Source organism: Alcanivorax sp. HI0007 (assembly GCF_001635525.1).
In the GTDB taxonomy this organism is placed as follows: Bacteria; Pseudomonadota; Gammaproteobacteria; order Pseudomonadales; family Alcanivoracaceae; genus Alcanivorax.
Map to the genome: position 1 here is coordinate 1 of NZ_LWEJ01000244.1, position 57671 is coordinate 57671.

A 57671-nucleotide genomic window follows, 5' to 3' on the forward strand; every position below is an offset into this window, starting at 1 on the left:
TTCCGGAGCCGGATAGCGAAACTTTCCGGGCATTTCATCTAGAAACATAGGTAACTGTCAGCAGGCGCCGGGGCGAACCTGCCTGGCCCCGGCCAATAAATCGTAATTGTTGTGGGCATGGTACCAGAATCCCTGTGGACTTGGTGACACCCTTGCAGACCTGCAATACTGACTTTTCACCCACAAGCAGGAGTTTCCATGAAACGTATCAGTCTGCTGGCTGCCGGCCTGTTGGCCGCGCCCCTGGCCTGGTCGGCACCGGGCATTGCCGTTTATGGCGGTGGTTACAGCTGGGACACCGAGTTTGAAGGCACGGTGGCGTCCGGTGGCGAAGATATCGATATGCAGGACGACCTGGGCTTTGAGGAAGCCAACCAGCAAGTGCTCTATCTGGGCGTGGAGCATGCCGTGCCGCTGATTCCCAATGTGCGGGTGCGCAGCCTGGATCTCTCTGATGATGCCAGTAACCGCCTGCAACGGACCTTTGTGTTCAATGGCCAGCTGTTTGTGGCCAACACCAAGGTGGAAACCGACATTGATCTGGATATCCTCGACGGCACCCTCTACTACACGCCGCTGGATAATGCCCTGAAAGTGAATCTGGGGCTGACCGTCCGCAAGATCGAGGGCAGCATCAGCCTGGACAACCTGCTGGTCAGCACCACCAAGAACTTCGATGAAACCCTGCCCATGCTGCATGCCTCAGGCCGACTCAACCTGCCGGTCCCAGGCGTCTACGTCGGTGGCGAGATCGATACGATCAGCTACGACGGCAATACGCTACGGGACCTGACCGCCCGCATCGGCTGGCGTTCGGATTTCCTGCTTGGCGTGGAGCTGGGCTACAAGCACATGGATCTGGAGCTGGACGACGTCAGCGATCTGGACGCGGATCTGGATATGGGTGGCCCCTATCTGGCGGCGTCACTGAGCTTCTAGGTCACTGATAGCCGAGATAGTCCCTCGCTTTGGCATTGCCCCTTTGCCGCCGCGCAAACGGGCAATGCCTTTCGCTCCTCGTCACTCGTTACTCGCTTCTCCCGTCTGTGCCACGGCACAATTGTCCGCCCCCGCCATTTCCACCAGACGCGCATCCTTTTGCGCCCAAAGCTCACTGACCCACTGCTGTATTTCCGCCCGGAACACCGGGTCTTCCTGATAGTCACTGCGCCACAGGGCCGCATTCAGATCCCGGGTCTGCACATCGATAACCACCCGTGATACCCGCCCGCACAGCAGATCCCAAAACCCGGGCGGTGTGCCTTCGGGATACAGGATGGTCACGTCCAACAGGGCATCCAGATTGTCCCCCAGGGCTGCCAGCACAAACGCCACACCGCCGGCCTTTGGCTTGAGCAAATGCCGATAGGGAGACTGCTGATTGCGGTGTTTGTCGACGGTAAAGCGAGTGCCTTCCAGGAAGTTCACCACCGTCACCGGTATCCCCTGGAATTTTTCACAGGCCTGACGGGTAATCTCCAGATCCTTGCCCTTCAGATGCGGATTCCTGTCCAGGAACGCCTTGCTGTAACGCTTCATGAAAGGGTAATCCAGCGCCCAGAACGCAAGCCCCAGAAACGGTACCCAGATCAGTTCCTTCTTGAGGAAAAACTTGAAGTAAGGCGTCTTGCGATTGAACGCCTGAATCAGCGCAGGGATATCCACCCAGGACTGATGGTTACTGATCACCAGATAGGAGGTGTCACCGCGCAACTCCTCCACGCCGCGCACCTCCCACTGGGTGGGGGTCATCAACGCAAAGATGCCCTTGCAGATTTCGGCCCAGGTTTCCGCAATGGCCATGACCACCGAGGAGCAAACCTGGCGGGCTCGTGAACCTGGCAGGATCACCTTGAGTAGCGCCACCAGCATCATGGGGCCAATCAGTATCAGGGTATTGAGCAGCAACAATAGCGCGGTAATAACGCCCGTGATCGTGGCAGCCATGGTGACACTCCAACTCGTTTCCCTGTCATAGAGGGTATTAAACCCGGTTCTCGCCATCACGCAAGTCTGCTGACCCGTCCCGGGAAGCGACCGCGCGATCCATTGACCTGCCGAAAACCGACGCACAAAAAAAACGGCACGCTGTCGGGCGTGCCGTTTTTTCTCCGGGAAACGTGCTACTCGCCTTTTCGCTCCACGGCCATATGGTCCACATTCTGGAACCCCCGCGGCAGCTTGGCACCACGGCGACCCCGCTCTCCGTAGTAGTGCTCCAGATCGCCGGCCTTGAGGGTCAGGTGACGCTTGCCCGCATGGATGGTGAGCGCATCCTGCGGTCCCAGCACCTGCATGTCCTGCACGAACTCCACCCGATCCGCCACCCGGGCACCGGGGATGGACATCATCTTGTTGCCCTTGCCCCGTGCCATTTCCGGCAATTCCTTCACCGGGAACACCAGCAGACGTCCCTCGTTGGAGACCAGCGCAATCAGGTCATCGTCCGTGGAGGCAATCGGCTTCGGCGGCAGCACCTTGGCCCCCTTGGGCACCGACAGCACCGTCTTGCCGGCCTTCTTGTTGGCCAGCAAATCCCCATAACGCACCACGAAACCGTAACCGGCATCGGTGCTCATCAGATAGGCATCCTTTTCCTTGCCCATCACCGCCGCCATAAAGCTGGCGCCGGACGGGGGATTGACGCGACCGGACAGGGGCTCGCCCTGGCCCCGGGCGCTGGGCAGGGTATGCGCTGGCAGGGAGTAACTGCGCCCGGTGCTGTCGATAAAGCACACCGGCTGATTGGATTTACCCTGGGCCGAAGCCTTGTACTTGTCGCCGGCCTTGTAGCTGAGGCCCACCACATCCACGTCATGGCCCTTGGCGGAACGGACCCAGCCCTTTTCGGACAGCACCACAGTGACCGGATCGGCACTGACCAGGTCGGTTTCGTCCAGGGCAGACGCCGCAATACGCTCCACCAGTGGCGAGCGACGGTCGTCGCCATACTTGTCCGCGTCTTCCTGCAGTTCCTTGGCCACCAGTTTCTTCATCTTGGCCATGGAGCCCAGCGTGGCTTCCAGGGATTCGCGCTCTTCATTGAGCTCGTCCTGTTCGCCACGAATCTTCATTTCCTCCAGCTTGGCCAGATGGCGCAGTTTCAGCTCGAGGATGGCTTCCGCCTGGCGATCGGTAATACCGAAGCGCTCCATCAGTACCGGCTTGGGTGCATCCTCGGTACGGATGATATGAATCACTTCATCGATATTGAGGAAGGCTACCAGCAGGCCTTCGAGGATGTGCAGGCGCTCCAGCACCTTGTCGAGACGGTGCTGCAAACGGCGGCGCACGGTGACCATGCGGAACTGCAGCCACTCGTTGAGAATCATGTCCAGGCTTTTCACCTGTGGCCGGCCATCGATGCCGATCATGTTCAGGTTGACCCGGTAATTCTTTTCCAGATCCGTGGTGGCAAACAGGTGGCTCATCAACTGGGGAATATCCACACGGTTGGAGCGCGGCGTGATCACCAGACGCGTGGGATTCTCATGATCCGATTCGTCGCGCAGATCGCTGACCATGGGCAGCTTTTTCTTCTGCATCTGATCAGCAATCTGTTCCAGCACCTTGGCGCCGGACACCTGGTAGGGCAAGGCGGTGATAACGATATCCCCTTCCTCGCGCTCATACACAGCACGCTGCTTGAGTGAGCCCTTGCCTTCCGCATACATGCGGATGATGTCGTTCTGGGGAGTAATCACCTCCGCCTCGGTGGGGAAGTCCGGCCCCTGGATGTACTGCATCAGGTCATCCAGGGACGCGCCCGGATCCTTGAGCAGATGAATACAGGCGTTGGCCACTTCGCGCAGGTTGTGCGGCGGAATATCGGTACTCATACCCACCGCGATACCGGTGGTGCCGTTGAGCAACACATTGGGCAGACGAGCGGGCAGCAACTTGGGCTCGTCCATGGTGCCGTCAAAGTTGGGCACCCATTCCACCGTGCCCTGCCCCAGCTCGGCAAGTAGCACTTCCGCATAGGGGGCCAGTTTGGATTCGGTATAACGCATGGCGGCGAACGACTTCGGGTCGTCCGCACTGCCCCAGTTGCCCTGACCATCCACCAGCGGATAGCGGTAACTGAACGGCTGGGCCATCAACACCATGGCCTCGTAACAGGCGGAATCGCCATGGGGGTGGTACTTACCCAGCACGTCGCCCACGGTACGGGCGGACTTCTTGTACTTGGCAGTGGCTTTCAGGCCCAGCTCGCTCATGGCGTAAACAATACGCCGCTGAACCGGTTTGAGGCCGTCACCGATATTGGGCAACGCCCGGTCGAGAATCACGTACATGGAATAATCCAGGTACGCTTTTTCCGTGTATTCCCTTAAGGGAAAACTTTCAAATTCGTCTGCCATTTTTGCTCGCTATATTCGCTCAGATCTGACGTCGGACGTCTGAAGTCGAACGCCAGGACCGGTTATTCTTTTGCGCCAGACGTCCGACCTCAGACGTCCGACCTGCCGCAGGCATCACACTTCGGCCAGATTGCCCTTCTCTTCCAGCCAGCTTTTGCGATCGGATGCGCGCTTCTTGCTCAGCAGCATATCCATCAGCTGGTGGGTATCGTCACCGCCGGCCACTTCCAGGCGCACCAGCCGACGGGTGTCACGGGCCATGGTGGTTTCACGCAGTTGCAGCGGGTTCATTTCGCCCAGGCCCTTGAAGCGTGTCACGTTGACCTTGCCACGTTTCTTTTCCGCCTTGATGCGATCCAGCACCCCTTCGCGCTCTTCCTTGTCCAGGGCGTAGTACACGTCCTTGCCCACATCGATGCGGTAGAGCGGCGGCATGGCCACGAAGACATGGCCGTTCTTCACCAGCGCCGGAAAGTGGCGCAGGAACAGGGCACAGATCAGGGTGGCGATGTGCAGGCCGTCGGAATCCGCATCGGCGAGGATGCACACTTTGCCGTAACGCAGACCGCCCAGGTCATCGCTGCCCGGCTCGATACCCAGCGCCACGGCAATATCGTGAATTTCCTGGCTGCCCAATACTTCCGCAGAATCCACTTCCCAGGTGTTCATGATCTTGCCGCGCAGGGGCATGATGGCCTGGTATACCCGATCCCGGGCCTGCTTGGCGGAGCCCCCCGCCGAGTCCCCTTCCACCAGGAAGATTTCACTCTGGGAAGGGTCATCGCTGGTACAGTCGGCCAGCTTGCCGGGCAGCGCCGGGCCACTGGTGACTTTCTTGCGGGTCACTTTCTTGGCAGCACGCAGACGCTTCTGGGCATTGTTGATGCACAGGTCCGCCAGCTTCTCGGCCTCATCCGTGTGCTGGTTCAGCCACAGGGAGAAGGCGTCCTTGACCACGCCGGACACAAACGCAGCGGTCTGCCGGGAGCTGAGCCGCTCCTTGGTCTGGCCGGCAAATTGCGGGTCCTGCATCTTCACGCTGAGCACGTAGGCAACCCGGTCCCAGATATCTTCCGGAGTCAGTTTGACGCCGCGGGGTAACAGGTTGCGGAATTCACAGAACTCGCGCATGGCCTCCAGCAGCCCGGAACGCAGCCCGTTTACGTGGGTACCGCCCTGGGGAGTGGGGATCAGGTTCACATAGGATTCCTGCACCAGCTCGCCGCCTTCCGGCAACCACATCACCGCCCAGTCCACCGCTTCGGTTTCGGCACTCATGGCGCCGTTGAACGGCTCATCCGGCACCCGCTCCCAGCCGCGGCCGGATTCCAGCAGGTATTCGATCAGGCCATCGGCAAACTGCCAGCTGTCCGTCTCACCGCTGATCTGGTTGTCCAGGGTCACCAGCAACCCGGGGCACAGCACCGCCTTGGCACGCAACAAATGCTTGAGCCGGGACACGGAAATTTTCGGCGAGTCGAAATACTTGGCATCCGGCCAGAAACGCAGGGTGGTCCCTGTGTTGCGTTTGCCGACGGTGTCGATCACTTCCAGATCGCTGCGCTTTTCGCCGTCCCCGAATTCCATCCGGTGCAACTGGCCATCGCGTTTGACCAGGATTTCCAGCTTGGTGGACAGGGCATTCACTACGGATACACCCACCCCGTGCAGACCGCCACTGAACTGGTAATTGTTGTTGGAGAACTTGCCGCCGGAATGCAGCGTGGAAAGAATCACTTCCACACCCGGTTTCTTCTGCACCGGATGCATATCCACCGGCATGCCGCGGCCATCGTCTTCCACTTCCACACCGCCATCCTTCAGCAGGGTGACCTTGATGGATTTGGCATGGCCGGCCAGGGCTTCATCCACCGAGTTATCGATGACTTCCTGGGCCAGGTGGTTGGGGCGGGAGGTATCGGTGTACATCCCCGGACGCTTGCGCACCGGGTCGAGGCCCGACAACACTTCAATATTTTCGGACGTATAGGTATTGGACATAGAGTATCTTGCTTTCAGGGTCAGACGTCGGGCGACTGACAAACAGTTTGTAGCGTCAGACTTCAGGCATCCGACGTCAGACTTACACCGCAAAACCGCAGTATCAGCGGAATGAAGGCGTCAAAGTTATCAAAGCCGTGGCTGCCACCCAAGCCGCAATAGCGGTGACAGTCTCCGTAATAGTCCCAGCCGTCTTCCCAGTCGAGGGTTTCGTCACCGGTCTGGGTGAGCAGAAGCAGGTTTTCCGGCTGGCTGATGGCCGGCACTTCATACCGCTTCAGCTCGTCCAGCCAGGCCGGGTTGAATTCCCAGGCTTCGCCGGTGTGATAGTTATGCTGGATACCTGTGTATTTGTCCAGTAGTCGCCAGGGTCGAACCGCAGGATTTACGATTGCCGCCCGCAAATCATGGTGCTCGGCCAGCCAGGTGGCATAGAAGCCCCCCAGGGACGAGCCCAGCAAGGCCACCGGCCCGGCACCGGCAATCACCGCATCCAGCTCCGCCATGGCCGCCTTGGGTTCCACCGGGAGCGCAGGCACATGCAGGCGCTCAGGACAGCCGGCCCGTTCGAACACCTGCCGCAACAGGGCCGCCTTGTGGGACGCCGGCGAGCTGTTGAAGCCGTGAATGTAGATGAGGGAGGTTTCTGGAGCCATAGGAATTCAACAGGTCGAAGAATGAAGCAGTGAACAGTGAACAGTGAACAGTGAACAGTGAACAGTGAACAGTGAACAGTGAACAGTGAACAGTGAACAGTGAACAGTGAACAAGGCTGCCCGCCCAGTCAGCGCAGTCAAGTCTTTTCTCTTTAAACGCAGGAGGCCGCATCCATCATCTGCACGCGGCCTCCAACATACCAGCCCGGAACACCGCCGTCCGCGCGCTGTTAACTAAATCAGTAGCCCTTGACGCTGAAGTCCACCTCGAAGGTAATGCCCTCCACCCGGCTGACGGCGGTATCAATGCGGCCATCCGGGTACAGGTCCAGCCAGCGGTAACCGGGATTGCTCTCGTCCACGGCGAAGTCTTCGCTTTTCGGTTTGAACTGCACACAGGTGCTGGGCACGGCCAGCAGGCGGACGCCATTGCGTTGGTCATCGTATTCCTGGTGCACGTGACCCCAGATAATGGCGCGCACACGGGGGTGGCGGTCTATGACGGCAAAAAACTGCTCGGCGCTGCCCACCACCTGAGTGTCCAGCCAGGCGCAGTCCATGGGCACCGGATGGTGATGCAGGCAGACCATCAGGTGCTCACCACGGGCGTTGGCCAGGGCCTCATCGAGAAATTTCAGATCTTCGTCAAACAGGTCACCGGGGACTTCGCCAGGAATGGTGGAGTCGAGCATGACAATGGTCCAGTTGCCGATCTCCAGCACACAGGGACTCATACGCTCGCGGTCACAATCCAGGGCCTGCAGCATGGGGGCCGGTTTGTCGTGGTTGCCTTCCAACCAGTAAACCGGCGCGCTGAACGATGACAGGGCCTGACCGAGTCGCTGGTAGGATTCAAAGGAGGCATCCTGGGAGAGATCCCCGGTGGCCAGAATCAGGTCCGGGCTGGGCTGCTCGCGACGGATCAGTTCCAGTACTTTTTCCAGACTGAACTGGGTATTCAGACCCAACAGCTTGCCTTGCGTATCGGCAAACAGATGGCAGTCCGATAACTGCACCACTCGAAGGGGCTGCAACTGCTGCGTCAAGATCCCCGCTCCCGTCCTCGATTTATTATTCCCGTTTGGGGGGCCAAACACCGCCTCCCGAGCATTCCCTCAATACTCTTCAATCACTTATAACCAAGATGATGGCACTTTTCTAGGAAAGACGTTCCAGATCAGGAAGTGGTTAGCAATTCTTTACAGCCGCACGCATTCCGGCAGCATTCAGGAATTCCCGGTCACTCGCTGGCGCCAGTCCTGACCGCCATCGCGCCCATGATCATGGACATGACGCAGCCACTCGGCCAGAAAGCGGTTCCATTGCACTTTTTCATCACGCTGGTGCATATGGCGGTTGGGGTAGGCATAGCGGGCATTCACCCGCCGGAAGGGGCGCGCCTCGGTGACTTCCGCCAGCCGGGCATCGTGATAAAGCCGCACCGTCAGCCGCGATGCCGGTAGCACATCCAGTAATTCCTGATCTTCCAGGCGCACGGTGGTGGTGTAGGGGGAGCGCTCCAGCACTCGCATCTGCAAAGTATGGGTGTGGTGGCTGTGGCCCAGCTCCACATTCATGCTGTCGCGCTCACCCATGGCATTCATCAGCGGTAACATGCGGGCATAGTTTTCCTCGCACTGACTCATCAGCGCGCGGAAATCCAGCCGGTAGCGGTCGCGTCGCTTCATGCGCTTTCCCAGGCCGCATCCAGCCGGTCGCGGTGCAACAGCAACCACTGCAAGGCAATCAGGGATGCCGCGTTATCCACCAGGCCAGATTCCAGCAAGGTGGGAATTTCGGCCACCGGCACGGTCACCGCACGAATATCTTCCCCCTCGTCCGGGCAACCAAAGATGCCGCCTGCATCAGCAAGATCCGCATGCCCCACAAACACCTGCAGACGTTCGTTGGTGCCACCCGGGCTGGGCATGTAGGCGGCAATGGACTCCATTTCCCCCAGGGTAATACCGGCTTCCTCCACGGCTTCGCGGCGGATCAGATCGGCGGCGCTTTCCCCGTCCTTGTCGGCGATGCCGGCGATCAACTCCAGACACCAGGGAGACTGCCGCCACTCCAGTGCCCCCACCCGGAACTGCTCCACCAGCAGGATTTCACCCCGGCGGGGGTCATAGGGCAGCACCGCCGACGCCCGCGGACGCACAAACAATTCCCGGCGCACCGGCTTGCCCCAGCCACCGTTATATTGCTTGTGGCGCAGGGTCAGGGTGTCGACCCGGAAGAAGCCCTGGAACGGGGTGTCCCGCTCCAGGATTTCCACGTCATCGGGGCCAAACGGCGGCGTCAAATCACTCATTGGCTTCATGATAAAGGGCACTGCCCTTTTCACGGAATTCCCGGGATTTTTCTTCCATGCCCGCTTCTGCCTGCGCGACCTGGGCACGGCCATCACCATAGGTATCGCGCACTTCCTGGCTGATCTTCATGGAGCAGAACTTGGGCCCGCACATGGAGCAGAAATGCGCCACCTTGTGAGCCTGCTTGGGCAGGGTCTCGTCGTGGAACTGGCGCGCCCGGTCCGGGTCCAGTCCCAGATTGAACTGGTCTTCCCAGCGGAACTCGAAACGGGCCTTGGACAAGGCATTGTCGCGCAACTGGGCGCCAGGATGCCCCTTGGCCAGGTCTGCCGCATGGGCAGCAATCTTGTAGGCAATAATGCCCTCTTTCACATCTTCCCGGTTGGGCAGCCCCAGATGCTCTTTGGGCGTCACATAGCAGAGCATGGCCGTGCCATACCAGCCGATCATGGCGGCGCCAATGGCGCTGGAGATATGGTCGTAGCCAGGGGAGATATCAATCGTCAGCGGGCCCAGGGTATAGAACGGCGCTTCGCCACAGTGCTTCAGCTGCTCGTCCATATTGGCCTTGATCATGTGCATGGGCACGTGACCGGGGCCCTCGATCATCACCTGCACATCGTGCTGCCAGGCAATCTTGGTCAGCTCACCCAGAGTACGCAGCTCGCTGAACTGGGCCTCGTCATTGGCATCGGCAATGGAACCGGGCCGCAAGCCATCGCCAAGACTGAAGGTCACGTCATAGGCCTTCATGATCTCGCAGATGTCTTCGAAGTGGGTGTAAAGGAAGTTTTCCTTGTGATGCGCCAGACACCACTTGGCCATGATCGAGCCACCACGGGAAACGATGCCGGTAACCCGGTTGGCGGTCATCGGCACATAACGCAGCAGTACACCGGCGTGGATGGTGAAGTAGCTCACCCCCTGCTCGGCCTGCTCGATCAGGGTGTCACGGAAGATTTCCCAGGTCAGGTCCTCGGCAATGCCGTTGACCTTCTCCAGTGCCTGATAGATCGGCACGGTGCCGATGGGCACCGGCGAGTTGCGCAGGATCCATTCACGGGTTTCATGAATATTGTCGCCGGTGGACAGGTCCATCACCGTGTCGCCGCCCCAGCGGGTGGCCCAGGTCATCTTGGACACCTCTTCCTCGATGGAGGAGGTCACCGCCGAGTTACCGATATTGGCGTTGATCTTGGTGAGGAAATTGCGGCCGATGATCATCGGCTCGATTTCCGGGTGATTGATATTCACCGGAATCACTGCCCGGCCCCGGGCCACTTCGTCACGGACAAATTCCGGGGTGATTTCTGCCGGAATGCTGGCACCGAAATCCTGCCCGGGATGCTGTTCGGTGGGCAGCCCCGCTTCCCGATGTTCACGCAACCGCTGGTTCTCGCGGATGGCAATAAACTCCATTTCCGGGGTAATGATGCCCTGGCGGGCATAGTGCATCTGGCTGACATTCTTGCCGGCTTTGGCCCGGCGCGGGGTGCGGGTGTGCTCGAAGCGCAGGCCCGCCGTTTTCAGGTCGTTGGCGCGTTTGCGGCCGTAAACACTGGTCAAACCGTCCAGTTGCTCGGTATCATCGCGCTCCTGAATCCAGTTCAGACGAATCGGCGCCAGCCCCTTCCGGACATCAATGGTCACGTTCGGGTCGGTGTAGGGGCCTGAGGTATCGTAAACGGTGACAGGCGGGTTATCCTCGAACTTTCCGTCTGCCAGCGGGGTCTGACTCTGGCGAATTTCGCGCATCGGGACACGAATGTCCGGACGCGAGCCGGTGACATAAATTTTTTGCGAACCGGCGATAGGCTGGCAGGATTCATCAATGGTACTAGCGGTGACGGGGCGCTGATCGTCTGGCACGTCGGCCTCCAGAATACTTGGGAAAAGACAGGAATGGCGGACACTATACGCCAGCGCCTATCGGCCAAACAACCGCGGTGCCGGTGTGACAGAAGCCGTATCAATTTTCTGTACCAGCCAGTACTATAATGACCAAACTCACCCAGGAAAGAGTGCACCAGAATGAAGCGCAGCCCAACCAAGATTCTCGTTCTCATGCTGACCTCGCTGGCCAGTTCCGTTCACGCCGCCGATCTGGTCCAGATCGCCAACGCCGCCTGGAGCTATGACGGCACCTGGCGTGCCGCCCGCATGAGCTGGGACGCGGATCAACAACTGCTGGTACAGGGCCGCGCGGCATTGTTCCCCACTGTCTCCGCCACTTATGGCCGCTATGACACAGAGCGTGACTTGAAGGATCTGGGCGTCACCCAGGAATTCGGCACCGAGACCACCACGGTACAACTGACGCAGCCATTGTTCCGCGTGGATGCCTGGTACGGCTACAAAGAAGCCAAGTCGAGCACCGATATTGCTCAGGCCAATTTCCAGCAGGCCCGGCAGGATTTTGTCCTGCGCGTGGCCCAGGGCTACTTCGGCGTGCTGCGCGCCTGGGACACCCTGGTGTCGGCCAAGGCTGAAGAAAAAGCCATTGGTCGCCAGCTGGAACAAACCCAGGAACGCTTTGACGTGGGACTGGTGCCGGCCACGGATGTGGAGGAGGCCCAGGCCACCTATGACCTGACCCGGGTCAATCTGATCGTGGCCCAGCAACAATATGATATCGCCCGTGACCAGCTGGAAACCCTGACCGGCCAGCGCTGGGAAACGCTCTCGGAGCTTAAAGAGGATCTGCCCGTTGAGGGCCCGCAACCGGCGGACATGAATGACTGGATCGACAAGGCCCGCGCCCAAAACCCCCAGGTTCTGGCCGCCCGGTTTAATTCCGAATTGACCGAAAAAACGGCCAAACGCCAGTTGGGCGCCCAGCTTCCCCAGGTTCAATTCGTCGCCCAATACCAGAATGCCAACTCCATTCCTGAAGATAATAGCGCCACAGGCTTCTCTACCGGGGTCAACCCGGACAGCGACACCAAACAGATCGGGGTGGAAGTCACCATGCCCCTGTTTCAGGGGGGCGGCCTGAACAGCCGTCGCAAGGAAGCCTCCCTGCGCGCGGATGCGGCCGTCTATGAGTACCAGCAGGCCCTGCGTGACATCATCCAGCAGGCTCGCAGCGCCTACCGCACGGTGGAATCCGATGCCCTGCGCGTGAGCGCTCGCAAACAGGCGATCCGCTCCGCCCGCTCGGCCCTGGAAGCCACCCAGTCAGGCTATGAGGTCGGCACCCGTAACGTGGTGGATGTGCTCAACGCCCAGCAAGCCCTGTTCGCTGCCGAGCGCGACTACGCCAACGCCCGTTACGACTACATCATCAATTCCCTGACCCTGAAATCCACCACCGGCGATCTGCAACAGGGCGACCTGGCGGCCATCAACCAGTGGCTGTCAGAGACCGACACCCTGAACATCTACCAGCCGGATCTGGAAGGCCGCAGCGACGCCCTGGTACCGGACGCGCGGTACTGAAGAGCAGTGTAGGAGCCATGCTTGCATGGCGAACCGAGCCCAAGCGAGGAAAAGGCGTTGCAACATTCCTCCGAATCTCACTTGAGAAATCGGATACGCCTTCTCCCCTTGCGGTGCTCTCCTCGTTTCGCGGGGTTCGCCATGCAAGCATGGCTCCTACAAGACCCCCTTTAACTGTTCACTAATCAGTTGAAGCCCTTTCTCCAGCGCCCCACGATTGGCTTCGACAACCGCCGCCGCTGCCTGTCCCTGATGCTGGCGTTGCGCCGGGTTACGGAACAGGCCCTGCAGGGTAATGGCCAGGGCATCCGCATCCTCCACCAGGGTCAGGGCGCCAGCGTCATCCAGCAGCCCCGAGATGGCGGTGAAGTTGTGCAGGTGTGGGCCAGTCACAACCGGCTTTCCCCAGCCTGCAGGTTCCAGCAAATTGTGCCCCCCCACCGGCACCAGGGAACCGCCCACAAAGGCCACGTCCGCCACCCCAAACAGCATCAGCAGCTCCCCCATGGTATCAGCCAGGTACACCTGGGTGTCCGCAGTGACGGTGTCCTGTTTGCTTCGCCGGGCCAGCCCCAGCCCTTGCTGACGAATCAACTGGGCGACGCCGTCGAAACGCTCCGGGTGCCGGGGCACCAGCACCAGCAAGGTCTGCGGTGCCGTTTCCAGCAACGCCTTGTGCGCCGCCAGTACCGGCTCATCTTCCCCGGGGTGGGTACTGGCGGCGATCCATACCGGGCGTTCGCCAATCATCGCGCGCAAGGCGTCCGCCCCCTGACGCACGGTGTCGTCCAGTGTCATGTCGAATTTCACGCTGCCGATGGCATGCACCCGTTCCGGCCAGGCCCCCAGGGCCACATAGCGCTCCCGTTCCACCGGGGTCTGCACGGCCAGGGCATCAAAGCGGGCCATCATCGGCCGCACCAGGCGGGGAAACTTGCTGTAGCCCCGGTAGCTTTTCTCCGACAGGCGCCCGTTCATCAGCATCAATCTGGCACCGTGACGTTTCGCCGCTGCACACAGGTTGGGCCACAGTTCGGTTTCCAGCACGATCACCATTTTCGGATCAAAAGCGCGCAGAAAACGGTTCAATGCCGTGGGCAGCTCCCAGGGGCAATACACATGGGTCACCCGATCGCCGAACAGGGCTTTCACCCGCTCTGAACCGGTGGGTGTGGTGGTGGTCACCAGCAACGGCATCTGCGGATAATCCGCCAGCAACCGCTCGATCATCGGCACCGCCGCCAGGGTTTCCCCCACCGACACCGCGTGCACCCAGAGACTGTTTTTCAGGGTACCGGGGAGATACCCCCAGGCCATGCGCTCCTTCCAGCGCTGACGGTAGGCCGGCGCCTGCCGCCCCCGCAGCCACAGCCGCAGGAACAGAAAAGGAAGCAGTAAATACCAGATGACAGAGTAAAAGGGTCGCATAGGGTTTCTTGTGTCGGACGTCGGACGCCGGACGTCTGAGGTCCGGCCCGTCTATGCTAGCATAGCGGCAACTTTCTCCGATGGTGAGCCATGAGCAACTCCCCTCTGAAACCCGACATTCTGATCTTCGGCGGCGGCATCGCCGGCCTGTGGCTGATCAACCGGCTCAACGCGGCCGGTTACCAGTGCCTGCTGCTGGAAACCGACTCCCTCGGCGGCGACCAGACCCTGGCCAGCCAGGGCATTATTCACGGCGGCCTCAAGTATGCCCTGGGCGGCAACCTGTCCAGCGAGTCGGAATCCATCGCCGCCATGCCGGACCGCTGGCGCGCGGCCATGGCCGGCAACGATCCGGTGGACCTGCGCCAGCTGCAGGTACTCAGCGACACCCAGCACATGTGGTCCAGTGGCTCAGTGGCCTCGCGCATGACCAACTTCTTCGCCAGCAAGATGCTGCGCGGGCGCATCGAAAAGCTGAAGCGGGACCATTTCCCCTCAGCGCTGGCGGACAAGGCCTTCAAGGGCAATGTCTACAAGCTGGATGATCTGGTCATCAACACCGAATCACTGATCGACACCCTGGCCGCGCCGGTACGTGAACGCCTGCTGGCCTTCGACAGGGAACGCGATTCTCTGGAATGGGGAGAGCAAGGATTGAAGGCGGTGACCGTCAATGGCCAGCGTATCGAGCCGACGTTGACCATCCTGTCCGCCGGCAATGGCAACCCGGCACTGCTGGACGGCGCCCACCAGGCCCGCCTGCTGCCAGAGGAACACAGCCAGCTGCGGCCACTGAAAATGCTGCTGGTGAAACACGATCTGGGCCACCGCCTCTATGCTCACTGTGTCGGCACCAGCAACAAACCGGTACTCACCGTCACCACCCACGACTGCCCGGACGGCAAGGTGGTCTGGTATCTGGGCGGCGACCTGGCGGAACGGGGCGTGGAACGCAGCGATGAGGAACAACTGGCCGCTGGCCGCGACGAACTGAAACACCTGTTCCCCTGGCTCGATTTCAGCCAGGCCCAGTTCGCCGTTCTCAACGTAACCCGGGCCGAACCGAAACAGCAGGCCCTGGTAAAACCGGATAACGCCTACGCCCACCGCGATCACAACCTGATCGTGGCCTGGCCCACCAAGCTCACCCTGGCCCCGGACCTGGGCGACAGAGTGATGGCGCTGGTGGAAGAGAGTGGGCTGAAACCAGGGGAGCCGTTAACGGTGCCGGAAACGCTGGAAAAAGCCCCCATGGGCGTGCCCTATTGGCATCGCTGTTTTTGATTACCCTCCGTAGGAGCGAGCGTCGTTGGCGGCGCGATAGGTTGAGTTAAAAGTTCAAAGTTGAAAGTTTAAAAGCGCGAGGCCGGTTTTCAGACTTTGAACTCTCTCTGCCCGCGTTCTACTGTTGTACGCGAGCACAGCATCAACGTGGCAGAAGCGGTCAGACGCGCCTTTGAACTTTGAACTTTCAACTGCTTTTGTCCTGCCGCCAGCGACGCTCCTACGGCAAGACGAACAAGGAAGCTTTCATGGCCTTCATGCGCCCGCTGGGCAACACAGGATTGACCGTCAGCGCCCTCGGTCTGGGCACAGTGAAAATCGGCCGCGACAAGGGCGTGAAATACCCCGGCGCCTTTACCATTCCCGATGACGCGGCAGTGACCGATTTGATGGCCCAGGCCCGGGACCTAGGCCTGAACCTGATCGACACCGCACCGGCCTACGGCCGCAGTGAAGAACGACTGGGGCAACTGCTCCGGGACCGCCAGCACTGGGTTATCGTCACCAAGGTGGGCGAGGAATTCGATAATGACAGCGGCGACAGCCACTTCGATTTCTCCCCGCAACATGTGCGTGCCTCGGTGGAACGCAGTCTCAAGCGGCTGAACACCGACTACCTGGATTGCGTTCTGGTGCATTCGGACGGGAACGATCTGGACGTTCTCAACATGGGTACGCTTGACGCGCTCAACGATCTGAAGAAGGCGGGCCTGATCCGCGCCACCGGCATGTCCACCAAGACAGTGGCCGGGGGTATCGACACCCTCAGACAAGCAGACGTGGCCATGGTCACCTACAACCTGGCCCATGACGAAGAAGTGCCGGTCATCGAGCACGCCGCCAGTCACCACAAGGGCATTCTTATCAAGAAGGCCTTTGCCAGCGGCCACCTGTGCAGCGAGGGACAAGACCCGGTACAGGAAAGCATGAACAAGATCCTTGGCACTGCCGGCGTCGGCAGTATCATCGCCGGCACCATCAACCCGCAACACCTGCGGGAAAACGTGGAAAAGGCGCGCCGGGCCTGTGAATAACAACAAAAAAGGAGCCACTATGCGCAGACTGCTCAGTATCGGATTGCTACTTCTGGCCGCCAGCAGTCAGGCTGACAAGGTCTTACTCCTGAAAACGCCCCCCAGCGGCTGCCAGCCCGGTGACACTGTCTCTATAGAAACCGGCGGCAAACTGCAGGGCTTGCTGTTCAGCGACGCCTGGATCGAAAACAACGCCAAAAAGAAACTGCTCAAGGCCATCAAAAAAGCCGACGGCAACCGGGCGGTATTGAAAGACCGGCGTGTCTTTCTGATGGAGAACCATCACCGTGGCATTCAACGCATGGAGCTGGAAGCCTGGACCTGGCGCTGTGACGAGTCGGATAGCAGCAGGTAGTCAACACGACTTGCCGGCAGCGCTGTTTTGCAGGCTGCCCTCACCCCACCGCTTCGAAAAGCGGCTCGCCCAACATCACCGACGCGGCCTGATGCCCCTGCCAATACCCCTGCTCCAGCTTTTGGCCATGGGTGGTCAAGCGGCTGACCGGAAAGCCGCGGTCTGGCGCAATCACTGTGAGTCGGCAATCCTCGGGCGGGTTCTCGATGAACGCCAGTGCGTCATTGTAGGTTTGCGAGCGTTTCCGCATACCGGCATATAACCCCGGCATTTCCCTGACCCAGGGTTTCAGTAGGGGTGCCAGCGGGCTGGGTTTCTTGCGATAACCCTGATGCCGTGACAGCACCACGGTGATATCCCTGGCGCCCTGTTCATAGGCCCAGCGCACGGGAATGGAATCGCCCACCCCGCCATCGGTCATGGGATGCCCGTCCACCGTGGGAAATTGTCGGTAGGCAAAAGGAATGGAACAGGACGCTGTCATGATCTCGTCCAGGTTGTCCGGCGTCGCGTGGTGATACCGTGGCTCGCCGTCCTCCACGGAAGTGGTCACCACCCATAGCGGCGTCTGCGATTGCCAATACCGGTCCAGACTCAGCGGCACATCCCGTAAGGATTGATGCCACAGCCAGTGCACATCGCACAAATGACCGCCGGCCATGAAACGCTGCCAGTTGATGAAATCCGGGCGGCAGGCGTGATCGGTGATGATGCGCCGGTTGCGGCCATGATCTCCGGCCAGGTAACCGATCAGGTTGGTGGAACCGGCGGATACGCCCACCGCAAAATCAAACTCCCGGTAATCTTTCTCCAGAAAGGCATCCAGCACCCCGGCGGCAAAAATGCCGCGCATGGCACCCCCTTCCACGACCAGAGCCCGCGAGGACATATCCGTCTCCTGTTTGATCTGACACCTTGATTCACTTTGCCAAAGCCAGGCCGAGAGCGGAAATAATCCCTCCCTGTTCCCGCCATCGCCGCCGCCCATGGCGACATCTTGCACAACGCAACCTTTTGCACTGTTACGGCGCAGCTGCATCAGCATGACGCACACCAGCCTGACAAATCCCACCAACCTGGTCAGCCCTTCGACATTTAATTTATGTAAAAACAATTACTTAAATTTTTTCTGTCTGTTTGGCACCGGGTTTGCACTAGTCCGCATACCAACTTGTATACAAACAGGTGTGCTAAACGAATGATCGGCTGGACTCTTCGACAATGGCAGGCGGCCTACCGCAGCGGTGACCTCACCCCGGTACAGGCCATGAAACAACTGGCGACACTGCTGCACGACAGCGAGCGCGCCCTGTGGATTCACCTGCTGGACGAGTCCTCCCTGGTCGCCCGGGCCGAGGCCCTGACGGATCCGTCCCTGCCTCTCTTCGGCATTCCCTTCGCGGTGAAAGACAATATTGATGTGGCCGGTATGCCGACCACGGCGGCCTGCCCCGCCTTTGCCTACACACCGCAGGAAGACGCCACCGTGGTCAGACTGCTGCGCGACGCCGGCGCGATTGTAGTGGGCAAAACCAATCTGGATCAGTTTGCCACCGGACTGGTCGGCACCCGCTCCCCTTACGGGGAAGTGCCCAACCCGTTCAACGGCGACTACCTCAGCGGCGGCTCCAGTTCCGGTTCGGCGGTGAGCGTCAGCCTGGGGCTGGTGCCCTTCTCGCTGGGCACCGACACAGCCGGCTCCGGGCGGGTACCCGCGGCCTTTACCAATATCGTCGGCCTGAAACCCAGCCGCGGCGCCATCAGCACTCGAGGCGTGGTGCCCGCGTGCAGAACCCTGGACTGCGTCAGCGTGTTTGCGCTGAACGTGGAAGATGCCCGGACCATTTATCGCCTTATCGGCCAGTTCGATAGCGACGATGCTTTCAGCCGTCCGGCGCCGTCACGGCAGAAAACCGGACTGCCCGCACGACCGAAGCTGGGGATTCCCCACGATCTGCCCTGGTTCGGTGACCACAGGGCAAAGGCGCTCTGGGAACAACAACTGGAGAGCCTCAGCAGTCTTGCCGAGCTGGTTACCGTGGATACTACCGTGCTGCAGGATGCGGCAGCCCTGCTGTATCAGGGCCCATGGATAGCCGAGCGTTTCTCTGTCACTGACACCCTGTTGCAGGAAACACCACAAGCCCTGTTACCGGTGATCCGTGACATCCTGGAACCGGCGGCACAGATCAGCGCCGTTGACAGTTTCCGCGCCCAATATCGTCTGGCCGAACTCAAACGTCAGTCAGACAACCTGCTGGCCGGTGTGGATGCCCTGCTGCTACCCACCACCCCGGGCATCTATACCCGCGACGCGGTACGCAACGATCCCATCACCCTGAACAGCCAACTGGGTACCTGGACCAACTTCGTCAACCTGCTGGATCTGTGTGCCCTGGCCCTGCCCGGCGGTTTTCGGGACGACGGCCTGCCCGGCGGCATCACCCTGATTGCCCCCGCCTGGCAAGACCATGCCCTGGCGGAATTCGGCCAGCGCTGGCAACAGCACCAGCCCTGGCAGGCCGGCGCCACCGGTCAGGCACTGCCGGCACCGGAAAAAAGTGCCGCCAGCGATAACCATGATGATTCCATCACCGTGGCGGTGGTCGGTGCCCACCTCAGCGGCATGCCACTGAACAGTCAGCTGGTGGAACGCGACGCGGTGCTGCTGGAAGCCACCCACACCGCTCCCTGCTATCGCCTCTATGCCCTGGCCAACACGGTGCCGCCCAAGCCCGGCTTGATACGTAACGAAAAAGACGGCGGCGCCAGCATCCCCATCGAACTGTGGCAAATGCCCCTCGAACACTTCGGCAGCTTTGTCGGGCTGATTCCTGCACCGCTTGGCATTGGCAGCCTGGAAACCGTGGATGGCCGCTGGGTGAAGGGGTTCATCTGCGAGCCCTGGGCCATCGACGACGCCACCGACATTACCGAACTGGGCGGCTGGAGAAACTACATCGCCGCGCTGAACAAGAAGGAGTCCCTCTGATGTTAACGAAAGTGCTGATCGCCAACCGGGGTGAAATTGCGGTGCGTATCTGTCGCACCCTGAAGCAGATGGGCATTGCCTCGGTGGCGGTCTATTCAGAGGCGGATCGCAACAGCCAGCACGTCAGCGTGGCGGATGAAGCGGTATCCCTGGGCGGCCAGACCGCCGCAGAAAGTTATCTGAAAACCGACCTGATTCTGCAGGCCGCCAAAGACACCGGCGCCGAGGCCATTATTCCCGGCTACGGATTTCTTTCCGAAAACGCCGAGTTTGCTGAAGCCTGCGCCGCCAACGGCATCGCTTTCGTGGGCCCGACCCCGCAACAACTGCGCGAGTTCGGCCTCAAGCATGAAGCCCGTGCCATCGCCGAAAAAGCCGGCGTGCCACTGGCCCCCGGTACCGACCTGCTGCAAAGCCTGGACGACGCCAAACAGGCCGCACTGCAGATCGGCTACCCGGTGATGCTGAAAAGCACCGCCGGCGGTGGCGGCATCGGCCTGTCCCGCTGCAACAACGAAGACGAACTGGTCGCTGCCTTTGAGTCGGTAAAGCGGCTCGGGGAAAGTTTCTTTTCTGACAGCGGCGTTTTTATCGAACGTTTTGTGGCGCGGGCCCGCCATGTGGAAGTGCAGATCTTCGGTGACGGTAACGGTACCGTGCTGGCCCTGGGCGAGCGCGAATGTTCCCTGCAGCGTCGCAACCAGAAAGTGGTGGAAGAAACCCCGGCGCCCAATCTGCCACAGGCGACCCGGGAAAAACTGCACGCCAGTGCGGTGCGGTTGGGCCAGACCGTGAAATACCGCTCTGCGGGCACGGTGGAATACATTTACGACGACGAGCGTGATGAATTCTATTTCCTGGAAGTGAATACCCGCCTGCAGGTGGAGCACGGCGTCACCGAATCCGTATTCGGCGTAGACCTGGTGCAGTGGATGTTGCAACTGGCCGGCGGCGAACGTCCGCCACTGGATGACAGCTACACCAGCCAGGGGGCTTCCATGGAAGTGCGCATCTACGCCGAAGATGCGCTGAAAGATTTCCAGCCCAGCCCGGGCGAACTCACCGAGGTGCGCTTCCCGGACAATATCCGCCTGGATGGCTGGGTGGACACCGGTACCGTGGTCAGCCCTCACTATGATCCCATGCTGGCCAAAGTCATCGTCCATGGCAGTGATCGTGCCGACGCCCTGAAGAAGATGCAGACCGCCCTGGCACAAACCCGCCTCTCGGGCATCGCCACCAACCTGGACTACCTGCGCCAGATTCTGCGCGACGACAATGTCATTGCCGGCACCGTTTCCACTCGCTATCTGGAAACCTTTACCTATACGCCCAGGGCCTTCGACGTTGTCGAGCCAGGCACCTACACCACGGTGCAGGATTATCCTGGCCGGGCCGGCTACTGGGATATCGGTGTACCGCCGTCCGGACCCATGGACGACTTTGCCTTTCGTCTGGCCAATCGCATCGTCGGCAACCATGACAGCGCCGCCGGCCTGGAAGCCACCCTAGTGGGCCCCTCGCTCACCTTCCATTGCGATACCGTGGTAGCACTTACCGGTGCGGCCTGCCCGGCGCAACTGGATGGTGTCAGCGTACCCCTGTGGGAACCCATCACCGTCAAGGCCGGCCAGACCCTCACCACCGGCAAGGTTGAAAACGGTTGCCGCACCTATATTGCCGTGCGCAACGGCATTGATGTCCCCGACTACCTGGGCAGTAAATCCACCTTCGTGCTCGGCAAGTTTGGCGGCCACGGTGGGCGCACCCTGCGCAAGGGTGACGTGTTGTCGATCTGTCAGCCGCAGCTGGAGGGGTGCCCCACCCCGGCGCCGGTGGCCGAGCCGCACCCGGTCGAAAACGGATTGATCCCGGACTACCCGCAACAATGGGACATCAAGGTGCTGTACGGCCCCCATGGGGCGCCGGATTTCTTTAGCGAAGATGCCATTGAAGAATTCTTCAACGCCGACTGGCAGGTGCATTACAACTCCAACCGGCTGGGCATTCGCCTGGTGGGTCCCAAGCCGAGCTGGACCCGTACCGATGGCGGCGAAGCCGGGCTGCACCCGTCCAATGTTCACGACAACGAGTACGCCATCGGCTCCATCAATTTCACCGGTGATTTCCCGGTCATCCTGACCAAGGATGGCCCGAGCCTTGGGGGGTTCGTCTGCCCGGTGACCATCGCCAAGGCCGAGCTGTGGAAAGTGGGCCAGTTGAAACCCGGGGACAGCATCCGCTTCTCGCCAATCAGCTTCGCCGAGGCCAAGGCCATGGAAGACGCCCAGGATGCGTCCATTGAAAACCTGGGTGTGATTCCGCTGGTCAACCCGGCGGTGACCGATCACAGCCACACCTTTACCTCTTCCACCATGCTGGCGGAGATAGATGCCAACGGTCATGTACCGCGGATCGTCTACCGGCAGGCCGGCGACAAGTACATCCTTATCGAGTACGGCGACAACGTGCTCGACCTTGCCCTGCGCATGCGTGTCCATGCGCTGATGGAAAACCTGAAGGCGTCACCGGTGGAGGGCATTCTGGAATTGTCGCCGGGGGTACGCAGCCTGCAGGTCCATTACGATTCCCGCCGCCTTGATCAGGACCGCCTGGTCAACACACTGCTGGACCGTGAAAAGACCATCGGCAGTGTGGACGACATGGTCGTGACTTCCCGGGTCCTGCATCTGCCCATGGCCTTCGAAGACAGCGCCACCCTGGATGCGGTCATCCGTTACCAGGAAACCATTCGCCAGGATGCCCCCTGGCTGCCCAACAACGTGGAATTCATTCGCCGCATCAACGGCCTGCAATCCACGGACCAGGTGCGCGACATTATTTTCAGTGCTAGCTATCTGGTGTTGGGCCTGGGGGATGTGTATCTGGGGGCCCCCTGTGCGGTACCCATTGATCCGCGCCACCGCCTGATGACCTCCAAGTACAACCCGGCGCGCACCTATACCGCCGAAGGCACCGTGGGTATCGGCGGCGTCTACATGTGCATCTACGGCATGGATTCCCCCGGCGGCTACCAGCTGGTGGGTCGCACCCTGCCGATCTGGAACAAACATCTGAAGAACGCCCAGTTCCACAGTGGTGAGCCCTGGTTGCTGAAGTTTTTCGATCAGGTCCGCTACTACCCGGTGAGCGAGGAAAAACTCACCGAGATGCGCGAGGCCTTCCGCCACGGCCACCTGCAGGTGGAGATCAGCGAAGAGCCCTTCAGCCTGGCCGAGCATCGCCAATTCCTGAAAAACAACGAACAGGAAATTGCCGATTTCAACGCCCGCCGCGATGTGGCCTTCCGAGAGGAAGTGGCGCGCTGGCAAGACGAAGACGCGGCAGTGGAATCCGCGCTGATGGGCAGTAAAACGGATATCGGCCAGGTAGATGGCCATCTGGTCAGCGCCGAAATCAGCGGCAATGTCTGGAAGTTGCTGGTGGAAGAAGGCTCACAGGTCAGCGAAGGCCAGCCATTGGTGATCGTGGAAGCCATGAAGATGGAATTCGAAATCGTCGCCAATGCCAGCGGCAAGGTCACCGGTCTGCATTGCCAGCCCGGCTCCATCATCCATGCCGGGGATCCGGTGTTGGTCATCGACCCGAAAGCGGTGGCCTGAGAGGAAATGCCATGAAAGCGCATAAAGAAAAAAAATCCAGCAACCTGGCGGACCGCATCTATCAGCAGCTGAAAAGCGACATCTTCGACTTTCGCCTGATGCCCGGTGACCGCTTCAGCGAAAACGAGATTGCCGAACGCATGGGCGCCTCACGCACTCCGGTTCGTGAAGCCCTGTTCCGGCTGCAACGGGAATCCTATGTGGATGTGCTGTTCCGCAGCGGCTGGCAGGTCAAACCCTTTGACTTCGATTACTTCGAAGAACTCTACGATGTGCGCACCATTCTTGAATGTGCCGCGGTACGCAAGATCTGCGAGCAGGAAAACAACTCACCCAAACTCGATGACCTGATTCGCATCTGGTGCGTGCCGGAATCGGAAAGACTGGAAGACGGCAACACTCTCAGCCGACTGGATGAGCGCTTTCACGAAATGCTGGTGGAAGCCGCTGGCAACACCGAGATGGCTCGCATTCATCATGACCTGACCGAACGTCTGCGCATCATTCGCCGCCTGGATTTCACCAAGCCACCGCGTATTGATGCCACCTATCAGGAACACAGTTCCATTCTGGAAGCCATTCAGCATCGCCGCTGCGAGCAGGCGCAGATTCAGCTGCGCGCTCATATCGAAAGCTCACGCAATGAAGTGCGGAAAATAACGCTGCACATGCTTCATGAAGCCCGGATGCATAGCGGCAAGGCAGACAACGACGACTGATACACAGTGACCTTTTTCATTCATCAATGGGGGGATACCCATGTTACGAAAGGAAGCAGTAACGAGCGCGCTTGCCATGGCCGCTCTCATCACACCGATATCAGCCATGAGTGCCGATATCGATCCGGAAATCTCTGTGGGCGGAGGCCTGCGCACCAGCTTTACCAGTGTGGAAAACGCAGCGCCTGACGGTGAATCCAGCTCCAGTGATTTCAATCTGGACAGTGTGCGGCTGTACATCAACGGCCAGGTCACCGACAACATCAAGATGACCGTGAACACCGAATACGACGGTGTGGAAGAAAAGGTGCGGGTGCTCGATGCCATTGCCCGGTTCGAGTATTCCGACACCTTTAACATCTGGGCCGGCCGATTCCTGCCCGCCAGTGATCGTTCCAACCTGTCCGGGCCGTACTATCTGACCACCTGGAATTTCCCGTCCGTGCAAGCCTATCCGGCCATCTTCGCCGGTCGTGACGACGGCGTCGCTTATTGGGGCCAGGCCAACGAGGGCCAGTTCAAGTGGCAGTTCTCGGTCACCGAAGGTCCGGAGGATCCGGTCCCCGCCGAGGATGACGATGATCTGCTGTACAGCGGCCGACTCACTCTCAACCTGCTCGACCCGGAACCGGGCTACTACAACTCCAGCACCTATTACGGCGAGAAGGACATTCTGGCGGTAGGTCTGGTTGGCCAGAGCCAGGGGTCTGACTCCGCCTGGAGCGTGGATGCCCTGTTCGAGAAAAACACCGGCGCCGGAACAGTGACTCTCGAAGGCGCCTATTACCAGTACGACGGTCTGGGCGGCCTGGGCGGCGACGAAAGCGAAGGCTACTTCGTGCTGGCCGGCTTCCTGTTCCCCCAGGAAATCGGTCCGGGCCGGCTGCAACCGGTGATCCGTTACACCGAGGGTGAAGTGACCGATGGCGCCGAGGGTGACATCAGCGAGTTCAATCTGAACTACATCATCAAGGGTCATAACGCCCGTATCAGTGCCGCTTACCAGGATCGTAACGACGAGCTGTTCAGCGATAACGACACCTTTGTACTGGGTCTGCAACTACAGATGTAAGTGCTACACCACAAGGAGTTTTGCCATGCAATTTTCAAACACACTGAAACGACTGACTGCAGGAATCATGCTTTCCGGCAGCCTTATCTACAGCGGCGCCGCCATGGCCGCTGACACCATCAAGGTCGGGGTGCTTCACTCCCTGTCCGGCACCATGGCCATCAGTGAATCCACCCTGAAAGACACGGTTCTGATGATGATCGAGGAGCAGAACAAGAAGGGCGGCGTGATGGGCAAGCAGCTGGAACCCGTGGTCGTTGACCCGGCCTCCAACTGGCCCCTGTTCGCCGAAAAAACCCGAGAACTGATCAGCCAGCAAGGCGTGGATGTGATCTTCGGCTGCTGGACTTCCGTGTCCCGCAAGTCCGTGCTGCCAGTGGTGGAAGAACTCAACGGCCTGCTGTTCTACCCGGTGCAATACGAGGGTGAAGAGTCGTCCAAGAATGTGTTCTACACCGGGGCCGCCCCCAACCAGCAGGCCATCCCCGCGGTCAACTACCTGATCAACGAACTGGGTGTGGAGCGCTTCGTGCTGGCCGGTACCGATTATGTGTACCCGCGCACCACCAACAAGATCCTGGAAGCCTACCTGAAGTCCAAGGGCGTGGCAGACAAGGACATCATGATCAACTACACCCCGTTCGGGCATTCCGACTGGCAGTCCATTGTCAGCGACATCAAGGCCTTCGGTAACCAGGGCAAGAAAACCGCGGTGGTCTCCACCATCAACGGCGATGCCAACGTGCCCTTCTACAAGGAACTGGGCAACCAGGGCGTCAGCGCCCAGGACATTCCCGTGGTGGCCTTCTCCGTGGGTGAAGAGGAATTGTCCGGCATCGACACCGGCCCGCTGGTGGGTCATCTGGCCGCCTGGAACTACTTCCAGAGTGTCTACAACGACGCCAACGATGCCTTCATCGCCCAGTGGCACGACTTTACCCAGGACGACAAACGCGTCACCAACGACCCCATGGAAGCCACCTATATCGGTTTCAACATGTGGGTGAAGGCCGTAGAAAAAGCCCAATCCACGGACACGGATAAAGTGGCGGAAGCCATGATCGGCATGGAAACCCCGAACCTGACTGGCGGTATGGCGGTGATGAACGAAAACCACCATCTGTCCAAGCCGGTACTGATCGGCGAAATCCAGGATGACGGCCAGTTCGCCGTGGTCTGGGAAACCGACGGTCTGGTGAAAGGTGATGCCTGGTCCGATTACCTGCCCGGCTCCAAGGATCTGATTTCCGACTGGAGCGCGCCGACGAAATGCGGCAACTACAACACCAAGACCAAGCAGTGCCTTGGCAGCAAAGCCATGCAGTAAACGATCCGACCCTCTCCGGTTATCCGTGTGCGCAACGCGCACGCTGATAACCGGCTTTTTTCGACACACCCAGTCTGTAAGGAGCCCACTATGGGTCACGCTATTGGCCGGTTTTTGACAACCCTGCTGCTGGCAGCGTTGTGCAATACGGTGCTGGCCGACCTGGCCACAGACACAGGCCCGGCCCCAGGCCCCGGCCTCCACGATATTCTCAACCAGTTGGCCAGCCGCAACTTTGACGACAAGGAAGCGGCCATTCACCAACTGGCCGAGCAGGACCACCCGCGCGTGGTGCCTTTGCTCAATGCCCTGATGAACCGCGACCTGGTGCAACACCGGGACAGCGGCGCCATTTTACTGGGTCGCAAGAACAGTGACGGCTGGCTGCTGCTGGACCCCGTCAGCGAAGCCGAACAACAGCAGGTGGGATCACGGGATGCCCGCCCGGTGGTGATCAATAACCGCCTGCGTACCGTCATCAATAATCAGCTGGCCCTGCGCGACCTGGCCAGCCCGGACAGCGAGCAACGCTATCAGGCCGCCGGCCAGCTGATCGGCAATGCCGACCCGGAAATGCTCTCGGCACTGACAGCCCGCCGGGCCAAGGAAACCGTTGCCCGGGTACAGGACCGTATTGATGTGGCCCTGAACATTGCCACCCTGGACAACAACGATCTAGCCGCCCGCCTGAATGCCATCGACGCTCTGGCCGACAGTCTGCATCCGGCGGCCAAGAACGCCCTGCGCGACCGGGTGGCTGCCAGCGACAACCCGGCGGAAGTGCGCGCGGCGGAAAAGGCGCTGGCCCGTATCGAAGCCCGCATCGAACGCTACCAGACCGCCGACACCCTGTTCTTCGGCCTCAGCCTGGGCTCGGTGCTGTTGCTGGCTGCGATCGGCCTGGCCATCACCTTCGGGGTGATGGGGGTGATCAACATGGCCCACGGCGAACTCATCATGATCGGCGCCTACACCACCTATGTGATTCAGCAGCTGTTGCCCAACAGCCACGAATGGTCGCTGCTGATCGCCATTCCTGCCGCCTTTGTGGTGTCGGCCCTGGTGGGCATTCTGATTGAACGCTTTGTGATCCGTTTCCTGTATGGCCGTCCCCTGGAAACCTTGCTCGCCACCTTCGGGGTGAGCCTGATTCTGCAGCAGGCGGTGCGGGTGATCTTCTCGCCCCTGAATCGCACCGTGGTGACACCGGAATGGATGAGTGGCGCACTGGAAATCAACCCGGTGTTCTCACTGACCTATAACCGCCTCTACATCATTTTCTTTGCCCTGGCCGTGTTTCTGGCCCTGCTCACGCTGCTGAAGAAAACCCGCCTGGGCCTGCAGGTCAGAGCTGTCAGTCAGAACCGGACTACCGCTCGCGCCATGGGGATTCGTAGCGAGCGGGTCAATGCGCTCACTTTCGGCCTGGGTTCCGGTATCGCCGGTATCGCCGGGGTGGCCCTGGCACAGCTCACCAATGTGGGGCCCAACCTGGGTCAGAGCTACATCATCGATTCCTTCATGGTGGTGGTGTTCGGCGGTGTCGGCAATCTGTGGGGCACTCTTACCGCCGCCTTCAGCCTGGGTATCGCCAACAAGCTGCTGGAGCCCATGGCCGGAGCCGTGCTGGCAAAAATCATCGTGCTGATCTTCATCATCCTGTTTATCCAGCGCAAACCACGGGGTCTGTTCCCGCAACGTGGCCGGGCCGCGGAGGAGTAATATGCGAGACTCAACCTTCAAAAGTGCCTTCAGTGATCGCACCGCGAAAACCTTTATGGGCGTTCTGCTGGGCGCCACCCTGGTGGTGACCCTGCTCAACCAGTTTTTCCCGCCGGACTCGCCACTGCACGTGAGCGCCTACACCGTCACCCTGCTGGGCAAGTACCTGTGTTACGCCCTGCTGGCCCTGTCGCTGGATCTGGTGTGGGGTTACTGCGGCATTCTCAGCCTGGGTCATGGGGCCTTCTTTGCCCTGGGTGGCTATGCCATGGGCATGTACCTGATGCGCCAGATCGGCGACCGGGGCGTGTACGGCAATCCGGAGTTGCCCGACTTCATGGTGTTCCTCAACTGGAGCGAGCTGCCCTGGTACTGGCAGGGCTTCGACCAGTTCTGGTTTGCCGCCCTGATGATCCTGCTGGTCCCCGGCCTGCTGGCCTTCGTATTCGGCTGGCTGGCATTTCGTTCCCGGGTTACCGGCGTCTATCTGTCGATCATCACCCAGGCACTCACCTATGCCCTGATGCTGGCCTTCTTCCGCAACGAACTGGGCTTCGGCGGCAACAACGGTCTTACCGACTTCAAGGAACTGCTGGGCTTTTCCCTGCAGTCCGACAGCACACGTGTGGGCCTGCTGATCGCCACCGCTCTCTCTCTGGCCATGGCCTTTGTGCTGTGCCGCTGGATCACCGGCAGCAAGCTGGGCCGGGTGGTCATGGCGGTGAGGGATGCGGAATCCCGGGCCCGTTTTGTGGGTTACCGTACCGAACATTACAAACTGTGGATCTTCACCGTCAGCGCCATTCTGGCCGGCATTGCCGGGGCGCTCTATGTACCCCAGGTGGGCATCATCAATCCAGGAGAATTCTCGCCGCTCAATTCCATCGAGCTGGTGGTCTGGGTAGCGGTAGGCGGACGCGCCACCCTATATGGCGCGGTGATCGGCGCCATCCTGGTCAACTACGGCAAGACCATTTTCACCGGCGTTATGCCCGAGGCCTGGCTGTTTGCCCTGGGCGGGCTGTTCATGGCGGTTACCGTGTTTCTGCCCCAGGGTCTGGTGGGCCTGGTCAGCCAGAGATGGGCGGCCCTGCGCAAACAATTCCCGCCAAAGAAAACAAATAACGACACCCTCACCCCGGCAGAAGGAGAGGCTCCATGAGCGCACTGGATAACCTGCGCGACACCTTTCGCCGCGATCAGGTCTTCGATTTCATGCGCCAGGGCACCCGTGTCGTAGCGCCCGGTCAGCTGGATTCCGGTAGTGGCAAGAACATTCTCTATCTGGAAGATATCACTGTCAGTTTTGACGGCTTCAAGGCCCTCAATGATCTGACCCTGTACATCCAGACCGGCGAACTGCGCTGCATCATCGGCCCCAACGGCGCGGGCAAATCCACCATGATGGACGTGATCACCGGCAAGACCCGACCGGATAGCGGCACCTGTTTTTTCGGTCAGACCCTGGACCTGACTGCCATGAGCGAAACCGACATCGCCATGGCCGGCATCGGTCGAAAATTTCAGAAACCCACCGTGTTCCCCGAGCACACCGCCTTTGAAAACCTGGAGCTGGCCATGAACGGTCCCAGGGGGCCCTGGCATTCCCTGTTCACCCGATTAAGCGGCGAACAGACAAGCTGGATCGAGGACACTCTGGCCACCGTGGGTCTGCTTGAAGACCGACACAAGGTGGCGGGCCTGCTGTCCCACGGTCAGAAGCAGTGGCTGGAAATCGGCATGGTGCTGATGCAGAAACCACAACTGCTACTGGTGGATGAACCCATCGCCGGCATGACCCGCCAGGAAGTGGAACGCACCGGCGAACTTCTGAAAAGCCTGGCCGGCAAACACTCGGTGGTTGTCGTCGAACACGACATGGAATTCATCCGCTCCATCGCCAGCACCGTCACCGTTCTGCACCAGGGCAGCGTACTGGCGGAAGGCACCATGGAGCAGGTGCAGAATGATCCCAAAGTCATCGAAGTTTACCTGGGCGAATAACAGCCCCCTGTAGGAGCGCCGCTCTCTGTGCTCTGCGAGTATGAGGCGCGAAAACCGCTCACAATAGAGAGAAGCGAGTAACGAGTTGCGAAAACCGAAAATCTTTTGCCTTTCGAAACTCGCTTCTCGCTACACATAACTGGGCATTCGCGCCTCAAGCGGCGCTCCTACAGCGGCTTCGCAATAATGTTACGGAGTTAACACCGTGCTGAAACTGAACAACGTCAACCAATACTATGGCGAATCCCACACCCTCTGGGATCTGGATTTGGGGCTAACCCAGGGCGAATGCCTGTGCGTCATGGGCCGCAACGGTGTGGGCAAGACCACCCTGCTGAAAACCATCATGGGGCTGTTACCGGTAAAAAGCGGCAGCATTGAATTCAACGGGCTCGATTATGCCAAACAAGCGGCGGAAGAACGGGCCCGGGCAGGAATCGGTTATGTGCCCCAGGGGCGGGAAATCTTTCCGCTACTCACCGTGGAGGAGAACCTGGAAACCGGCCTGCAGGCCCGCCCGGATCGCAGCAGGAAAATCCCGGATCGCATCTACGAGCTGTTCCCGGTACTCCATGAAATGCGCAACCGCCGCGGCGGTGATCTCTCCGGCGGCCAGCAACAACAACTGGCCATCGGCCGTGCCCTGGCGCTGGACCCGAAACTGCTGATCCTTGATGAACCCACCGAAGGGATTCAGCCCAATATCGTCGACATGATCGGCCGGGTGATTAAAACCCTGAACAAGGAAGAAGGCCTCACCGTGTTACTGGTGGAGCAGAAGCTGCACTTCGCCCGTGCCACCGCCGACCGTTTTGCCATTCTCGACCGTGGCAGCAAGGTGGCGGAAGGTGAGATGGGCGAGTTGGATGATACCTTGATCAAGAGCTATCTGACCGTTTGATCATCAACACTTCCCTCTGCCGTAGGAGCGTCGCTGGCGGCGCGATTCCATAGGCTGATATCGCGCCGCCAGCGACGCTCCTACCGCAAAAATTGCCAGCTTCATAGGTTGGGTTGAGTGTAACGAATCCCGATATCAGGTACTGGATGGAGGTTGTTGGTTTTCGTTGTACTCAACCCAAACTATGCTACCAATGTTGATGACGATTATGCTGAACTGACGGGAATAAACCATTTGGGCTTGATACGACCGAAGTCCCTGCGACAGTGTTGTTTCAGGGCTTTCTTCGAGTCCAGCACATAAACGTCATCACCTTCGCGGAAAAACACCACCCAGTGCCAGAATGGCGTGCCGTTTTCCTGGTGCCATTTTATCGCCAGCAAGGCACGATCCGGCAGGTTCTCCCAGTCGCGAAATGGGGTTTCCCCCGACGACGCATGCAGACCATAGGTCTTCAGCAACCTGCGCACATAGTCCGTGTCGGACCACAAGCTACTGTCCTGCGCATAAATCCCCAGACTGTTTGCCCGGCGTTTCGCCTGCCCATAGCTGACACCGGCCAGTGCGGCCACCGCCGCGATACCACAGCCGGATATTTCTTCCTGAATCACCGCTTTCACGGGGTACTCCTGTGCGTCATTTCGGCTGACAGATTACACTGTGCACCTTCCCAACAAACAGGCGATCTCAATGCTCCACCGCTTGACCCAACTCTTTCCACTCTGGGCCCTGCTGTTTTCCCTGCTGGCGTACTGGCAACCGGCCCTGCTGGTGGGCGGCAAGGGGGCCATTGTGCCGCTACTGATGCTGATCATGTTCGGCATGGGCCTGTCGCTGACCTGGGAGGATTTCCAGCGGGTGCTGCGCCAGCCGGGCATCATCGGCCTGGGCCTGCTGCTGCAGTACAGCCTGATGCCACTGCTCGCCTTTGCCATCGGCATCGCCCTGCAGCTCCCCCAAGAATTGCTGGTGGGGCTGGTACTGGTGGGCGCCTGCCCCGGCGGCACCGCCTCCAATGTGATCGCCTATCTGGCCCGGGCGGATGTGGCCCTGTCGGTGGCGATCACCTTTGCTTCCACGCTGGTGGCGGTGGTTGCCACGCCCTTGCTGACCTGGGTGTATCTGGGGGAGCGCATCCCGGTGCCCATTGATGGCATGCTGATTTCGCTACTGCAAATCGTGCTGCTGCCGGTCACCGTGGGCTGTTTTCTCAATACCCGCTTTTCCCGCCAGCTGGCACCGCTACGGGATGTCTTTCCGCTGGTTTCCGTGGCGGCCATTGTGGTGGTGATCGGGATTATCGTGGCCCTGAACCAAGGGCACATCGCACAGGCCGGCATCGCCATCTTTATTGCCGTGGTGGCCCACAACGGACTCGGTCTGGCCAGCGGCTATGGCATCGCGCGCCTGCTTCGCCTGGACAAAAAGCGCGCCCGCACCCTGGCCATCGAAGTGGGCATGCAGAATTCCGGTCTGGGTGTGGCGCTTGCAGTAAAACACTTCAGCGCCATGGCCGCCCTGCCAGGGGCCCTGTTCAGCATCTGGCACAATCTGTCCGGATCGTTGTTGGCGACGGTTTGGCGGCGAAAGGCAATTAATAGTTAATAATGAATAATTAATAGCTCGCGGGTTGACGCTGCGAGTCTTTCAAACGGCAAGAGGCCGCGCCCAGAGTTTGGACGCGGCCTCTTGGTTTGGATAGCTCCNGTGCTCTTGCGCGCGTTATTAATTATTCATTATTAACTATTAATTCACGGCGCAAGCCGCTCCCGCACCCAACTCCCGTCTGCCTGTTTGCGATAGCGAAAACGATCATGCAATCGACTGGGGCGGCCATGCCAGAACTGGATTTCCGTGGGCATGATACGGTAGCCGCCCCAGTTGGCCGGGCGGGGGACCGGGGCTTGCGGATGTTGCGTCTGCAAAGCCTCCACTTCCGCTTCCAGCCATTCCCGGCTGGCGGGCTGGCTCTGGGGGGAGATGGCGGCACTGATCTGGCTGGCGTAGGGCCGCGACGCAAAATAACTGTCGGACTCTTCTTCATCCACTTTTCGGGCTTCACCGATCACGATCAGTTGCCGATCGAAGGGCTGCCAGAACATGGTGAACGATACCTTGGGGTTGGCCGCAATCTCTTCCCCCTTGCGGCTGTCGTAGTGGGTGAAAAAGGTAAAGCCACCTCCCTCGATTCCTTTCAGCAACACCACCCGGCTGGAAGGCTGGCCGTCAGCACTGACCGTGGCCAGGGTCATGGCGTTGGGCAAGGGCAGCCCGGCCTCAATGGCTTCATCCACCCAGCGCCGGGCCTGCTCCACCGGATCGGTGTGGAGGTTCGCTTCGCTCAGGCCCTCGGCATGATATTCTTCGCGCACGTCTTTCATGGTTTCCCCGGCAGTGAGACTGAGCCCGGAGTATAACGCCGAGACCGTGAAGACACCGAACCGGGATCAAGAAAAGTATGCTCGACACCTCTGCAGAGAACCGCCGGCGCCACCCGCTGGATCCACACCAGCCCGTGTGGCTGTTTGGCTATGGCTCGCTGATCTACAAGGCGGATTTTCCCTTTCTGGAACGCCGCCCCGCTACCATCCGCGACTGGGCGCGCCGCTTCTGGCAAGGATCCCACGACCATCGCGGCACCCCGGAAAACCCGGGCCGTGTGGTTACGCTGATACCGGCACCAGGCGCACTCTGCACCGGGATGGCCTACCGCATCACCCCGGATGTGTTCGAGCATCTGGACCATCGGGAGAAAAATGGCTACTTGCGATTTCGCACCCCGCTGACCTTCGCCGATGGCGATCAGGCTGACGGCCTGGTCTACATCGCTACCGAGGACAATGCCGCCTTTCTCGGCCAGAGCGACGAGCTGCTGATTGCCCGTCACATTGCCACCAGCCACGGTCCCAGCGGCAGTAACCGGGACTATCTGCTGCAGCTTGCTGAAGCCCTGCGCGCCCTGGACGCTGACGATGAGCATGTCTTTACCATCGAGCAGCACCTGCTGAGCCTGTAGGCTTTGCCGTCTACCGTTGGAGCTTTGCTCGCAAAGCTCCAACGACCACCCTCACACCGTCTGCATGTACCGATCCCAATAGCCTTGCTGCGGCGCAATCTGCTCCACCACATCCACCCATAATCCGGAGGGGTCACGCAGGCCGAAGCGGCGCTGACCGAATGGCTCGTCGCTGAGCGGGTACGCCACCGGCCCCCCTCTGGACTGGAAATCCGCCAGCGCCTGGCGGGCATCCTCCACTTCGATCTCCAGACACACACCCAGTCCACTAAAGGTGTCCGGACCCGGCGGTGCCGAGGGATGATCCGGACTCATAAACGCCACCACGCTGCCCTGCTGCGCGTCTCCCAGCAGTACAAACCAGTCGCTGTCGAACAGCACATCCAAACCAAAATACCGCTGCCAGAAATCCCGGCAGGCCACTTTATGCTCGGTCACCACAATGGGGTAACGGTCGCGGATCTTCATCGGATACCTCCTTGGGAAAAAACAGACCATTAGTCTGTTTTGAGAAAATAAAAACAAACTGATAGTATGTTTGTCAACCGAAAGAGGATTTCATGGCCACCAATGCCCAACGCCGTGCCCAAACCCGCGGCTGCCTGATCAATGCTGCCCGTCACCTGTTTGCCGAACAGGGCTACGCGGACACCAGCACCGAGACCATTCTGTCCGGCGCCGGGGTCACCCGGGGCGCCATGTACCACCATTTCCGCAACAAGGCAGAGCTGTTCGAAGCGGTCTGCGATCTGCTCAGCCGGGAAGCCATGGTCGCCATCGAAAAGGCGGTGGCCGGGCAGCGCGGCAGCCTGGCCACGTTAAAAGCCGGCAGTCTGGCCTGGGTAGACTTCATGGCGCGGGACGATGTGCGACGCATCCTGGTGGTCGAAGCTCCCTCCGTGCTGGGCCAGGAACGCTGGCGAGCCCTGGACGAGCGCTACAGCTTCCCGCTGTTGTGTGAAGGCATCCGTGAAGCCATGAAAGAAGGCGCCCTGCAGTTTTCCGGCAGTGCCGAAGGCCTGGCCGTGCTGCTTAACGGCGCCATGAATGCGCTGGTACTGAATGATCCCCGGGCCGACAATCAGCCCAGACTGCGCCAGGATCTGCTGGCCCTGTTCCATTGCTTTCGCGGAGAGAGCCCATGAGCGCTTGCCCCTGCCAGTCCGGACTGGACTACGCACATTGCTGTCAGCCCCTTCACCAGGGCAAACCCGCCGCATCGCCAGAAGCGCTGATGCGCTCGCGGTTTTCCGCCTTTGCGCTGAAAAATACCGATTACATCGCCCAGAGCTGGCACCTGAGCCAGCGCCCCCCTGGACTGAATCTTGATGATGACCCGCAGTGGCTTGCCCTGGAAATTATCGCCAGCGGTGAAGAGGGCGATACCGGCTGGGTCCACTTTCGCGCTACCAGCAAGGATCGCCAGGGCTTGAGTGTGCTCGAGGAACGCTCCCGTTTCGTGCGCGAAAACGGCCACTGGTATTACCTGGACGGCACGCCCTCGGTAATCCCGCTAAAGCGCGGCCGAAATGACCCTTGCCCCTGTGGTAGCGGAAAAAAATTCAAGAAGTGTTGTGGGTGAGGGAAGTAGCGAGAAACGAGTCACGAGGCGCGAAAGGCAGCATCAATTTGCTTCTCGTAACTCGTAACTCGCGCTTATTCCTCTTGCCCGGGATTAGCGGGAAAAGGACAGCAAGCCATCTTCCACGGGTTCCTCCAGAAGCATGTGCTTGTCTTTACTGTAATGGTTCATAACCTTCCAGGGATGGTGACGTCCCTGGCGCGGCAGCTTATGACTGGAGCGCTTCACATAGCCGGAAGCCAGGGCATCCATGATTGACCTGTCTGCCAATGTCAGATCGCTGTCCCCTTGCGGAGTTACCACCGCCATGCCTTCCGAATCCATATAATTGAGCAGACGGCAAATATAGGTCGACGCAATATCCGCCTTCAGGGTCCAGGAGGCATTGGTGTACCCGAAAATCCAGGCCATGTTCGGCACCCCCTCCATCAGCACCCCCTTGTAGGTCATCCGTTCACTGACATCCAGGGGAGCGCCATCGATGGAAAGCTCCATGCCCCCCAGTACCTGCAAGTTCAGACCGGTGGCGGTAACAATGATATCCGCCTCCAGTTCGCGGCCGGATTTCAGACGGATACCGTTTTCCGTAAAGGTATCAATGTGGTCGGTGACGATGTCCGCTTTACCCTCACGCAAATCCCGGAAAAGATCCGCATCCGGCACCGCACAGAGTCTCTCGTCCCAGGGTTGATAGACAGGCTGAAAGTGGGTCATGTCGAAATCTTTTCCCACATGGCGCCGGACATTGGACAACAAAAGCTTGCGGGTAAAATCGGGATACTTTTTTGCCAACAAATAAATCAAACGCTGCAGTTTGATATTCCGCCAGCGGGCCATGCGATACACCCAGCCAGACGGCAATACACGGTCCAACCATTCAGAAAACTTGTCATAGGCGGGCACCGAAAAAATATAGGACGGGGAGCGTTGCAGCATGGTGATATGCGCGGTCTCTTCCGCCATGGCGGGAACCAGCGTAACGGCGGTGGCGCCGCTGCCGATCACCACCACTTTCTTGTTTCGGTAATCCAGATCCTCGGGCCATTGCTGGGGATGCACACAGGTCCCCTGAAAACGCTCCATGCCGGGAAATTCCGGCAGATAACCCTGATCATAATTGTAATAACCGGTACAGCCGATCAGGAAACGGGAGCGGAATGTTTCTGTCTCTCCATGACGTTCCTGTCGCGCAGTCACCGTCCATATTTTTTCATCGGAAGACCAGTCCGCGCCGGTAATCGTCAACCCGTAATGAATATGCTGGCTGACTCCGAATTCGTCAGCCGTTTCCTTGATATAATTCCGGATGGAAGGGCCATCCGCCAGCACCTGCAACTCATTCCACGGACGAAAGCCGTAACCGAAACTGAACATGTCCGAATCGGAACGGATACCCGGATAGCGAAAAAGATCCCAGGTTCCCCCCATGGCCTGCCGGCGTTCCAGAATGGCAAACGTCTTGTCGCTGCACGCTTTCTGGAGATGACAGGCGGCGCCGATGCCGGATAATCCGGCACCAATAATCAGCACGTCATACTCTCGAGAATCGTTGGATTTATCCATATCGTCTCTCCCGAAACATTGAGCGATGCATTCGCTATCTTTCACCGGCTTGTGGGGAAAACGGCGTTGCGACCGTTTTTTCTATCCCATCGTACCTTTGTGTCTTAAACAATCCTTTTATGATCTTTCTTAAAATGCAAATTATTGCCGCAAAAAATGCAGGCAGGTTGCCAAGTTAATACAAACCATGGCTTGGCCACCCGCAACATTGGGTATAGCGTAAAAGTCACAACTTGGCACGTAGGGTGGAGAGATGAAATCAGCAGAACAAACCACCGCTTTTTCTGACTGGCATGACGGCAAACGTTACCTTTGGTTACTCAGCCCCGCCATTCCGGTGCTGGCTGTTTCGTTTCTACTCATTTACCTGTTTATCTGGGACTGGCCCGGTCTGCTATGGGGTGGTCCCTTCCTGGTGTATGGCCTGATCCCGTTTGCCGACTGGCTCATCGGTACCGATACCAACAACCCCCCGGAGTCTGCCGTCCCACAACTGGAAGACGACAAGTATTACCGCCTGATCGTCTATGCCTATATTCCCATGCAATACCTGGCCACGATTCTCGGTGCCTGGCTGGTAGCCCAGGGACAAGTCCCGTTATGGGGTCTGGTCGGTCTTGTCTTCAGTGTCGGCGCGGTGAACGGGATCGCCATCAACACCGCCCACGAGCTGGGACACAAGAAATCGAAAACCGAACGCTGGCTGGCCAAGATCACACTGGCTCCAGTGGCCTATGGTCACTTCTTTGTGGAGCACAACAAGGGCCACCACAAGAACGTGGCCACGCCAGAGGACCCGGCCAGTGCCCGCATGGGGGAATCCTTCTGGCGCTTCCTGCCGCGCACCATGATCGGCAGCGTCAAATCCGCATGGCAGATTGAAGCCCAGCGCCTGGCGCGTTGCGAAGAGCCACTGTGGTCACTGAAAAATGAAAACCTGCAGGCCTGGCTGATGACCGTGGTGCTGTTCGGGCTGTTGACCCTGTGGCTGGGCTGGATCGTATTGCCTTTCCTGCTGCTTCAGGCCTTCTATGGTGCCTCTCTGCTGGAAGTGATCAACTACATGGAACACTATGGCTTGCTTCGCCAGAAGAAGGCCGATGGCCGCTATGAGCGCTGCGAACCCAGACACTCCTGGAACAGCAACCATATCGTTACCAACCTGTTCCTCTATCAGCTGCAACGCCATTCCGATCATCATGCCAACCCTACCCGGCGCTTCCAGGCCCTGCGGCATTTCGACGACAGCCCGCAGCTGCCTTCCGGTTATGCCTCCATGCTGATGCCGGCCTATATCCCCTTTGTCTGGTACCAGAAAATGGATCCGCTGGTTTATCAGCATTACAAGGGCGATCTTAGCCTGGCCAATCTGCAGCCGGACAAGCGCGAGGAACTGCTGAAAAAATGGCAGCAGCCCGCCGTGACCTATCAAAGCGCTGACTCGGAACCGGATGTGGCAGAGGGTGCCGTGGCGGCTGCCCGTCAGGCGGAACAGGATCTCGATACCCCTCACCAGTTTCAGTGCCCCAACTGCGGTTACATCTACGACGAAAGCCGTGGCGAGGAAAATGAAGGCTTTCCTCCGGGCACCCGCTGGCTGCAGATTCCCAATGACTGGCCCTGCCCGGATTGTGCGGTACGCGAGAAAGTGGATTTCGTCCTCAAGCAACACTGAGAGGGCAACCCCGGCAAGCAATATCCCCCCCTGTGCGCCGGGGGTCTTTTACACCCGGGACGCCTTTCGCATGGCGAGAGGCGTGGTCTGAAACCAGCGGCGAAAGGTACGACTGAAGTTCGATGTATCCTGGTAGCCCAGCTGCTCGGCAATGCGCTCTATGGGCAGGGTGGTTTCCGTCAATAACCAGGCGGCCTGTTCACTTCGAACATCATCCAGTAATTCCTGATAACGGGTATCTTCCGCTTTCAGTTTGCGAATCAGGGTGCGCGTGGACATGGCAAATTTCTCCGCCATGGCCTCCAGGGAAGGAATCTCTCCCTGGCAATCCAGCAGTACCATGCTCACTTGCTGACTGAACGCGCCCCCCTTTTCCAGCTGCTTGAGCTGGTGTTCACAATCCCGAGTGGCATTGCGATGCATGGTCGGGTCTGCCGTCAGGCAGGGAGATCCCAGCTGCTCCGGCGGCATTTCAACCAGAAAGTGGTCCGCACCGAAAATGACCGGACAGCCCAGCAAACGCTCATAGTGCGCCGCCCAGACGGGACGCGGGAAAGGCAGCTGGACCCGGGCTTCCCGAATCCGTCCGGCGGAAACCGCATCGGTCATCTGGAAGTAAGTGCCCAGCAAGGCCCCCAGCAGAAACTCCCGGCAGTCCCCCAGATCCACGTTCTCATGCAACCATAACTGGCCCCAGCCATCATGCTCCTCGAAGCGCAGCTGGATCAGTTGCAACCGCACTCCCACAAAGCGGGCCACCACTGACAGCAGGGTGCGCATATCCGGGGCCGATACCACCGCATAACCCAGGGCGCCGTGGGCCGTCACCGGGGTATTCGCCCCGATCTTCAGCCCGATCCAGGGCTCTTCAGTCAGCTGCTGGGCCCGGCGTATCAAGCGGGACAGCTGCTCCAGACTCAGATAGCGATGCTCACTGAGCAGCTCTTGCCAGGCCAGCCGGGTACCGGAAAAAATATCCGCATCGCTGAAGCCTTCCTGCTTCAGATGGGCGCACAGCACCCGGCTGTAAGTGGGATGAATGGCCGGTTTGAGCCGATCCATTTGCTTATCCACCATTCGCCGCACTCCTGACCGTCATGATGCCCCAGCCTACCCCTAAACTGCCTGTTTAGTCTGTCACTTTATGACGATTTATTGCCACCTGACGGGGTGCCGGAGCGGCCGCGGCAGGCACACCATGGTGAAACTCGGATACCACTAACAACCAACGAGGTCATAGCATGAGCCAAGCTGGCGTCTTTATCGGCCCCTCCGGCGTCGAATACCGCGATCGCAAGCGGCATCTGTGGATTGTTTCCCTCTTTGTCCCGGGCACGGTTTTCCTGGGTCCGTTGATGGTGATGGCCACCGGCGAACCCTGGATGCTGTGGCTGCCATTGGCCTTCTATTACCTGGCCATTCCGCTGCTGGATATGCTGATTGGTGAAGATCAAAGCAACCCGCCGGAAGAGGTCGTGCCGCAACTGGAAGCCGACCCGTTCTACCGGCGCATGACCTATGCACTGGTCCCCATACTGCTGAGTGCCTATCTGTTCGGCATGTGGTTTGTTGGCACCCACTCACTGCCGCTGCATGGCATTATCGCCATGGTACTGCTGACCGGCACCATCTGTGGCGCCGCCGGCATCAACCTGGGTCACGAACTGGGCCACAAGAAAACCCGCACCGAACGCTGGCTGGCAAAGCTGGTGCTGGCACCGTTGGGCTATGGCCATTTCCCCATCGAACACAACAAGGGCCACCACCGGGATGTGGCTACCCCGGAGGACCCGGCATCCTCACGGCTGGGGGAGTCCATCTGGAAATTCGCCCTGCGGGAGATTCCCGGCACCATGAAGCGGGCCTGGCAGCTGGAGAAAGGGCGGCTGCAGAAGGAAGGCAAGGCAGTCTGGTCACTGCACAATGAGATCCTGCAGCCCGGCCTGCTCAGCCTGATCATCTGGGGCAGCATCATCGCCCTGTTTGGCTGGAAAATGGTGCCCTTCATTGCCGCCGTGACCCTGTGGTCCTACCTGCAGCTCACCTCCGCCAACTACGTGGAGCACTATGGCCTGCTTCGCCACAAGGATGACACCGGTCGCTACGAGCGCACCCAGCCCCACCACAGCTGGAACAGCAATCACATGTTTTCCAACTGGGCGTCCTTCCACTTGCAGCGTCACTCCGATCACCATGCCCACCCGGCACGGCGCTATCAGAGCCTGCGACACTTCGAGGATCTGCCGACACTGCCCAACGGTTACTTCGGCATGTTCCTGATCAGTTATGTGCCGCCCCTGTGGTTCAAGGTCATGGACCGGCGCATGCTGGAACACGCCGGGTATGACGCTGCCAACATCAACTTTGATCCGGCGCGCCGCGATGCGCTGATTCGCAAGTACCAGATCAAACCCTCGTCTTAGTAAAACCGGGTATGGCATTTGCCCCATCCTCCTTGGTGGGGCTTTTTTTTGCCGCGATCATTCGCGGTTTTGCAAAACCGAGGGGCACTGAGCTGTTTCCCGGTTATGTTTACCCCTATCAATCCCTTAGGATAGGTCCATCATTGGACAGTCGTTCCGATTTCGCTTTGCGTTCATTGCCAAGGAGTTCCCATGAGTGATGCACAGTTTGACGTGGTGGTGTTCGGCGCCACCAGTTTTGTCGGCCAGATTCTCTGCCAGTACCTCACTGACACTTACGGGGTGGATGGGGATCTGAAATGGGCCGCGGCGGGCCGCTCCAAAGACAAACTGGAGCAGGTGAAAGCCCAACTGGGCCAGGCCGGCAGCGCGCTGCCCTTGCTCACCGCCGATGCCAACGATGCCGCCAGCCTGGATACTCTCTGCGCCCAGACACGGGTGGTGATTTCCACCGTAGGACCCTATGCGTTGTATGGCGAACCCATGATCCGCGCCTGCGTGTCCAGCGGCACCGATTACTGCGACCTCACCGGCGAAGTGCAGTGGATCGCCGCCATGCTGGAAAAATATGAAGACCAGGCCAAACAGAGTGGCGCGCGCATCGTGCATTGCTGTGGCTTTGATTCCATTCCCTCGGACATGGGCACCTACTTCCTGCAGCAGCAGGCCCGGGCCCGCTTCAAGGCCCCCGCCACCCGGGTGAAAATGCGCGTCAAAGTGGCCAAGGGTGGCGTGTCCGGCGGCACCGTAGCGAGCATGATGAACATTGCCGAAGAGGCCGGCAAAGACCCGGCTCTGCGCAAGAAGCTGGCCAACCCCTACCTGCTATGCCCGCCCAATCATGGCTTCAGTGCCCGTCAGGACAGCATCAGCATGCCGCGCAAGGATGACGACTTCGGCGCCTGGGCAGCACCGTTCGTAATGGATGCCATCAACAGCCGCATCGTGCATCGCTCCAACGCGCTTAACGGCAACGCCTACGGGGACAACTTCACCTATAACGAAGCCATGCTGGCCGGCCCGGGCATGGGCGGGCGCATGAAAGCCCTGGGGATCGGCACTGGCACCGGCCTTTTCTTTGCCGCCGCCGCCATCAAACCCACCCGCTGGCTGCTCAACAAATTCGTGGTGCCGCAACCCGGCGAAGGCCCCAGCCCGGAAGCCCAGAAAGCGGGGTTCTACGACATCCGTTTCTTCGGGGTGACCGACAACAACGACAGCATCCGCGTCAAAGTCACCGGCGATGCGGACCCGGGCTACGGCTCCACCGCCAAGCTGCTGGGGCAAGCCGCCGCCTGTCTGGCCCAGGATGTGCCCGCCGATGCGCCCGGAGGGTTCTGGACCACATCGTCCCTGCTCGGTGATTCACTGCTGAAACGCCTGCAGGAAAAAGCCGGCATGACCTTCACCGTGATCGACTGATACCGGCACGTCTCTACTTCCCGGGAACCATAAAAAAAGCGGGCCGCTGGCCCGCTTTTTTTGTGTGCTGGAACCGCTAGCGGGAATTACATCCCCAGGCGCGGACCATACATTGCTGACCTCCCCGGCTACGGCAATACTGCAAGGCGGTATTCTGCGCCTGCCCACCATTGGACGCGGTCCCCCAACCATAGGCCGTACTGCCCCGCGCCTGGTCCGCGGCGTAGGCCGCACAGCCGGACGAAAAGGTCTGTACTACCCGGCAACCATAACCGCATTCACTCAAGGCACGACTCTGCGCTTCCGACAGGGTGCCGTAGTCATAGCTGAAGCCGTATTGATCTCCCTGATTGCTATCGATCGCCAGGGCACCGTTCGCTCCGGCGACGGATGCCATTGCCAGGGATAGCAGCAAAACCAGACTCTGAATGTTCATGATGTCCCTCTCCTTGGTGTTCTCATTGTGTGAGATCCGTGAATCAGCTTAGGCGCTGGCTGCAACGGGCACATCCCCTATATGAGGTATCAACCATGGGGCCGGGGAAACTCCCCCAGAAAGATTCTCTCAGAACGGAAACCTGATGGGGTGGATACCCCCGGATAATCCTCCACCCCGGCGCATCATTGATCCTGCTGTTGGGTCGGGGCGCCGGCCAGGGCGCGGTAAACGGCCACCATGGCCAGCACCACATCGGTCTGACTGCGTACCCGGGCATCCCGGGTGTCGGTCAATTCCTGCTCCGCGGCAAGCACCTCAAAGTAGCCGATAAAACCACGCTCATAGCGGGTGCGGGCCAGCTCGGCGGCCAGCTCGGCATTCTCTGCTGCCTGCTCCAGATGCCCGGCACGCTGGCGGGCGCGCTGGTAACGGACCAGGCGCGTCTCGGTGTCTTCCAGGGCCGACAGCACCGCCTGCTGGTAATCCGCCAGGGCGGCGCGGCTATCCGCGTCGGCGGCATCAATGCGCGCCTTGACCTTGCCGTGGTCCAGGAAGGTCCAGTCCACGCCCAGAGCCACCCGCCGGGTTTCGGCGGGGCCGCTGAACAGATCACTGCTGTCCGCCGCCACCGAGCCCAGCAGACCACTGAGGGTAAAGCGCGGGAACAGGTCCGCCGTGGCCACCCCGATGCGGGCGGTGGCCGCGGCCAGACGCCGTTCCGCCGCCGCAATATCCGGGCGACGGCGCAGTACATCGCCGGGGCTGTCCACCGGGATCTCCGGCAGCGCTCCCGGCAAACCCGTATCTCTCTCCAGTGTGGCAATCAACGCCGCCGGCGGCTGGCCGGTGAGCACGGCGATGCGATGCATGGCTGCACGGATACCGGCGCGCAGGGTGGGCAACGCTGCCCGGGTGCGCTGTAGCTGGGAGCGGGCGCGAACCCGGTCGAACTCGGTGCCGCGACCGGCATCCACCCGGGCAGACACGATATCCAGGGTCTCCTCCTGCAGGGCCACGTTCTGCTCAGCTACCTGCAACTGCTGTTGCAGCCCGCGCAGCTCGAAGTAGCTGCTGGCCAGTTGTCCCACCAGCGCCACCTGCAACGCGCCCAGGTCGGCACCGGCGGCTTGCAGCTCCGCCTGTTGCGACTGGGTGGCCCGGCGCAATCGACCGAACAGGTCCAACTCCCAGTTGGCGGCGAGGCCGGCCTGGTACCGTTCCACCCGTTCCGGGCCGGCACCGGGCGGGGTGCGCTCCACGTCCGCCAGGTGCTGCTCGGCGCCGCTGGCACTGGCGGTAATGCTGGGCCATTGCTCGCGCTTGGCGCCATACAGCAACGCCGCAGCACGATCGTAGCGGGCCAGGCCGGCTTGCAGGCTGTGGTTGGCGGCCAGGGTCTGGTCGATCAGTTGCCCCAGCAGCGGGTCCTCGAAGCCGGCCCAGAACTGTTGCTCAGCCGGCTGCCGGGATGCCGCCGTCAGCTCGGCTGCATGGAACGCCTCCGGCTCCGGGGTGGGCGGCGCCTGATAGTCCGGGCCCACGGCACAGGCACTCAGCAACAGAGTGACCGCGGCGACAGAAAACTTACGCATGGCTCTCTCCTTCAAGGCGACCATGGGGATCGCCATCCATGGTGGATGCATGCTGGCTCACCGGCGGCTTGCCGCCGGCCAGCTTGCGCAATGCCACATAAAACACCGGCGTCAGGAACAAGCCGAACAGGGTCACCCCGAGCATGCCGAAGAACAGGGCCACACCCAGTGCCTGACGCACTTCCGATCCGGCACCACTACCCAGCACCAGCGGTACCACGGCAGCGGTAAAGGTGATGGACGTCATGATGATGGGCCGCAGCCGCAGGCGGCAGGCTTCCAGCGCCGCGTCCACCACGCCCATGCCCTGCAGTTCCAGCTCGCGGGCAAATTCCACGATCAGGATGGCGTTCTTGCAGGCCAGCGCGATCAACACCACCAGGCCCACCTGCACGAAGATGTTGTTGTCGCCCTGGAAATACCACACACCGAGCAGCGCCGAGAGCATGCACATGGGCACGATCAGGATGACCGCCAGCGGCAGGGTCCAGCTTTCGTAGAGAGCAGCCAACACCAGGAACACCAGCAGGATCGACAGCGGGAACACCAACAGCGCGGCATTGCCCTGGGTGGCCTGCTGATAGCTCAGGTCGGTCCATTCGAACGTCATGCCGGCGGGCAACACGTCTTCGGCGATGTTGCTCAGCACGTCCATGGCCTGGGCGGAGGACAGCATGGTGGGGTCCGCCTCACCGGCCAGGTCCGCTGCCGGGTAACCGTTGTAGCGCAGCACCGGGTCCGGACCGAAATCCTCGCTGATGGTGACCATGGAGCCGATGGGCACCATCTCGCCATGGATGTTGCGGGTCTTCAGGTTGGCGATGTCGGCGACGCTGTCACGGAACGGCGCATCCGCCTGGGCGATCACCTGCCAGGTGCGTCCGAAACGGTTGAAGTCGTTCACGTAGGTGGAGCCCAGATAGGTCTGCAGGGTATCGAACAACCCGGTGAGCGGAACGCCCTGGGCCTTGGCCCGTTCACGATCCACTTCCGCATTCAGCTGCGGCACATTGGCTTGGTAGCTGGTGATCGGGAAAACCATGCCCGGTGTCTGGGCGATCGCATTCTGGAATGCATTCACCGCGTTCTGCAGCTCGCCATAGCCCAGGTTGCCGCGATCCTCGATGAACATCTGGTAACCATTGCCATTACCCAGACCGAGAATCGGCGGCGGCATAAAGGAGAGGGCAAAACCTTCCTTGAGGCCGGCGATGCGCCCGTTGATTTCTTCATTGATCTGCGCGGCAGTCCGGCTGCGCTGATCAAAGGGCTCCAGCGGGAAGAACACCAGGCCAGTATTGGACGTGTTGGTGAACTGCAGGGCGTTGAGCCCCGGGAAGGCCACCGCATGGGATACGCCTTCGGTCTCCATGCCGATATCCACCACCCGCTGCAGCAACTGGTCCGTGCGCTCCAGAGACGCGCCTTCCGGCAGTTTTACCCCGGCGATCAGATACATCTTGTCCTGGGTGGGAATAAAGCCCGGCGGCACCACCTTGAACATCAACCCGGTGCCCGCCAGCAACAGCGCATAGATCACGAACACCATGCCGCGGTGTCGCAGGGAACGGGCCACACCACTCTGATAGCGCTCCGAACTGGCGTTGAAGAAGCGATTGAACGGCCGGAACAACCAGCCAAACAAGGCATCGATGATTTTGGTCAGGCGATCCTTCGGCGCGCTATGAGGCTTGAGCAGCATGGCTGCCAGCGCCGGCGACAGGGTCAACGAATTGATCGTGGAAATCACCGTGGAAATGGCTATGGTCACTGCAAACTGCCGGTAGAACTGCCCGGTAACCCCATCCAGAAATGCCATGGGCACAAACACCGCACACAACACCAGGCCGATAGCCACAATGGGGCCGGACACTTCCTTCATGGCCTGGTGGGCAGCGGCCAGGGGCGTCAGCCCTTCCTCGATATTCCGCTCCACGTTTTCCACCACCACGATGGCATCGTCCACCACAATACCGATGGCCAACACCAGCCCGAACAGGGTCAGGGTGTTGATGGAATAGCCGAGCAGATAGAGCGCCGCGAATGTCCCGACGATGGAAATGGGCACCGCCAGCAAGGGAATGATGGACGCCCGCCAGGTCTGCAGGAACAGGGTCACCACGAGCACGACAAGCAGTACCGCCTCCAGCAGGGTCTTGATGACTGACTTGATGGAATCACTGACAAAGATGGTGGTGTCATAGACGGTTTCGTAATCCACCCCGGCCGGGAAACGGGTGGCGATCTCGTCCATGGTGCTGACCACCTGATCGCGAATTTCCAGCGCATTGGCGCCAGGGGCCTGGAAAATACCGATGGCCACCGCATCCTTGCCGTCCAGTTGCGCACGCAGGGTGTAATCCCCGGCGCCCAACTCCAGACGGGCCACATCGGAAAGACGAACGATCTCGCCATCAGTGCCCGTCTTGATGATGATGTCACCGAACTCTTCCACCGTGCGCAGACGGCCCTGGGCATTGATCAGAGTCAGAAAATCACTGCTCGGCATGGGCTCGGCGCCCAGCTGACCGGCGGACACCTGCACGTTCTGTTCGCGCATGGCGCCCACCACATCCGCCGCGGTCAGACTGCGGGCGGCAATCTTGTCCGGGTCCAGCCAGGCACGCATGGCGTAGTCACCCCCACCGAAAACCTGGGCATCGCCCACACCGCGAATCCGCGCCAGCGCATCACGGACATGCAGGCGGGCATAGTTACGCAGGTACAGCGTATCGTAGCGGCCGTCCGGGGAAGTCAGGTGCACCACCATCAGGAAGGTGGGCGACTGCTTCTGGGTGGTGACCCCTTGCCGCCGCACATCCTCGGGCAACCGTGCCAGCGCCTGGCTCACCCGGTTCTGTACCCGCACGGTGGCATCGTCCGCATCGATATCCGGGCGGAACGTCACCGTCATCTGCAGCACACCATCGGACCCGGCCACGGACTTGAGGTACATCATCCCCTCAACGCCGTTGATGGATTCCTCCAGCGGCGTGGCCACGGTTTCGGCAATCACCTTGGGGTTGGCGCCGGGGTACACCGTACGTACCACCACCGACGGCGGCACCACTTCCGGGTATTCACTCACCGGCAGGCTGGGCAGCGAGATCAGGCCCACCGCAAAAATGATGATCGACAACACCGCGGCAAAGATCGGCCTGTCGACGAAAAAACGCGAGAAATTCATGGCAAAAGACTCCTGTCAGCCGTGCCGACGCACAGCCGCGCTTTGTCGTTCCCTTGCCGGGCGATTGCCCGGCGTTGATGGATTACGGTTGCGCTACCGCGATGGCAGGCTGCTCGTCATTGGCAGAACGCATGGCCACCTGGTTGGGCTGCACCGGCATGCCATCGCCAAACACTTTCTGGATACCGTTGACGATCACCCGGTCGCCGCTCTCCAGCCCCTGATGAATCACCAGCAGATCCTCCACCGAACGGCCCGGGGTAACCTGCCGGCGCGCCACCTGGTTGTTGTCATCCACCACGTAAACGAAGCGACGATCCTGATCGGTCATTACTGCCTTACGGCTGACCAGCAGGGCGCGGTCCAGTTTTGCCACCGGCATTTCCACGCGGGCGAACTGGCCCGGCTTAAAAATGCCAGCCGTGTTGTCCAGTACCGCCCGGTACTGGAGGGTGCCGGTGCCGCTGTTGAGACGGTTGTCGATAAAATCCAGCGTGCCACGGTGCGGATACCCGGCTTCCCCGGACAGGCCGATCCGCACCGTGGCGGACTTCCCCGCGCCAGGCACCTGCTGACTCTCGAACGCGGATTGTTCATCGGCCTCGAAATAGACATGCATGGGATTCACCGACACCAGCGTGGTCAGCAGGGTCTGGTCCGCATTGGCCAGATTGCCCCGGGTCACCATGGCACGGCCGGTACGGCCATCCACCGGGGCAGTAACGCGGGTGTATTGCAGATCCAGCTCCGCCGTATCCACCGCCGCACGAGCGGCATTTACCAGCGCTTTGGCACTGAGCAGGGCAGCACTGCGCTGGTCATATTCCTCACGGGAGATGGCGCGACTTTCCAGCAGGGTTTTCGCCCTGCCCGCTTCGCTCTTTGCCAGTTCCTGCTGGCTTCTGGCCTGCTCCAGCTCTGCGCGAGCCGCCTGCAAACGTGCCCGGTAAGGACGCGGATCGATCTGGAACAACAGATCACCGGCCTTCACCAGCTCCCCTTCTTCGAACGCCACCTGGTCGATATAGCCACTGACCCGGGGCCGTAGCTCCACGGTTTGCGGCGCCACTACCCGGCCGGTAAAGGATTCCCACAGCGTCACCGGCTCGGCAATCACCCGGGCCACATCCACCTCCGGCGCCGGCATCTGTTGTCCGGCTTCACTACGGGCATCGCAACCGGCAAGAAACACGGCCGCCATCAATGCCACCAATAGTGCCCAATAGACACCGGCACCACTGGCGCTTTCGCCACTCAAACTTTCCATCTCCGCAACTCCTGTTATCACCACCCAGTTCTGCCGAGTTATCGAATACCCACGACAACAATCGACAGCGCACAAAAAAACGGGATGACTGGTTCTCTGGTGAAGCCAATCACCCCCAACAGATCAGCCACTCTATTTCCTCAAGCTAAGTTGAGGTCAATACAGATTCGACTCGGCCTTTTGCTATCTTCCTCATAGGCGCCGTCTCTGGCCGAACGCCAGACGGAACAGCAAACGATCACCAACAGGTCGGCCAGTCAGGGAAGACACGATACGGAGAGGCGCCAGTTCGGCGGTAGCGGGTTACTGCGTGAAGATTGCCCGATTCTGTTAGCAAGGCGAAAAGTGATAAACCCGGCAAGGGCGATCCGGCAATATGAAGGCCGCCTTGCATTGTAATTTCAGGCAAGTGACAACAACGAAGGAAGAGGTGAGCGACCAGGCTGCATTCTCAAATGCCCCTACACAAAGGCCATTACCTCAAGCACACCGTATTGACCTGCCAGGCTTTTGGACAAGCCGGGCGCCGTATCCCGGCTTGCCGTATCCACCAGGGTAGTCATGACGTATTGCCGGTTTCTGCGCAGTGATTGCCTGATCCTGCAGAAAGTGACTCAATGGGCACACGGGCTGGCAGCGCTCTGCGTATACTGCCGGCAACAGGAGGACAGGCCATGACCGTGACAACCCCGGAGTTACCCCGCAATCTCAGCGCCGGACCCCAGCAGCAACTGGCTGATATCGTCGGTCGCTGGGCCGATGGCAGCGGCATGCGCCAAACCGCTATCGAAGGTGTGGACTTGTATCGCTCTGATGGGCTGACGGCCTGCGGTTCCACCGTCTATGAACCCTCACTGATTTTTATTCTGCAGGGCACCAAGACCATTCAGCTCGGCGACCGGGAAATTGTCTATGGCCCCATGAGCTACCTGGCCAGTTCCGTGCATTTGCCGGTGCAGGGACAGATCGTCGATGCCTGTAAGGATCGCCCTTATCTCGCTGCCAAGATCACCGTGGATCCGCAGGAGGTAACGGACCTGGTGCTGGAACTGGGTGACAAGGTAGCCAGTTTCGACCCGGACAGTCCTTGCCCGGAAATCAGTTGCGGCCTGTGCATGTCCTACATGGACGAACGCATGCAGGGCGCCCTGTACCGACTGCTTAGCCTGCTGGATTCCCCCGAAGATATTCAGGTGCTGGCACCGCTGGCACGGCGGGAAATCATCTACCGGGCACTGATCGGCGAGATGGGCCCGCGCATGCGCAAGTTCGTGGCTGCGGACTCCCAGGCCAACCGGATTTCCCGGGTAATCTCCACCCTGCGTGGCCGGTACACCGAACCATTGCGAGTGAAGGAGCTGGCAGAAGAAGCCAACATGAGCGAGTCCACCCTGTTCCACAGCTTCAAGCAGGTCACTCGCATGTCGCCACTGCAGTTCCAGAAAAAACTGCGCCTCTACGAAGCCCGCCGCCTGATGCTCACAGAGGGCCTGGAAGCAGCCACCGCCAGCTACCGGGTAGGCTACGAAAGCCCCTCCCACTTCAGCCGCGAATACAGCCGCATGTTTGGCGCGCCACCCAAGGCGGATGTGTTGAAGTTGCGGGGGGAGCAGCAGGTAGTTAACAGTTAACAGTTGCGCGAGAAAGGGTTTTCTTTTTCAAAACGACAGAGGCCGCGCCCACAGTCTGGGCGCGGCCTCTGTCGTTTAAACCTAAAAGAAAGTGTTTCGCGAGCTGTTAACTGTTCACTATTAACTGTTAACTCTTAAGCCGATATCCCGTCCGGAAAATCCACCACACCAGGCCGATACAGATGGCCAGGAAGAACAGGGTCATGCCGATGCTGATGCCGATGTGTACGTCGGCGCTGCCGAAGAAGCTGTAACGGAAACCACTGATCAGATAGACCACGGGATTGAACAGGGTCACGGTTTGCCAGAACGGTGGCAGCATGTCGATGGAATAGAAGCTGCCGCCCAGGAAGGTCAGCGGGGTAATGATCATCAGGGGAATGATCTGCAATTTCTCGAAGGTATCCGCCCAGATGCCGATAATGAACCCGAAAAGGCTGAAGGTAATCGCGGTAAGCAGCAGAAAGCCGAACATCATGAAGGGATGCTGAACCTCATAGTCCACAAAGAATCGCGCCGTGATCAATATCAAAACGCCCAGTATCGATGACTTGGTCGCGGCAGCTCCCACATAACCAATGACGATCTCCACATAGGAGACCGGCGCCGACAGCACCTCATAGATCGTTCCCGAAAACGTGGGCATGTAGATACCGAACGAGGCATTGGAAATGCTCTGTGTCATCAGGGTGAGCATGATCAGGCCGGGGATAATAAACGCCCCGTAACTGACGCCGCCAATTTCCACCATGCGCGAACCAATGGCGGAGCCGAACACCACGAAGTACAGGGAGGTGGAGATCACCGGGGAGGCCACACTCTGCATCAGGGTGCGCCAGGTGCGCGCCATTTCGAACTTGTAGATGGCGCGAATGGAATAGATATTCAGTTTCATCGGGCCTCTCCGGCTGGGGTGGCGTTTTCCGTGGCGGGCTGGCCGTTGTGGACCAGGTCCACAAAGATATCTTCCAGGGAACTCTGTCGGGAATGCAGATCCTTGAACTCGATGCCCGCCGCATTCAATGCCCGCAGCAGCTCGGCAATGCCGGTGCTTTCCTGGTTGGCATCATAGGTATAAATCAGCCCATAGCCGTCGTCCGACAAGGCCAGCGCATCGCTGCCCAGCCCGGTTGGCAGGCTTTCCAGGGGTTCGGCCAAATGTACGGTAAGTTGCTTGCGACCCAGCTTCTGCATCAGACGGGCCTTGTCATCCACCAGGATAATTTCTCCCTGACGAATAATACCCACCCGGTCTGCCATCTCCTCGGCTTCCTCGATGTAGTGGGTAGTCAGGATAATCGTCACGCCCTGTTCGCGAAGCTGGCGCACCATTTCCCACATTTCCCGGCGCAACTCCACATCCACCCCGGCAGTAGGCTCATCCAGAAACAGGATCTTGGGTTCGTGGGATAGTGCCTTGGCGATCATTACCCGCCGCTTCATGCCACCGGACAGCATCATGATCTTGTTGTCCCGCTTGTCCCACAGGGACAGCACCTTCAGGACCTTCTCGATATGGGCATCGTTACGGGGTTTACCAAACAGGCCCCGGCTGAAGCTCACCGTATCCCAGACCGTCTCGAAGGCGTCGGTGGACAATTCCTGGGGCACCAGACCAATGGCGCTGCGGGCTTCGCGATAATCGCGGACGATATCGTAACCGTCCGCCAGAACGGTACCACTGGACGGGTTGACGATACCGCAGATAATGCTGATCAGGGTGGTCTTGCCGGCCCCGTTGGGACCCAGCAGGGCGAAGATCTCCCCGGCATGAATATCCAGATTGATGTGCTTCAGGGCCTGGAAACCACCCTGATAGATCTTGTTCAGGTCTTTCACGGAAATAACAGCACTCACCACTTTCTCCTTTGTTGGACCTGCTGACTCAGAGTCTCCCCTGAGCCGCCATATTATGCCCGAAATAACGCCCAACCGCTGGCAAGGCTGATAACGGTTTGGCAGCATAAGACCTTAACCTTGGTTAAGGTCAACGTTCATCAGCAAAGGCTTTCATCATGACCCTGTCCTGTGCAGACGATATTCACAAGGCCCTCACCGTTGGCGAGGTGGCTGAACGTAGCGGCGTGGCCGTTTCCGCCCTGCATTTTTATGAAAAAAAAGGCCTGATACAAAGCTCACGCAGTGCCGGCAATCAGCGCCGCTATCATCGCGATGTGTTACGCCGGGTGGCCGTCATCAAGGTGGCCCAGCGTATCGGCATCCCGCTGGCGGAGATTGCCGAGGCCCTGGCCGAGTTGCCCGATGGCCGCAGCCCCACCGCCCGCGACTGGAAGCGCATGTCCGCCAAATGGCGCATTCACCTGAACGAGCGCATCAATGACCTGACCGTACTGCGCGACCAGCTCAACGAATGTATCGGCTGTGGCTGCCTGTCCATCAAGGCCTGCCGGCTACGCAATCCCTTTGACTCCCTGTCGGAGAAAGGCCCGGGGCCCCATTTCTAGGGAGGCTCAGGCTTACAGCGCCCTTGCGACCATGGTCGGCATTCATTTTGACATCTTCAGCGGGCACAATGTGATGCTGGCAACACCCCTTTCGCAATCAGGAGGCAGCATGAACAAGAATACCGTAACCGTGATTCCCGGCGACGGAATCGGACCGGATATCGTGGATGCCACGGTGCGGGTATTGAAAGCCCTGGATTGCGGCCTTGAATTCGAATATGCCATTGCCGGGCAGACCGCCCTGGACAAAGGGCTGGATCTGGTACCGGAAGAAACCCTGGCAGTGCTCCGCCGCAACCGCCTGGCCCTGAAAGGCCCGATCACCACGCCGGTAGGCGGCGGCTTCACGTCCGTGAACGTGACCCTGCGCAAGACTTTCGATCTGTTCGCCAACGTGCGCCCGGCCCTGTCCATTCCCGGGGTGAAGTCCCGCTATGACAACGTGGACATCATGACCGTGCGGGAAAACATCGAAGGCATCTATTCCGGACTGGGCCAGACCGTCAGCGAGGATGGCGAAACCGCCGAACTGCGCAGCCGCATCACCCGCACCGAGTCCGAACGTTTGCTGCGCTTTGCCTACGAAACAGCGGTGAAACAGGGCCGCAAGAAGGTCACGGTGGTGCACAAGGCCAATATCATGAAGTCCACCTCGGGCCTGTTTCTCGACGTGGCCCGCAAGGTTCGCGAGGACTACCCGCAGCTGGAGCACGAGGAAATGATCGTGGACGCCTGCGCCATGCAGCTGGCCATGAATCCCCATCGCTTCGATGTGATCGTTACCACCAACCTGTTTGGCGATATCCTTTCAGACCTGTGTGCCGGCCTGATCGGCGGCCTGGGCGTGGCCCCCGGCGCCAACATCGGTGAGCACGGTGGCCTGTTCGAAGCGGTCCACGGCAGCGCCCCGGACATCGCCGGCCAGGGCATCGCCAACCCCACCGCCATCATGCTGGCCGGGGCCCTGATGCTCGACTACATCGAGCTGCATGACAAGGCCAAACAGCTGCGCCGCACCGTGCGTCAGGTAGTCGGCGAAGGCGAAATCGTCACCCCGGATCTGGGCGGCCGCGCCAGCACCACCGAGTTCACCGATGAGCTGGTGCGCAGGCTGGAACAAAACAGTTAACAGTGAATAGTTAATAGTGAACCGTTCGGGGGGCGGGTTTTCCTGTCCTGGAATGCAAGAGGCCGCGCCCATGTATGGGTGCGGCCTCTTGCGTTATAGATCATGAACTAGCGATCAGCGCCTTGTTGGCGGGCCCGTTGTTGGCGTTCGTTCAGGCCGACCGCATCATTTTCCGGCAGCTCCCAGCCCTGAAGATTCTCTTCAATCAGCTGGACCAGCGCATCAATATGGCCGGGCTCTGCATTCAGTGCCGGGATGTAGGCAAACGACTCACCGCCAGCCTCCTCGAAGTACCCCCGGTTTTCCACATCGATTTCTTCCAGGGTTTCCAGGCAGTCGGAGGAAAAGCCGGGGCAGAACACTTGCACGGATTTCACACCCTGCTCCGGCAGCGCCATCAGGGTGTGGTCGGTGTAGGGCTTCAGCCATTCCTCACGGCCAAAGCGGGACTGGAAGGTAGTGAGCCAGTCGTCGTCGCCCAGGCCCAGCCGCTCCGCCAGCAGCCGCGAGGTCTTGTGGCATTCACAGAAGTAGGGGTCGCCATTAAGCAGGTATTTTTTCGGCACACCGTGGTAGCTGAAGATCAGCTTGTCCGCCGTACCGTGTTCGGCACGAAACGACTCGATGTGGTTGGCCATGGCCTCGATGTAGGGCGGATAATCCGGGTAGTGGCTGATAAACCGCAGGTCCGGCAACCAGCGTCGTTGCATAAAGTTCTTGGCAATGGCGTCAAAGGTGGAGGCATTGGTGGACGCGGAATACTGCGGGTACAAGGGCAGCACCACCAGCTTGCGCACCCCCGCCTCCTCCATGGCCTGCAACTGGCTGGCGATGGAAGGATTCCCGTAACGCATGGCAAAGCGGACGTCGATGTCGTCACCGAATTTGTTCTGCAACCGCTCGCGGATGCCAGCACACTGGGCTTGGGTGTGCACCATCAACGGCGAGCCCGCCTCCGTCCAGACGCTTTTGTAAGCATGGGCAGAACGGGGCGGGCGGATCACCAGGATCACCAGGTGGAGAATGAAGAACCAGATCAAGCGGGGGACTTCCACCACCCGCGGATCGGAGAGGAATTCACGCAGATAGCGGCGCAGGGCGCCGGTCTCCGGCGCATCCGGGGTCCCCAGGTTGGTGATCAGCACCCCCAGCTTCTGCGCCTGGCGGTGATCAAAGTTCTGTTGTCCCTGATAAGCCATCCGTTCCTCGCTGCCATTACGTTAAGCGATCAGTATGGCCGATAGTGTAGCGTGGCAACGTCAAGGTAGCAGGCGCGCCATGCCTATCGGTCTGATCAAAGTCGGAAATTAGAGGGTTTCCGCCAGAGGTCCCTGATGCTCGGCGAGCACCTGGCGAAATGCCTCGGGGATTGGCGCCGAGGCCTGCTTGTCATGCTCGAAGTAGACCTGCACCGCCTTGCCACGGGCCACCAGCTTGCCGTTCTGCCAGGCCTGCTGGGCCACCACGAAGGAACTGTTGCCAATTTTCTCGATGCCGGTGCGCAACAGTACATCGCTGCCGTAGTAGATCTGGCCGACAAAATCCACTTCCACCCGGGCCAGAATCAAGGGCAGGGACGCCGGGTCACTGCCACCCCCGAACAATTGAAACAGGGGCGTCCGCCCGGTTTCGAACCAGCCGGTGACCACGGTGTTGTTCACATGACCAAAGGCATCGGTTTCGTAAAAGCGGGGCGTGACGGTGAGCTCAAACATGGCGGTTATCTCATCAGGACTGCGGGGGCGTCATGATACCCGAGACGCCCCCGGCCCTGAATATTGACTCTCAGGCTGGTGTCATTCACCCCGCAGGCTGGCCAGGGCGTTTTTGCGACGCTCAACCTCTTCGCCAAGGCTGTCGCGGGCCGCCTCCTGCTCTTCCACCCGCTCGATCAAGGCCTCCACATCCTGGCTGGCTTTTTCCATGGGTTCGCCGAGGCCACCCACGGCTTCCGCATTCTCTTCCAGCACCGCCAGTTCCGCCCGCGAGGCCATCAGTTGCACCTGAATCTGGCGCAGGGTGTGATCCGCCTCTGCCAGGGCCGACAGACTGTCGTCCAGTTTGCCCTGAAGCTCTTTTTCCAGCTCGGCAAATTCATCGCTGTCTTCAGCAATGACCTGCCAACCGTCAAACCGCTGCTCGAAGTCTTCGGCGACCATGCCGCGCGGCAAGTCCTGCTCGTCCAGGGTGGTGACCACGTTCTCTTCACCATTACCGCGGATGATCTGTACCGAGGCAGTGAGGTCGCGCTCCTCCCCTTCTGCCAGCGCCGTACGGGTCACCACTCGCTTGCCGATGTCATCCACATAGCGGACTTCACGCAAGGGCTTCTCCAGGGCCAGCACGGCTTCCACCTTGTAGGTGATGATTTCCTCAGGTCCGGTGCGGTCCTCTCGCTGATCCTGAATATCCAGATCGTCCACTTGCCAGTAGCTCAACTCCCGGGTCTGCAAGGCCTGATCAATGGCCGCCGCCAGTCGTTTTTCCTCACTGTTCATGCCACAGCTGACCAGTAGCCACGCCGCCGCCACAAACAGACCACCGATTGCTACGCCTCGTTTCAATGACATCGCCCTTCCTCCATACGGGTTACTGTGCCCCATAGTATGCATGCTAGGCGCCCGGCGTCGACGGCTGCCGTTTTCCGCCCGTATCATGGCCCTCCCCCCCTTTTGCTGGAGAAGCCCCATGAGCTCGCTGGATACGGCAACACGCACCGAACTGGAAGCCGCCGCCTTTCGCCGCTTGCTGCGGCACCTGGACGAAAACAAGGACGTGCAGAATATCGACCTGATGATCCTGGCGGACTTTTGCCGTAACTGTCTGTCCAAATGGCTGGTGGCCGCCGCCGAAGACCGGGAGCTGACGCTGGACTACGAGGCGGCCCGGGAATGGGTCTACGGCATGCCCTATGCCGAATGGAAGGAAAAACACCAGCAACCGGCCACGCCGGAGCAGCTGGCAGCGCTTGATGCGAAGAAGACGTAGGTGACTCTGGCATCGTCGGCGCTGCGCCCCGGGAAGCGAGTAGCAACGGGCGCAAGC

49 protein-coding genes are annotated in these 57671 nt (G+C 59.9%); 25 read left to right on the forward strand and 24 right to left on the reverse strand.

The genetic code is table 11. From position 1 onward, the window contains the following. The first annotated feature begins 198 nt into the window (after positions 1 to 198). Complete coding sequence (locus A3714_RS12770; protein ID WP_062817158.1) at positions 199 to 939, forward strand: TIGR04219 family outer membrane beta-barrel protein; 741 nt, start codon at positions 199 to 201, stop codon at positions 937 to 939. 81 nt (positions 940 to 1020) lie between these two features. On the opposite strand, the gene A3714_RS12775 is transcribed toward A3714_RS12770, so the two are convergent. The 8 genes from A3714_RS12775 to thiC form a co-directional block, all read right to left on the reverse strand. Beyond that, a complete protein-coding gene (locus A3714_RS12775; protein WP_063509225.1) occupies positions 1021 to 1947 on the reverse strand; it encodes an acyltransferase in 927 nt (308 codons plus the stop codon). A gap of 176 nt (positions 1948 to 2123) precedes the next feature. Further along, positions 2124 to 4364, reverse strand: a complete 2241-nt coding sequence (gene parC, locus A3714_RS12780; protein ID WP_063525836.1) for a DNA topoisomerase IV subunit A — start codon at positions 4362 to 4364, stop codon at positions 2124 to 2126. 114 nt (positions 4365 to 4478) lie between these two features. Next, a complete protein-coding gene (gene parE, locus A3714_RS12785; RefSeq protein WP_062817161.1) occupies positions 4479 to 6365 on the reverse strand; it encodes a DNA topoisomerase IV subunit B in 1887 nt (628 codons plus the stop codon). Positions 6366 to 6427: 62 nt separating this feature from the next. Continuing rightward, positions 6428 to 7021, reverse strand: a complete 594-nt coding sequence (locus A3714_RS12790; RefSeq protein ID WP_063509854.1) for a YqiA/YcfP family alpha/beta fold hydrolase — start codon at positions 7019 to 7021, stop codon at positions 6428 to 6430. 239 nt (positions 7022 to 7260) lie between these two features. After that, positions 7261 to 8067, reverse strand: coding sequence for a 3',5'-cyclic-AMP phosphodiesterase (gene cpdA, locus A3714_RS12795; protein WP_063509855.1), 807 nt, complete (start codon positions 8065 to 8067; stop codon positions 7261 to 7263). Positions 8068 to 8247: 180 nt separating this feature from the next. Beyond that, the gene (locus A3714_RS12800) at positions 8248 to 8709 is read right to left on the reverse strand and encodes a DUF1249 domain-containing protein (protein ID WP_062817164.1); all 462 of its coding nucleotides are present in this window, start codon (positions 8707 to 8709) and stop codon (positions 8248 to 8250) included. Continuing rightward, a complete protein-coding gene (locus A3714_RS12805; protein ID WP_062817165.1) occupies positions 8706 to 9335 on the reverse strand; it encodes an NUDIX domain-containing protein in 630 nt (209 codons plus the stop codon). The genes A3714_RS12800 and A3714_RS12805 overlap by 4 nt, the downstream gene beginning before the upstream one ends. Further along, positions 9328 to 11205, reverse strand: coding sequence for a phosphomethylpyrimidine synthase ThiC (thiC, locus tag A3714_RS12810; RefSeq protein ID WP_062817166.1), 1878 nt, complete (start codon positions 11203 to 11205; stop codon positions 9328 to 9330). The genes A3714_RS12805 and thiC overlap by 8 nt, the downstream gene beginning before the upstream one ends. 162 nt (positions 11206 to 11367) lie before the next feature. On the opposite strand from thiC, the gene A3714_RS12815 reads away from it, so the two are divergent. Then, positions 11368 to 12774: a TolC family outer membrane protein gene (locus tag A3714_RS12815; RefSeq protein WP_063508893.1), complete on the forward strand. Its 1407-nt coding sequence runs from the start codon at positions 11368 to 11370 to the stop codon at positions 12772 to 12774. Positions 12775 to 12930: 156 nt separating this feature from the next. On the opposite strand, the gene waaA is transcribed toward A3714_RS12815, so the two are convergent. Further along, positions 12931 to 14202: a lipid IV(A) 3-deoxy-D-manno-octulosonic acid transferase gene (waaA, locus tag A3714_RS12820; protein WP_063508892.1), complete on the reverse strand. Its 1272-nt coding sequence runs from the start codon at positions 14200 to 14202 to the stop codon at positions 12931 to 12933. 90 nt (positions 14203 to 14292) lie between these two features. Here waaA and A3714_RS12825 point away from each other — a divergent pair, with 90 nt between their 5' ends. The 3 genes from A3714_RS12825 (at position 14293) to A3714_RS12835 (ending at position 16875) form a co-directional block, all read left to right on the forward strand. Next, a complete protein-coding gene (locus A3714_RS12825; RefSeq protein ID WP_063508891.1) occupies positions 14293 to 15486 on the forward strand; it encodes an FAD-dependent oxidoreductase in 1194 nt (397 codons plus the stop codon). A gap of 248 nt (positions 15487 to 15734) precedes the next feature. After that, positions 15735 to 16520, forward strand: a complete 786-nt coding sequence (locus A3714_RS12830; protein ID WP_063508890.1) for an aldo/keto reductase — start codon at positions 15735 to 15737, stop codon at positions 16518 to 16520. A gap of 19 nt (positions 16521 to 16539) precedes the next feature. Next, a complete protein-coding gene (locus A3714_RS12835; RefSeq protein ID WP_063508889.1) occupies positions 16540 to 16875 on the forward strand; it encodes a hypothetical protein in 336 nt (111 codons plus the stop codon). 40 nt (positions 16876 to 16915) lie between these two features. On the opposite strand, the gene A3714_RS12840 is transcribed toward A3714_RS12835, so the two are convergent. Then, positions 16916 to 17764, reverse strand: coding sequence for a patatin family protein (locus tag A3714_RS12840; protein ID WP_062817172.1), 849 nt, complete (start codon positions 17762 to 17764; stop codon positions 16916 to 16918). 309 nt (positions 17765 to 18073) lie between these two features. Between A3714_RS12840 and atzF the strand changes: the two genes are divergently transcribed. From atzF to urtE, 9 genes are all read left to right on the forward strand, one after another. Continuing rightward, positions 18074 to 19867: an allophanate hydrolase gene (atzF, locus tag A3714_RS12845; RefSeq protein ID WP_063508888.1), complete on the forward strand. Its 1794-nt coding sequence runs from the start codon at positions 18074 to 18076 to the stop codon at positions 19865 to 19867. Next, the gene (gene uca / locus A3714_RS12850) at positions 19867 to 23490 is read left to right on the forward strand and encodes an urea carboxylase (protein WP_063525806.1); all 3624 of its coding nucleotides are present in this window, start codon (positions 19867 to 19869) and stop codon (positions 23488 to 23490) included. Before atzF ends, uca begins: the two co-directional genes overlap by 1 nt. 11 nt (positions 23491 to 23501) lie before the next feature. Further along, entirely contained in the window at positions 23502 to 24209 is a 708-nt protein-coding gene (locus A3714_RS12855; RefSeq protein WP_063509889.1) for a GntR family transcriptional regulator, read from the forward strand. Positions 24210 to 24285: 76 nt separating this feature from the next. Continuing rightward, complete coding sequence (locus A3714_RS12860) at positions 24286 to 25281, forward strand: hypothetical protein (RefSeq protein ID WP_082844806.1); 996 nt, start codon at positions 24286 to 24288, stop codon at positions 25279 to 25281. A 25-nt stretch (positions 25282 to 25306) separates the two neighbouring features. Continuing rightward, positions 25307 to 26608: an urea ABC transporter substrate-binding protein gene (gene urtA / locus A3714_RS12865; protein ID WP_062817177.1), complete on the forward strand. Its 1302-nt coding sequence runs from the start codon at positions 25307 to 25309 to the stop codon at positions 26606 to 26608. 90 nt (positions 26609 to 26698) lie between these two features. Continuing rightward, positions 26699 to 28330: an urea ABC transporter permease subunit UrtB gene (gene urtB, locus A3714_RS12870; RefSeq protein WP_063509891.1), complete on the forward strand. Its 1632-nt coding sequence runs from the start codon at positions 26699 to 26701 to the stop codon at positions 28328 to 28330. A 1-nt stretch (position 28331) separates the two neighbouring features. Next, positions 28332 to 29492, forward strand: a complete 1161-nt coding sequence (urtC, locus tag A3714_RS12875; RefSeq protein ID WP_063509892.1) for an urea ABC transporter permease subunit UrtC — start codon at positions 28332 to 28334, stop codon at positions 29490 to 29492. Further along, entirely contained in the window at positions 29489 to 30334 is an 846-nt protein-coding gene (gene urtD, locus A3714_RS12880) for an urea ABC transporter ATP-binding protein UrtD (protein ID WP_063509893.1), read from the forward strand. Before urtC ends, urtD begins: the two co-directional genes overlap by 4 nt. A gap of 205 nt (positions 30335 to 30539) precedes the next feature. Then, positions 30540 to 31235: an urea ABC transporter ATP-binding subunit UrtE gene (gene urtE / locus A3714_RS12885; protein ID WP_062817181.1), complete on the forward strand. Its 696-nt coding sequence runs from the start codon at positions 30540 to 30542 to the stop codon at positions 31233 to 31235. Positions 31236 to 31441: 206 nt separating this feature from the next. Here urtE and A3714_RS12890 read toward each other — a convergent pair whose 3' ends face one another. Beyond that, complete coding sequence (locus tag A3714_RS12890) at positions 31442 to 31855, reverse strand: hypothetical protein (RefSeq protein WP_063509894.1); 414 nt, start codon at positions 31853 to 31855, stop codon at positions 31442 to 31444. A gap of 70 nt (positions 31856 to 31925) precedes the next feature. Between A3714_RS12890 and A3714_RS12895 the strand changes: the two genes are divergently transcribed. After that, the gene (locus tag A3714_RS12895) at positions 31926 to 32840 is read left to right on the forward strand and encodes a bile acid:sodium symporter family protein (protein ID WP_063509895.1); all 915 of its coding nucleotides are present in this window, start codon (positions 31926 to 31928) and stop codon (positions 32838 to 32840) included. 146 nt (positions 32841 to 32986) lie between these two features. On the opposite strand, the gene pdxH is transcribed toward A3714_RS12895, so the two are convergent. Further along, positions 32987 to 33616 (reverse strand): pyridoxamine 5'-phosphate oxidase, encoded by a 630-nt coding sequence (pdxH, locus tag A3714_RS12900; protein WP_063508359.1) that lies wholly within the window; start codon positions 33614 to 33616, stop codon positions 32987 to 32989. A gap of 77 nt (positions 33617 to 33693) precedes the next feature. On the opposite strand from pdxH, the gene A3714_RS12905 reads away from it, so the two are divergent. Continuing rightward, positions 33694 to 34251, forward strand: a complete 558-nt coding sequence (locus A3714_RS12905; RefSeq protein ID WP_063508360.1) for a gamma-glutamylcyclotransferase — start codon at positions 33694 to 33696, stop codon at positions 34249 to 34251. 51 nt (positions 34252 to 34302) lie between these two features. Here A3714_RS12905 and A3714_RS12910 read toward each other — a convergent pair whose 3' ends face one another. Then, on the reverse strand, positions 34303 to 34719 hold the full coding sequence (locus tag A3714_RS12910) for a VOC family protein (RefSeq protein ID WP_063508361.1): 417 nt from the start codon (positions 34717 to 34719) through the stop codon (positions 34303 to 34305). A gap of 92 nt (positions 34720 to 34811) precedes the next feature. Between A3714_RS12910 and A3714_RS12915 the strand changes: the two genes are divergently transcribed. Together A3714_RS12915 and A3714_RS12920 are read left to right on the forward strand one after the other, a co-directional pair. Next, on the forward strand, positions 34812 to 35396 hold the full coding sequence (locus tag A3714_RS12915) for a TetR/AcrR family transcriptional regulator (RefSeq protein ID WP_063508362.1): 585 nt from the start codon (positions 34812 to 34814) through the stop codon (positions 35394 to 35396). Continuing rightward, complete coding sequence (locus A3714_RS12920) at positions 35393 to 35833, forward strand: YchJ family protein (RefSeq protein ID WP_062815449.1); 441 nt, start codon at positions 35393 to 35395, stop codon at positions 35831 to 35833. The genes A3714_RS12915 and A3714_RS12920 overlap by 4 nt, the downstream gene beginning before the upstream one ends. Before the next feature lie 93 nt (positions 35834 to 35926). On the opposite strand, the gene A3714_RS12925 is transcribed toward A3714_RS12920, so the two are convergent. Further along, complete coding sequence (locus A3714_RS12925; protein ID WP_063508363.1) at positions 35927 to 37396, reverse strand: NAD(P)/FAD-dependent oxidoreductase; 1470 nt, start codon at positions 37394 to 37396, stop codon at positions 35927 to 35929. Positions 37397 to 37649: 253 nt separating this feature from the next. Here A3714_RS12925 and A3714_RS18420 point away from each other — a divergent pair, with 253 nt between their 5' ends. Then, a complete protein-coding gene (locus A3714_RS18420) occupies positions 37650 to 39071 on the forward strand; it encodes a fatty acid desaturase (RefSeq protein WP_063508364.1) in 1422 nt (473 codons plus the stop codon). 48 nt (positions 39072 to 39119) lie between these two features. Here the strand turns inward: A3714_RS18420 and A3714_RS12935 are convergent, their stop codons facing one another. Further along, on the reverse strand, positions 39120 to 40148 hold the full coding sequence (locus A3714_RS12935; RefSeq protein WP_063508365.1) for an AraC family transcriptional regulator: 1029 nt from the start codon (positions 40146 to 40148) through the stop codon (positions 39120 to 39122). A gap of 164 nt (positions 40149 to 40312) precedes the next feature. On the opposite strand from A3714_RS12935, the gene A3714_RS12940 reads away from it, so the two are divergent. Continuing rightward, positions 40313 to 41494 carry an alkane 1-monooxygenase gene (locus A3714_RS12940; protein ID WP_063508366.1) on the forward strand — a complete coding sequence of 394 codons (1182 nt, stop codon included), beginning with the start codon at positions 40313 to 40315 and terminating at the stop codon, positions 41492 to 41494. A 192-nt stretch (positions 41495 to 41686) separates the two neighbouring features. Then, positions 41687 to 42916, forward strand: coding sequence for a trans-acting enoyl reductase family protein (locus A3714_RS12945; RefSeq protein ID WP_063508367.1), 1230 nt, complete (start codon positions 41687 to 41689; stop codon positions 42914 to 42916). A gap of 76 nt (positions 42917 to 42992) precedes the next feature. Here the strand turns inward: A3714_RS12945 and A3714_RS12950 are convergent, their stop codons facing one another. The 4 genes from A3714_RS12950 to A3714_RS12965 all read right to left on the reverse strand — a co-directional run bounded on the left by A3714_RS12950 (position 42993) and on the right by A3714_RS12965 (position 49401). Beyond that, entirely contained in the window at positions 42993 to 43352 is a 360-nt protein-coding gene (locus tag A3714_RS12950; RefSeq protein ID WP_062815443.1) for a DUF4189 domain-containing protein, read from the reverse strand. Positions 43353 to 43537: 185 nt separating this feature from the next. Continuing rightward, a complete protein-coding gene (locus A3714_RS12955) occupies positions 43538 to 44947 on the reverse strand; it encodes an efflux transporter outer membrane subunit (RefSeq protein WP_082844644.1) in 1410 nt (469 codons plus the stop codon). Further along, positions 44940 to 48134, reverse strand: a complete 3195-nt coding sequence (locus tag A3714_RS12960) for an efflux RND transporter permease subunit (RefSeq protein WP_063508369.1) — start codon at positions 48132 to 48134, stop codon at positions 44940 to 44942. The genes A3714_RS12955 and A3714_RS12960 overlap by 8 nt, the downstream gene beginning before the upstream one ends. Before the next feature lie 82 nt (positions 48135 to 48216). Further along, positions 48217 to 49401, reverse strand: a complete 1185-nt coding sequence (locus A3714_RS12965) for an efflux RND transporter periplasmic adaptor subunit (protein WP_063508370.1) — start codon at positions 49399 to 49401, stop codon at positions 48217 to 48219. A gap of 674 nt (positions 49402 to 50075) precedes the next feature. On the opposite strand from A3714_RS12965, the gene A3714_RS12970 reads away from it, so the two are divergent. Next, a complete protein-coding gene (locus tag A3714_RS12970; protein WP_063508371.1) occupies positions 50076 to 51032 on the forward strand; it encodes an AraC family transcriptional regulator in 957 nt (318 codons plus the stop codon). 127 nt (positions 51033 to 51159) lie between these two features. Here A3714_RS12970 and A3714_RS12975 read toward each other — a convergent pair whose 3' ends face one another. Together A3714_RS12975 and A3714_RS12980 are read right to left on the reverse strand one after the other, a co-directional pair. Next, positions 51160 to 51921: an ABC transporter permease gene (locus A3714_RS12975; RefSeq protein ID WP_063508377.1), complete on the reverse strand. Its 762-nt coding sequence runs from the start codon at positions 51919 to 51921 to the stop codon at positions 51160 to 51162. Positions 51922 to 51923: 2 nt separating this feature from the next. Continuing rightward, positions 51924 to 52889, reverse strand: coding sequence for an ABC transporter ATP-binding protein (locus A3714_RS12980; protein WP_063508372.1), 966 nt, complete (start codon positions 52887 to 52889; stop codon positions 51924 to 51926). 158 nt (positions 52890 to 53047) lie between these two features. On the opposite strand from A3714_RS12980, the gene soxR reads away from it, so the two are divergent. Both soxR and A3714_RS12990 read left to right on the forward strand, forming a co-directional pair. After that, on the forward strand, positions 53048 to 53497 hold the full coding sequence (gene soxR / locus A3714_RS12985) for a redox-sensitive transcriptional activator SoxR (protein WP_062815437.1): 450 nt from the start codon (positions 53048 to 53050) through the stop codon (positions 53495 to 53497). 109 nt (positions 53498 to 53606) lie between these two features. Then, complete coding sequence (locus A3714_RS12990) at positions 53607 to 54626, forward strand: isocitrate dehydrogenase (protein ID WP_063508373.1); 1020 nt, start codon at positions 53607 to 53609, stop codon at positions 54624 to 54626. A gap of 107 nt (positions 54627 to 54733) precedes the next feature. On the opposite strand, the gene hemH is transcribed toward A3714_RS12990, so the two are convergent. From hemH to A3714_RS13005, 3 genes are all read right to left on the reverse strand, one after another. Next, entirely contained in the window at positions 54734 to 55825 is a 1092-nt protein-coding gene (hemH, locus tag A3714_RS12995) for a ferrochelatase (RefSeq protein ID WP_063508374.1), read from the reverse strand. 108 nt (positions 55826 to 55933) lie between these two features. Beyond that, complete coding sequence (locus A3714_RS13000; protein WP_062815434.1) at positions 55934 to 56341, reverse strand: thioesterase family protein; 408 nt, start codon at positions 56339 to 56341, stop codon at positions 55934 to 55936. Positions 56342 to 56422: 81 nt separating this feature from the next. Beyond that, positions 56423 to 57196 carry a hypothetical protein gene (locus A3714_RS13005; RefSeq protein WP_062815433.1) on the reverse strand — a complete coding sequence of 258 codons (774 nt, stop codon included), beginning with the start codon at positions 57194 to 57196 and terminating at the stop codon, positions 56423 to 56425. A gap of 118 nt (positions 57197 to 57314) precedes the next feature. Here A3714_RS13005 and A3714_RS13010 point away from each other — a divergent pair, with 118 nt between their 5' ends. Then, complete coding sequence (locus A3714_RS13010) at positions 57315 to 57614, forward strand: DUF1244 domain-containing protein (RefSeq protein ID WP_062815432.1); 300 nt, start codon at positions 57315 to 57317, stop codon at positions 57612 to 57614. The last annotated feature ends 57 nt before the right edge of the window (positions 57615 to 57671 follow it).

Excerpts from the sequence above, each read along its gene's own strand:
- A3714_RS12770 (WP_062817158.1), top strand. The coding sequence starts at position 199 with ATGAAACGTATCAGTCTGCTGGCTGCCGGCCTGTTGGCCGCGCCCCTG.
- A3714_RS12775 (WP_063509225.1), bottom strand. The coding sequence starts at position 1,947 with ATGGCTGCCACGATCACGGGCGTTATTACCGCGCTATTGTTGCTGCTC.
- parC (WP_063525836.1), bottom strand. The coding sequence starts at position 4,364 with ATGGCAGACGAATTTGAAAGTTTTCCCTTAAGGGAATACACGGAAAAA.
- parE (WP_062817161.1), bottom strand. The coding sequence starts at position 6,365 with ATGTCCAATACCTATACGTCCGAAAATATTGAAGTGTTGTCGGGCCTC.
- A3714_RS12790 (WP_063509854.1), bottom strand. The coding sequence starts at position 7,021 with ATGGCTCCAGAAACCTCCCTCATCTACATTCACGGCTTCAACAGCTCG.
- A3714_RS12800 (WP_062817164.1), bottom strand. The coding sequence starts at position 8,709 with ATGAAGCGACGCGACCGCTACCGGCTGGATTTCCGCGCGCTGATGAGT.
- A3714_RS12805 (WP_062817165.1), bottom strand. The coding sequence starts at position 9,335 with ATGAGTGATTTGACGCCGCCGTTTGGCCCCGATGACGTGGAAATCCTG.
- A3714_RS12815 (WP_063508893.1), top strand. The coding sequence starts at position 11,368 with ATGAAGCGCAGCCCAACCAAGATTCTCGTTCTCATGCTGACCTCGCTG.
- waaA (WP_063508892.1), bottom strand. The coding sequence starts at position 14,202 with ATGCGACCCTTTTACTCTGTCATCTGGTATTTACTGCTTCCTTTTCTG.
- A3714_RS12825 (WP_063508891.1), top strand. The coding sequence starts at position 14,293 with ATGAGCAACTCCCCTCTGAAACCCGACATTCTGATCTTCGGCGGCGGC.
- A3714_RS12830 (WP_063508890.1), top strand. The coding sequence starts at position 15,735 with ATGGCCTTCATGCGCCCGCTGGGCAACACAGGATTGACCGTCAGCGCC.
- A3714_RS12835 (WP_063508889.1), top strand. The coding sequence starts at position 16,540 with ATGCGCAGACTGCTCAGTATCGGATTGCTACTTCTGGCCGCCAGCAGT.
- A3714_RS12840 (WP_062817172.1), bottom strand. The coding sequence starts at position 17,764 with ATGTCCTCGCGGGCTCTGGTCGTGGAAGGGGGTGCCATGCGCGGCATT.
- atzF (WP_063508888.1), top strand. The coding sequence starts at position 18,074 with ATGATCGGCTGGACTCTTCGACAATGGCAGGCGGCCTACCGCAGCGGT.
- uca (WP_063525806.1), top strand. The coding sequence starts at position 19,867 with ATGTTAACGAAAGTGCTGATCGCCAACCGGGGTGAAATTGCGGTGCGT.
- A3714_RS12855 (WP_063509889.1), top strand. The coding sequence starts at position 23,502 with ATGAAAGCGCATAAAGAAAAAAAATCCAGCAACCTGGCGGACCGCATC.
- A3714_RS12860 (WP_082844806.1), top strand. The coding sequence starts at position 24,286 with ATGGCCGCTCTCATCACACCGATATCAGCCATGAGTGCCGATATCGAT.
- urtA (WP_062817177.1), top strand. The coding sequence starts at position 25,307 with ATGCAATTTTCAAACACACTGAAACGACTGACTGCAGGAATCATGCTT.
- urtB (WP_063509891.1), top strand. The coding sequence starts at position 26,699 with ATGGGTCACGCTATTGGCCGGTTTTTGACAACCCTGCTGCTGGCAGCG.
- urtC (WP_063509892.1), top strand. The coding sequence starts at position 28,332 with ATGCGAGACTCAACCTTCAAAAGTGCCTTCAGTGATCGCACCGCGAAA.
- urtD (WP_063509893.1), top strand. The coding sequence starts at position 29,489 with ATGAGCGCACTGGATAACCTGCGCGACACCTTTCGCCGCGATCAGGTC.
- A3714_RS12895 (WP_063509895.1), top strand. The coding sequence starts at position 31,926 with ATGCTCCACCGCTTGACCCAACTCTTTCCACTCTGGGCCCTGCTGTTT.
- pdxH (WP_063508359.1), bottom strand. The coding sequence starts at position 33,616 with ATGAAAGACGTGCGCGAAGAATATCATGCCGAGGGCCTGAGCGAAGCG.
- A3714_RS12905 (WP_063508360.1), top strand. The coding sequence starts at position 33,694 with ATGCTCGACACCTCTGCAGAGAACCGCCGGCGCCACCCGCTGGATCCA.
- A3714_RS12910 (WP_063508361.1), bottom strand. The coding sequence starts at position 34,719 with ATGAAGATCCGCGACCGTTACCCCATTGTGGTGACCGAGCATAAAGTG.
- A3714_RS12915 (WP_063508362.1), top strand. The coding sequence starts at position 34,812 with ATGGCCACCAATGCCCAACGCCGTGCCCAAACCCGCGGCTGCCTGATC.
- A3714_RS12920 (WP_062815449.1), top strand. The coding sequence starts at position 35,393 with ATGAGCGCTTGCCCCTGCCAGTCCGGACTGGACTACGCACATTGCTGT.
- A3714_RS12925 (WP_063508363.1), bottom strand. The coding sequence starts at position 37,396 with ATGGATAAATCCAACGATTCTCGAGAGTATGACGTGCTGATTATTGGT.
- A3714_RS18420 (WP_063508364.1), top strand. The coding sequence starts at position 37,650 with ATGAAATCAGCAGAACAAACCACCGCTTTTTCTGACTGGCATGACGGC.
- A3714_RS12935 (WP_063508365.1), bottom strand. The coding sequence starts at position 40,148 with ATGGTGGATAAGCAAATGGATCGGCTCAAACCGGCCATTCATCCCACT.
- A3714_RS12940 (WP_063508366.1), top strand. The coding sequence starts at position 40,313 with ATGAGCCAAGCTGGCGTCTTTATCGGCCCCTCCGGCGTCGAATACCGC.
- A3714_RS12945 (WP_063508367.1), top strand. The coding sequence starts at position 41,687 with ATGAGTGATGCACAGTTTGACGTGGTGGTGTTCGGCGCCACCAGTTTT.
- A3714_RS12950 (WP_062815443.1), bottom strand. The coding sequence starts at position 43,352 with ATGAACATTCAGAGTCTGGTTTTGCTGCTATCCCTGGCAATGGCATCC.
- A3714_RS12955 (WP_082844644.1), bottom strand. The coding sequence starts at position 44,947 with ATGCGTAAGTTTTCTGTCGCCGCGGTCACTCTGTTGCTGAGTGCCTGT.
- A3714_RS12960 (WP_063508369.1), bottom strand. The coding sequence starts at position 48,134 with ATGAATTTCTCGCGTTTTTTCGTCGACAGGCCGATCTTTGCCGCGGTG.
- A3714_RS12965 (WP_063508370.1), bottom strand. The coding sequence starts at position 49,401 with ATGGAAAGTTTGAGTGGCGAAAGCGCCAGTGGTGCCGGTGTCTATTGG.
- A3714_RS12970 (WP_063508371.1), top strand. The coding sequence starts at position 50,076 with ATGACCGTGACAACCCCGGAGTTACCCCGCAATCTCAGCGCCGGACCC.
- soxR (WP_062815437.1), top strand. The coding sequence starts at position 53,048 with ATGACCCTGTCCTGTGCAGACGATATTCACAAGGCCCTCACCGTTGGC.
- A3714_RS12990 (WP_063508373.1), top strand. The coding sequence starts at position 53,607 with ATGAACAAGAATACCGTAACCGTGATTCCCGGCGACGGAATCGGACCG.
- hemH (WP_063508374.1), bottom strand. The coding sequence starts at position 55,825 with ATGGCTTATCAGGGACAACAGAACTTTGATCACCGCCAGGCGCAGAAG.
- A3714_RS13000 (WP_062815434.1), bottom strand. The coding sequence starts at position 56,341 with ATGTTTGAGCTCACCGTCACGCCCCGCTTTTACGAAACCGATGCCTTT.
- A3714_RS13005 (WP_062815433.1), bottom strand. The coding sequence starts at position 57,196 with ATGTCATTGAAACGAGGCGTAGCAATCGGTGGTCTGTTTGTGGCGGCG.
- A3714_RS13010 (WP_062815432.1), top strand. The coding sequence starts at position 57,315 with ATGAGCTCGCTGGATACGGCAACACGCACCGAACTGGAAGCCGCCGCC.